General features: G+C 36.9%; 45 protein-coding genes. 18 read left to right on the top strand and 27 right to left on the bottom strand.

Going from position 1 to position 57671, the window contains the following annotated elements:
* The first annotated feature begins 10 nt into the window (after nt 1-10).
* Nucleotides 11-598 carry a type 1 periplasmic binding fold superfamily protein gene (locus BUB91_RS03920; RefSeq protein ID WP_073097292.1) on the top strand — a complete coding sequence of 196 codons (588 nt, stop codon included), beginning with the start codon at nt 11-13 and terminating at the stop codon, nt 596-598.
* A gap of 115 nt (nt 599-713) precedes the next feature.
* On the opposite strand, the gene BUB91_RS03915 is transcribed toward BUB91_RS03920, so the two are convergent.
* From BUB91_RS03915 to BUB91_RS03905, 3 genes are all read right to left on the bottom strand, one after another.
* Nucleotides 714-1580 (bottom strand): sigma-70 family RNA polymerase sigma factor, encoded by an 867-nt coding sequence (locus tag BUB91_RS03915; protein ID WP_073097290.1) that lies wholly within the window; start codon nt 1578-1580, stop codon nt 714-716.
* Between the two features lie 133 nt (nt 1581-1713).
* Nucleotides 1714-4221 (bottom strand): transglycosylase domain-containing protein, encoded by a 2508-nt coding sequence (locus BUB91_RS03910; protein WP_073097288.1) that lies wholly within the window; start codon nt 4219-4221, stop codon nt 1714-1716.
* Between the two features lie 429 nt (nt 4222-4650).
* The gene (locus BUB91_RS03905) at nt 4651-6471 is read right to left on the bottom strand and encodes an SLC13 family permease (RefSeq protein WP_073097286.1); all 1821 of its coding nucleotides are present in this window, start codon (nt 6469-6471) and stop codon (nt 4651-4653) included.
* Between the two features lie 135 nt (nt 6472-6606).
* On the opposite strand from BUB91_RS03905, the gene BUB91_RS03900 reads away from it, so the two are divergent.
* Entirely contained in the window at nt 6607-7197 is a 591-nt protein-coding gene (locus tag BUB91_RS03900) for a Crp/Fnr family transcriptional regulator (protein ID WP_073097283.1), read from the top strand.
* 23 nt (nt 7198-7220) lie between these two features.
* Here the strand turns inward: BUB91_RS03900 and BUB91_RS03895 are convergent, their stop codons facing one another.
* The 20 genes from BUB91_RS03895 to BUB91_RS03800 all read right to left on the bottom strand — a co-directional run bounded on the left by BUB91_RS03895 (nt 7221) and on the right by BUB91_RS03800 (nt 27624).
* The gene (locus tag BUB91_RS03895; protein WP_083557824.1) at nt 7221-7595 is read right to left on the bottom strand and encodes a hypothetical protein; all 375 of its coding nucleotides are present in this window, start codon (nt 7593-7595) and stop codon (nt 7221-7223) included.
* Nucleotide 7596: 1 nt separating this feature from the next.
* The gene (locus tag BUB91_RS03890) at nt 7597-8043 is read right to left on the bottom strand and encodes a hypothetical protein (protein ID WP_073097281.1); all 447 of its coding nucleotides are present in this window, start codon (nt 8041-8043) and stop codon (nt 7597-7599) included.
* Between the two features lie 152 nt (nt 8044-8195).
* Entirely contained in the window at nt 8196-9035 is an 840-nt protein-coding gene (locus tag BUB91_RS03885) for an OmpA/MotB family protein (RefSeq protein WP_073097279.1), read from the bottom strand.
* Between the two features lie 162 nt (nt 9036-9197).
* Nucleotides 9198-9647 (bottom strand): FKBP-type peptidyl-prolyl cis-trans isomerase, encoded by a 450-nt coding sequence (locus BUB91_RS03880; RefSeq protein WP_073097276.1) that lies wholly within the window; start codon nt 9645-9647, stop codon nt 9198-9200.
* A gap of 131 nt (nt 9648-9778) precedes the next feature.
* Complete coding sequence (gene lepB / locus BUB91_RS03875; protein ID WP_073097274.1) at nt 9779-11350, bottom strand: signal peptidase I; 1572 nt, start codon at nt 11348-11350, stop codon at nt 9779-9781.
* An 85-nt stretch (nt 11351-11435) separates the two neighbouring features.
* Nucleotides 11436-12134 (bottom strand): 4-hydroxy-tetrahydrodipicolinate reductase, encoded by a 699-nt coding sequence (gene dapB, locus BUB91_RS03870; RefSeq protein WP_073097272.1) that lies wholly within the window; start codon nt 12132-12134, stop codon nt 11436-11438.
* Between the two features lie 3 nt (nt 12135-12137).
* Nucleotides 12138-12728 (bottom strand): DUF5683 domain-containing protein, encoded by a 591-nt coding sequence (locus tag BUB91_RS03865; RefSeq protein WP_073097270.1) that lies wholly within the window; start codon nt 12726-12728, stop codon nt 12138-12140.
* On the bottom strand, nt 12718-13623 hold the full coding sequence (locus tag BUB91_RS03860) for a ParB/RepB/Spo0J family partition protein (protein ID WP_073097268.1): 906 nt from the start codon (nt 13621-13623) through the stop codon (nt 12718-12720). Before BUB91_RS03860 ends, BUB91_RS03865 begins: the two co-directional genes overlap by 11 nt.
* A 2-nt stretch (nt 13624-13625) precedes the next feature.
* Entirely contained in the window at nt 13626-14393 is a 768-nt protein-coding gene (locus tag BUB91_RS03855) for a ParA family protein (protein WP_073097715.1), read from the bottom strand.
* Between the two features lie 305 nt (nt 14394-14698).
* Nucleotides 14699-15580, bottom strand: coding sequence for an SDR family oxidoreductase (locus tag BUB91_RS03850; RefSeq protein WP_073097266.1), 882 nt, complete (start codon nt 15578-15580; stop codon nt 14699-14701).
* 76 nt (nt 15581-15656) lie between these two features.
* Nucleotides 15657-17888 carry a TlpA family protein disulfide reductase gene (locus BUB91_RS03845; RefSeq protein WP_073097264.1) on the bottom strand — a complete coding sequence of 744 codons (2232 nt, stop codon included), beginning with the start codon at nt 17886-17888 and terminating at the stop codon, nt 15657-15659.
* Nucleotides 17889-17988: 100 nt separating this feature from the next.
* Entirely contained in the window at nt 17989-20118 is a 2130-nt protein-coding gene (gene scpA, locus BUB91_RS03840) for a methylmalonyl-CoA mutase (RefSeq protein ID WP_073097262.1), read from the bottom strand.
* Entirely contained in the window at nt 20111-21472 is a 1362-nt protein-coding gene (locus BUB91_RS03835) for a methylmalonyl-CoA mutase subunit beta (RefSeq protein WP_073097260.1), read from the bottom strand. The genes scpA and BUB91_RS03835 overlap by 8 nt, the downstream gene beginning before the upstream one ends.
* Nucleotides 21465-21800 carry an FtsB family cell division protein gene (locus BUB91_RS03830; RefSeq protein WP_262490524.1) on the bottom strand — a complete coding sequence of 112 codons (336 nt, stop codon included), beginning with the start codon at nt 21798-21800 and terminating at the stop codon, nt 21465-21467. Before BUB91_RS03830 ends, BUB91_RS03835 begins: the two co-directional genes overlap by 8 nt.
* Before the next feature lie 16 nt (nt 21801-21816).
* Entirely contained in the window at nt 21817-22425 is a 609-nt protein-coding gene (gene udk / locus BUB91_RS03825) for a uridine kinase (RefSeq protein WP_073097256.1), read from the bottom strand.
* Nucleotides 22426-22616: 191 nt separating this feature from the next.
* Nucleotides 22617-23030 (bottom strand): DUF6691 family protein, encoded by a 414-nt coding sequence (locus tag BUB91_RS03820; protein WP_073097253.1) that lies wholly within the window; start codon nt 23028-23030, stop codon nt 22617-22619.
* On the bottom strand, nt 23030-23587 hold the full coding sequence (locus tag BUB91_RS03815) for a YeeE/YedE family protein (RefSeq protein WP_073097251.1): 558 nt from the start codon (nt 23585-23587) through the stop codon (nt 23030-23032). Before BUB91_RS03815 ends, BUB91_RS03820 begins: the two co-directional genes overlap by 1 nt.
* Before the next feature lie 551 nt (nt 23588-24138).
* Nucleotides 24139-25176 (bottom strand): cytochrome d ubiquinol oxidase subunit II, encoded by a 1038-nt coding sequence (cydB, locus tag BUB91_RS03810; protein ID WP_073097249.1) that lies wholly within the window; start codon nt 25174-25176, stop codon nt 24139-24141.
* Nucleotides 25177-25186: 10 nt separating this feature from the next.
* Nucleotides 25187-26575 (bottom strand): cytochrome ubiquinol oxidase subunit I, encoded by a 1389-nt coding sequence (locus BUB91_RS03805; RefSeq protein WP_073097247.1) that lies wholly within the window; start codon nt 26573-26575, stop codon nt 25187-25189.
* Between the two features lie 167 nt (nt 26576-26742).
* Nucleotides 26743-27624, bottom strand: coding sequence for a sterol desaturase family protein (locus BUB91_RS03800; RefSeq protein WP_073097245.1), 882 nt, complete (start codon nt 27622-27624; stop codon nt 26743-26745).
* 184 nt (nt 27625-27808) lie between these two features.
* Here BUB91_RS03800 and BUB91_RS03795 point away from each other — a divergent pair, with 184 nt between their 5' ends.
* Complete coding sequence (locus BUB91_RS03795; RefSeq protein ID WP_073097243.1) at nt 27809-28762, top strand: lipid A-modifier LpxR family protein; 954 nt, start codon at nt 27809-27811, stop codon at nt 28760-28762.
* Here BUB91_RS03795 and BUB91_RS03790 read toward each other — a convergent pair whose 3' ends face one another.
* Complete coding sequence (locus tag BUB91_RS03790; protein WP_073097241.1) at nt 28763-30478, bottom strand: SulP family inorganic anion transporter; 1716 nt, start codon at nt 30476-30478, stop codon at nt 28763-28765. It abuts the gene before it with no gap.
* Nucleotides 30479-30689: 211 nt separating this feature from the next.
* On the opposite strand from BUB91_RS03790, the gene tilS reads away from it, so the two are divergent.
* The 6 genes from tilS (at nt 30690) to BUB91_RS03755 (ending at nt 42218) form a co-directional block, all read left to right on the top strand.
* Nucleotides 30690-32036 (top strand): tRNA lysidine(34) synthetase TilS, encoded by a 1347-nt coding sequence (gene tilS, locus BUB91_RS03785; RefSeq protein ID WP_241652565.1) that lies wholly within the window; start codon nt 30690-30692, stop codon nt 32034-32036.
* Nucleotides 32029-34035, top strand: coding sequence for a protein-disulfide reductase DsbD family protein (locus tag BUB91_RS03780; protein WP_073097239.1), 2007 nt, complete (start codon nt 32029-32031; stop codon nt 34033-34035). The genes tilS and BUB91_RS03780 overlap by 8 nt, the downstream gene beginning before the upstream one ends.
* Nucleotides 34036-34129: 94 nt before the next feature.
* Nucleotides 34130-35974, top strand: coding sequence for a CocE/NonD family hydrolase (locus tag BUB91_RS03775; protein WP_073097237.1), 1845 nt, complete (start codon nt 34130-34132; stop codon nt 35972-35974).
* Nucleotides 35975-35984: 10 nt separating this feature from the next.
* Nucleotides 35985-37811 carry a DUF885 domain-containing protein gene (locus tag BUB91_RS03770; protein ID WP_073097235.1) on the top strand — a complete coding sequence of 609 codons (1827 nt, stop codon included), beginning with the start codon at nt 35985-35987 and terminating at the stop codon, nt 37809-37811.
* 713 nt (nt 37812-38524) lie between these two features.
* Nucleotides 38525-40339: a glycoside hydrolase family 13 protein gene (locus BUB91_RS03760; RefSeq protein ID WP_073097229.1), complete on the top strand. Its 1815-nt coding sequence runs from the start codon at nt 38525-38527 to the stop codon at nt 40337-40339.
* Between the two features lies 1 nt (nt 40340).
* Nucleotides 40341-42218, top strand: a complete 1878-nt coding sequence (locus BUB91_RS03755; RefSeq protein WP_073097227.1) for an alpha-amylase family protein — start codon at nt 40341-40343, stop codon at nt 42216-42218.
* A gap of 78 nt (nt 42219-42296) precedes the next feature.
* On the opposite strand, the gene BUB91_RS21625 is transcribed toward BUB91_RS03755, so the two are convergent.
* Complete coding sequence (locus BUB91_RS21625; protein WP_206635261.1) at nt 42297-42467, bottom strand: aquaporin; 171 nt, start codon at nt 42465-42467, stop codon at nt 42297-42299.
* Nucleotides 42468-42493: 26 nt separating this feature from the next.
* On the opposite strand from BUB91_RS21625, the gene BUB91_RS03745 reads away from it, so the two are divergent.
* The 3 genes from BUB91_RS03745 to BUB91_RS03735 all read left to right on the top strand — a co-directional run bounded on the left by BUB91_RS03745 (nt 42494) and on the right by BUB91_RS03735 (nt 48829).
* Nucleotides 42494-44188 (top strand): FAD/NAD(P)-binding protein, encoded by a 1695-nt coding sequence (locus tag BUB91_RS03745; RefSeq protein WP_164917824.1) that lies wholly within the window; start codon nt 42494-42496, stop codon nt 44186-44188.
* Between the two features lie 91 nt (nt 44189-44279).
* Complete coding sequence (locus tag BUB91_RS03740; protein ID WP_073097223.1) at nt 44280-45818, top strand: YifB family Mg chelatase-like AAA ATPase; 1539 nt, start codon at nt 44280-44282, stop codon at nt 45816-45818.
* 143 nt (nt 45819-45961) lie between these two features.
* Nucleotides 45962-48829: a M16 family metallopeptidase gene (locus BUB91_RS03735; RefSeq protein ID WP_073097221.1), complete on the top strand. Its 2868-nt coding sequence runs from the start codon at nt 45962-45964 to the stop codon at nt 48827-48829.
* A 185-nt stretch (nt 48830-49014) separates the two neighbouring features.
* Here BUB91_RS03735 and BUB91_RS03730 read toward each other — a convergent pair whose 3' ends face one another.
* A complete protein-coding gene (locus BUB91_RS03730) occupies nt 49015-49767 on the bottom strand; it encodes a hypothetical protein (RefSeq protein ID WP_073097219.1) in 753 nt (250 codons plus the stop codon).
* A gap of 169 nt (nt 49768-49936) precedes the next feature.
* On the opposite strand from BUB91_RS03730, the gene BUB91_RS03725 reads away from it, so the two are divergent.
* The 6 genes from BUB91_RS03725 to BUB91_RS03700 all read left to right on the top strand — a co-directional run bounded on the left by BUB91_RS03725 (nt 49937) and on the right by BUB91_RS03700 (nt 57355).
* The gene (locus BUB91_RS03725) at nt 49937-51160 is read left to right on the top strand and encodes an Nramp family divalent metal transporter (protein WP_073097217.1); all 1224 of its coding nucleotides are present in this window, start codon (nt 49937-49939) and stop codon (nt 51158-51160) included.
* Nucleotides 51157-51912: a 5-oxoprolinase subunit PxpA gene (gene pxpA, locus BUB91_RS03720; protein WP_073097214.1), complete on the top strand. Its 756-nt coding sequence runs from the start codon at nt 51157-51159 to the stop codon at nt 51910-51912. The genes BUB91_RS03725 and pxpA overlap by 4 nt, the downstream gene beginning before the upstream one ends.
* A complete protein-coding gene (gene pxpB / locus BUB91_RS03715) occupies nt 51903-52631 on the top strand; it encodes a 5-oxoprolinase subunit PxpB (RefSeq protein WP_073097212.1) in 729 nt (242 codons plus the stop codon). The genes pxpA and pxpB overlap by 10 nt, the downstream gene beginning before the upstream one ends.
* Nucleotides 52624-53481 (top strand): 5-oxoprolinase subunit C family protein, encoded by an 858-nt coding sequence (locus BUB91_RS03710; RefSeq protein ID WP_073097209.1) that lies wholly within the window; start codon nt 52624-52626, stop codon nt 53479-53481. The genes pxpB and BUB91_RS03710 overlap by 8 nt, the downstream gene beginning before the upstream one ends.
* A gap of 299 nt (nt 53482-53780) precedes the next feature.
* A complete protein-coding gene (locus BUB91_RS03705) occupies nt 53781-54749 on the top strand; it encodes an aldo/keto reductase (protein WP_073097207.1) in 969 nt (322 codons plus the stop codon).
* Nucleotides 54750-54889: 140 nt separating this feature from the next.
* Complete coding sequence (locus tag BUB91_RS03700; protein ID WP_073097204.1) at nt 54890-57355, top strand: zinc-dependent metalloprotease; 2466 nt, start codon at nt 54890-54892, stop codon at nt 57353-57355.
* Between the two features lie 142 nt (nt 57356-57497).
* Here BUB91_RS03700 and BUB91_RS03695 read toward each other — a convergent pair whose 3' ends face one another.
* A complete protein-coding gene (locus BUB91_RS03695) occupies nt 57498-57665 on the bottom strand; it encodes a transposase (RefSeq protein WP_262490526.1) in 168 nt (55 codons plus the stop codon).
* Nucleotides 57666-57671 lie beyond the last annotated feature (6 nt).

Here is a 57671-nt window from a genome sequence, read left to right as displayed (position 1 = left end):
AAATTAAATTATGAAGAATCTAAAAATTTTAAGTCTATTATTCATTTTGACAATTGCATTTAGCTCTTGTTCTAATGACGATGACAGCACTCCTGAGCCAATTAATGAAGAAGAAGTGATAACTACGGTTACCGTCACGCTAACTCCAGAGACGGGAGCTACGGTTATACTCACTTCACAAGATCTCGATGGTGACGGGCCAAATGCCCCGATAATCGATGTTGAAGGTGCTTTACAGGCAGGGATGAGTTATTCAGGTAGTATTGTTCTTGAAAATGAGACCGAAACTCCTGCAGAGCTTATTAATGAAGAAATTGAAGAGGAAGCTGATGAACATCAGTTCTTTTATCAAATTGGTGGAGGGTTAGATGCCACTGTAACTTATGATGATAATGAAGATGATTATCTTGATAACGATAATACTAACCCGGTTGGTCTAGAGTTCTCATTAGTAGCAGGGACTGCATCTTCGGGTCAGTTTACGGTGACTTTACGTCATGAGCCTAATAAAGATGCAGAAGGTGTGAGTGATGGTGATATCACAAACGCAGGTGGGGAGTCTGATATTACCCAAACCTTTGATCTTGAGATTGAATAAATATCTATTCAAGAATTAAATAAACTACCTCGGGGTATTATAAACCCTTTGGTAGTGCCAATAAAAAAAGCTCCGCAATTTGCGGAGCTTTTTTTATTTGTAATAGAGGATAAAATTATCCTAAGTACGTTTTAAGCACTTTGCTTCTTGAAGTATGACGTAATCTTCTAATTCCTTTTTCACGAATCTGACGTACGCGCTCACGGCTTAAATCAAACATCTCACCTATTTCCTGAAGCGTATGAGGTTGCTCACCACCCAGACCGTAGTTTAATTTAATAACATCAGACTCACGTGGAGACAATGTTTCTAACGCACGCTCAATTTCAGTTCCTAATGATTCCTGCATAAGATCTGCATCAGGATTAGGAGATTCACCAGATTTTAAAACGTCATAAAGATTAGAATCGTTTTCACCTTCTTTAAATGGTGCATCCATAGAAAGGTTACGACCAGAGTTTTTCATAGCTAATTTAACCTTAGCTACAGTCATATCAAGCTCCTTTGCAATCTCATCTGCAGACGGCGGACGCTCTAAACTTTGTTCTAAATAAGAAAATGCTTTGTTAATCTTACTTATCGTACCAATTTTGTTAAGTGGTAAGCGAACCGTTCTTGAGTGTTCTGAGATAGCCTGAAGAATAGACTGGCGAATCCACCAAACAGCATAAGAAATGAATTTAAAACCACGTGTTTCATCAAAACGCTTTGCTGCTTTAACAAGACCTACATTTCCTTCATTAATCAAATCAGGTAATTTTAATCCCTGGTTTTGATATTGTTTTGCAACAGATACCACAAAACGCAAATTAGCCTTCGTTAATCGTTCTAAAGCTACTTGATCGCCCTCACGAATACGTTGTGCCAACTCGACCTCCTCATCAGCCGTAATCATATCGAGCTTACTTACGTCTTGTAAATAGGTGTTTAAAGATTTTGATTCTCGATTGGTTACCTGCTTGGTGATTTTGAGTTGTCTCATATGAAATTTATTTTTTTAAAGTAAATAGGATGTATTATAACATGGATAAACGTAAAATCAAATTAAAATTGAATTTTTATGAAAACTTTAGCATTTAGCCATGTTTTTTAAATTATCTGCAATAAGGACCAACCTAATTATCCTTATCGTTTTTCTTTTTTCCTTTTAAAAACGAAAAGAAACCTCTTTTAGTATCATTTTCTTCGTCTTCAGTAACTTCTTCGGTGGGTAATGGCTCTTCTTCTGTTCTTATAATAGAACCATTATCATCCAGAAATACTTTTTTTCTAAATTTTTCTTCTTCTTTAGTAAATATAGACTCAAAAAACTGACGTACTTGCGAAGTACTGTCTTTTACGATAGGAGGGCAGTTTAATGCGTTAGCAACTTCTGAAGAAGGAGCTTTAAATCGCTGCTTTGTTAAAGAAGCATAGGTTGTGTCATTATTAAGGCGCTGCATAAATTTCGCATAAATCGGTAAAGCCGAATTTGCACCAGCACCCAAACCTGTGCTACTAAAGCCTATTCTATAATCATCGTTTCCTACCCAAGTTACTGCAACCATATAGGGAGTTATTCCTACAAACCAACCATCTTTATTATCTTGAGTGGTCCCAGTCTTTCCTGCAATATCGTTTTTAAGCTTATATGTATATCTTAGTCGGGTTGCGGTCCCTTCCCTTACAGTCCCACGCATCATTTCTATCATTGCTTGCCTAGTAAAATTTCGCATAACAGATTTTTTGGGCGTTTCTGGAGTGAAATCTGCAATAGTTCTACCTGTACGGTCCACAATCTTAGTGATATAGAAAGGCTTCATGGGTTTTCCGTCATTTACAAATGAAGTATAAGCAGAAGCCAAGTCACGCATTTTTATTTGTGCAGTTCCTAGTGCAAGCGAAGGAACTTGTGGTAATTTTGAAGGAATACCCATTTTGTGGGCTTGATTTATAACTTTTCCGATACCTACATCTAGAAGGATTTTTACAGCAACAGTATTAACTGAATTACTCAAAGCTCCTTTCAAAGAATATTGTAAGTCTTCACCTTCACCACCTGAATTAGCTGGTGACCATTCTTTATTATTAAAATAATATAGTTCTTGCTCTCCGCTGTAATAGGTACATGGATCAACCCCTTGTTCCAATGCTGTTGTGTAAACAAATGGTTTAAAAGTAGAACCCACCATACGTTCACTTTGACTCACGTGATCGTATTTGAAATTTTCAAAATCAATACCTCCAATGTATGCTAATACGCCACCAGTCTCAGGGTCAAGAGCTAGAAAACCACAATTGAGTAATGATAGGTAGTGGGATAAGCTATCTTTTACTGAAATTGATTGTATTGTTTCATCACTATTCCAGTCAAAGATTTTGCGATCTTTTTTTAAATTTAGAGAGTCTTCAATTGCCTCACCAGAAATACTATCTTTTATCAACTTTTGATAATAAGGTAGTTTCTCTAAGCTGGGTTCTAGAATTGATTTGCGTTTCCAAGGAGCATAATTACCATATGCTTTTTCATATTGAATTTGTAATGCCGCCATATGCTCACGCATTCCGGCTTCTGCATATTCTTGCATTTGCTTATCTAAAGTCGTGTGTATTACCAAACCGTCTTGATAAAGATCATAAGAGCTTCCGTCTGTTTTAGAATAATTTTTAAGAAGTTCTTTAGCCTCTTTACGTATAAGTTCTCTAAAATAAGGTGCTATCCCTAAATCTGTTCTTTGCTGATAACTCAGAACGATGGTGTCACGCTCCATACCAACCGTATCCTGAGGTTTTAGGTATTCATACCGAAGCATTTGGTTGATAACCACATCTCTTCTTTTTTTAGCTCGGTCAGGATTTACACGTGGGTTGTAGCTGTTATTGGCTTTTAAAGTGCCTACGAGTATGGCAGCTTCGTTGAGTGTTAAAAGCTCTGTGTTTTTATTGAAAAATTTTTGACTGGCACTTTCAATTCCATAAGTGTTGTCGGGAAACGGAACAGTGTTGAGATAGAGATTTATAATTTCATTTTTCGTATATACTTCTTCAATACGCTGTGCGACTATAAACTCTTTGAATTTTGAAACAATAAGATTGAAGGTGCCGCCACCAGGTCTTCCGTAGATATTTTTTACTAACTGTTGTGTGAGTGTACTTCCACCTCCTGAAGATTGATCTTGCATAAGAAGTGTTTTGAAAAATACGCGCATCAAACTTCGTTTGTCAACACCATCGTGTTTGTAAAAACGAGCATCTTCGGTAGCTACTAATGCATCTTTTAAGTGGGATGGAATTTCATCAAAACTTACGGGTCTACGATCAAAAATATAATATTTACCTATATTTTTTCCATTGCGGTCAACAAGCTGTGTTGCTAGCGATTGCTCTAGATGTGTAAGTTCATATTTAGAAGGAAGATCACCCCATACTCCCATATAAATACTCAGAAAGAATAATGAGAAAATAAAGAAAAAAGATCCTATAACTAGTAAAGGATAACGAACCCATTTTCTTTTTACAGCAGCGTGAAATTTTATAGCAGCAAATCTAAAACCAATTTCCAGATACTTTAAAACCTTTGTAAAAAGCGTAAATGCTTTGTTTTTAATAGAAGTGATATTCTTATTTTCTAAGGGGTTCTTCATAAAAGAACAAATGTAGTGGTAATCTTTGAAGCTATCTACAGTGCTTTACATTAGTTTAACAACTATTTTTTAATTTTAATGTAACAAAATTTAAAGTGATCCGTCTTCTTTATATAACATCAATCAAGAAGTTCTTTAAAATTCAGGTTTTGTATAAAACTAATTGCTGGCTCTGTTGGCGAGATGTTTTAAAATGTGTTAGGCTTGCTTCCTTTTATTAAGGATAAGAGCTTGATAAAAAGCAAGCTGAGTTTTCAAGATACAATCAAATCAATTACAAACGAGCAGTTATCTGATTCTTTTAGATAGCTGCTTTTTTATTGGCACCGCCAAAGGGTTTAATACCCCATCCCGAGCTATCGGGATGCTGCGAAATTGAAAATTTCTTTTTAACGAATGCCTCGTGGGCTTGCCCCAAGGTAGTTTACTTTACAAAAGTGTGGCAAGTAGAAGCGTACCGGCAACACAAAGAATGATTGAAAGAATCCCACCTATAATAAAAAAGTGCTTGAATTTGTATATGCCCAAACTGTAGATCAAGGTATTGGTCTGATAACCTACCGGAGTAAAAAAGCTGAAATTTGCTGCAAACATAACAGCGAGTATAAAAGGTTTTGCAGACAAATCAAGACCGCTCGCTACGGTAATAGCAATTGGGGTCATAATAACCGCTGTTGCATTATTTGAAATACTACCACTTAAAATCATTGTTATTAAGAATAATGCTCCTAGAACAAACAAGTTATCTTTACCTTCAAAAAGCATAAGCAAATGTTCAGATAGCCAAAGATCTGCTCCGCTGTTTGTCATTGCAACTCCTAACGGGATCATACCTGCCAATAAGAAAAAGATCTGCCAATCAACTTTGTGGTAGATTTTATTCATCTCAAGGCTGTTAGTTACTAATAACAATGCAATCCCGGTAAGCGAACTTGCTAAGATACTTAAAAGACCTGATGCTGCCAGACCAATTACCGCCAATAAAATAGCAAGTGTTATATATTTTCGGGTTTTGTTTTTGGACTCAAAAGGTTCGTGTGTTTTAAGAATTACGATGCCTTCTAAATTCTCTAAAGTATTCAGTTCTGCTTGAGTGATTTCTAATAGAATTCGATCTCCCGGTTTTATACGTATCTGATCTAAATCTTTTCGAATTAAACGTTCACGCGTGTTACGAATGTTTTTTCGTTTTTTAATTGCTACCGGTAGTGCTCCTTCTAGCTTAAAACGCTTTAAGCTGTTAAGAGTATTCCCAATGAAAGTAGATCCCGGCAAGATTAAAGCTTCAACTAAATGAATTTCAGATTCCAGATTCTCTTCTTCTTCTTCTTCTTCTTCTTCTTCTTCTTCTTTTGATTTTTTGATCATTTTCTTTGTAAGTCCTTCTTCCGCAGAAATTTGTTCTACAGTTTCCAAATCTGCCATTACTACTAGGCGGTCGCCTTGAGATAATGTGATGTATTTTCCGGGAGCATTTGTAACATCACTACCACGAATGAGTTTCAAAAGAGTGACGTTAGGGGTATTTAAAAATGAAATGCTTTTTATTGGTTTACTTATAAGTGGCGAGTCGTCATTAATAGTTAACGTAGTGATGAGTTCGTCAAGCTTATAATCAGACTCTAGACTTTCAGAAGCATTTTTAGAAGGTAAAAAACGAGCAGTAATTGTTATGACTACAATACCAATAGCAAGAAAAACACACCCAAAAAGAGCGAACTCAAAAAAACCGAGTTTTTCAACTCCGCGGTTTTGAGCTATAGAGTTTACAATGAGGTTTGTAGATGTACCCATTAGCGTGCAACTACCACCTAAAATACCTGCAAACGAAACCGGCAGTAACAATTTTCCAGCAGCAATCCCGTAGCGTTCTGCTAATTGAAAGATGATTTTTATAAAAATAATAACAACTGCTGTTGTACTTATAAATGCTGAAATACCAGCAGTTATAAACATAAAAACAGGAACGAGTAGAAGTAGAGGAAGTATACTTAAGCGCTGTAAACCTTTTGCAAACCAAGCTATAACACCATTGTCTTCTAATGCGACTGCGATGATCATTAAAGCTAAGACGGTTATTGTAGCCGAATTAGAAAAACCACTTATACCTTCTTCTGGACTAACTAAACCTAAGAGTATTAAAGAAACGACTATAAATATTGCAATCTTATCAACCGGAAAGAGTTCGGTCACAAAAAGGAAAATAGTTAAACCGAGAATAATAAAAACTTCAATAATTGCAATATCCATAAAAAGATGCTGAGATTTTTAAGCTAAATTTATAATGAAATTTATAATCATTTTGCCAAATTTTACTTAAACAATAGGTCTTAAAAATACGTTCTTAGTAGAATTGGTATTTTTGAACTTATTTAATCTTAATTTATGTACGAATCTATACGGTCTCATGTAGAAGAAATCATTGAGATTTCTGATGCAGAATTTGAAGAGTTTAAGAGTATACTAGCTCCACAACGATTACGTAAAAAAGAATTTCTTATTCAGCCGGCTTCTTTTGTAGATACAGAATATTATGTTGTTAAAGGCTGTGTGGAAGCTTTTCATACATCGGAAGCTGGAGAACAATCTGTTGTACAGTTTGCTATTGAAGATTGGTGGATAAGTGATTTTTCAGCATTCTTTAATGAAACTCCGGCACGTTTAAGTGTGTGCTGTTTAGAAGATTCACTGGTATTGGGATTGAAGAAAAAGAATCTTGAAGAATTATATAAGCGAATTCCAAAATTTGAGCGATTCTTTCGGATCAAGACAACTCGGGCATTTATTAGTTTAACCGCACGTATTCAGTCTGGTTTAGAAAAGGACAGTAAACAACGTTATCTGGATTTTTGTAAAACCTATTCTAATATCGAAAAGCGGGTTCCTAATTATCGAATCGCCAGTTATCTTGGCATTAAGCCAGAATCGCTAAGTAGAATTAGAAAAGAGCTCAATGAACAGAAAGTTCAATTCTAATTTTTTAAAGAATAGTTAGGCAACTAACAGATAAAAGCAATATTGAGTAATCCTAAAATACCTAGGATTAAAGCGATTATACCTATAATTACTTTATATGGATTTAGAAAACTAGCCGACTTATTAAAGAAATCCTGAAGGGATTGGCTGTTTTCAAACGAGTCTCCTAGCAATGATAATCCTGCCAAGATACCTATTATATCTCTAAACGTACAGAATGGTCTAAATAGAAACCAGATTCCAATAATTAAACAAATACCACCTATAACAGTAGCAAAAGGTTTAAGCGTATTTGCAGCTTTTGTAAAAATTTGGGAGCTGCCATCCCATTTATCAAGTGTAGTAATCCCTAGTAAAATACCTGCACATATAAGTGCAAGTTCAAAAAGTATAACCATATTAGTTTTCTTTTAGTTTCTTAAAGTCAGTAACAGGAAAAAGATCATCTTGTTCGCGAATAAAATTAACTGCTTCAAGTAAACTATCAAAAGAAAATATATCGCCTTTGTAAAAAAGACGCTCAATTATTAAATTGTGTATTGCGGTTTTACGGTGAGTAACAACTGCAAATATGTTTAAAAGGTTATACTTATTTAAGTAAGTAATCCAGTCTTGGGGCTTTATAGAGTAATCATTTATTCGATTTGATATGTAGTTTATTTTATGATTCTTGTTCTTATAAAACTGCTTACCAACTTTAATAACTTTAGAAGCTTTGTTCCATTCAAAGGTTTCACCTTCATTTATTTCTGAAATTATAAATTCATCAAAGAAATAAAATACTCCAAACTCAAATCTATGTTCTTCTTTTATAAGACTGCTTAGGTAGGTATCATTCACTTTCATATTTCAAACTTTTTGATTAATAGAAATAGGGCAATTATCTTAAAGTTAGGCAATAAGATAAGGCGTGAAAATATTGGTCTTTACTTATTCGTTTTACTAAACAAAAAAGCCGCACATTGGCGGCTTTTTACAAGTAGAAAGAAAATGTGTTACTAGTCGGTACTACCTACAAGCGATAAAAACTTATCAAGATTAGGTAGAATTACAATGCGTGTACGTCTGTTTTTAGCTCTATCTTCTTTAGAAGCGTTATCAACTAATGGTAAATAACTACTGCGTCCTGCAGCAATTAGTTTTGTAGGGTCTACGCCATATTTATCTTGTAATTCTCTAATGATTGCTGTAGAGCGTTCTACACTGAGTTCCCAGTTATCTTTGATATAGGCTCCAGGTTTTACAGTTTGATCATCTGTATGACCTTCAACCATCACTTCTATAGCTGGTTCAGAATTTATAACGTCAGCAAGACGTTTTAATAAATTATCTGCCTTATTACTCACTCTGTAGCTCCCACTGTTAAATAATAGTTTATCTGAAACATTAATCATTACAACAGTCTCATCAATATCAACTTGAATATCATCATCTGAAGATACGCTAGCGTCTAGATTTTTCTTCAAATTATAAGAGATTGCGAGATTCATAGAATCTTCAAGACTTTTAGCTTGTGATAACTGGCTCTGGTCTGCGTTTTTTAAAGTAGCACGCATTTTATCTTTGGTGCTTTCAGACATTACCGCAAGATTCTCTACAAGATCTAATTTTTGATAATTATCATCTCTTAGTGAATTTATTTTGCTGTTGTAGTCTGCAACGCGATTTTCAATAGCGCTGTATTTCGCTTCTAATTCTTCTTTTTCTACTTGTGTTTTGGTAAGCGAAACCCGAGTATCATCATATCTGGTTTCAAGTTCTGTGTATTTCTTTTTTGACACACATGATACGGTAAGTATAGTCGCTCCTAATAGGGCAACAGTATTAATTATTCTCATTATATTCATAAATTTAGTTAGACACTTATAACAGGTGTTTATTCGATTTATTTTTTTGAGAATCCTATAATTTTGTTAATGCAAATTGAATGGCTGAGCAATGAGCATAAAAAAAGTCCGTAAACACTAGGCTTACGGACTACATATAAATAATTCAGTTTATTATTTTATTGCAACCACTTCTAAGTCAAAAACTAGATCTTGACCAGCTAATGGATGGTTTGCATCAATAACGATACTTTCGTTACGAACTTCAGCTACACGAAGTTGACGCTCACTACCATCAGGGTTTTTAGCCACAAGCCCCATACCTACTTGAGGGTCGATCTCTGGTGGTAATTCTGCTTTAGGCACTTCTTGAAAAAGATCTTTTTTAACCTCTCCATAAGCTTCATCTTCAGGAATAGTCACTGTTTTTTTCTCAGTAACTTTCATGTCAATAAGTCCGTTCTCAAAACCTGGAATGATTTGTCCTTGACCTAGTTGAAACTCTAAAGGCTCTTTATCTACAGAGCTGTCAAAGATTTGACCATTGGTTAATTTACCGGTGTAGTGTACCTGCACCGTATCGTTATTTTTTACTGTACGTGTATTTTTTTCCTGTGTTTCCATAGGGGACAATCTAAAAAACAGGTCGTGCAATACCTAGCTAATTGTGTTAAAATGTAAATTTTTGGGATATTAAAAAAGAAAAGCATCAAAACCTGAGGAATTGATGCTTTTTAGTGTTGTTTAATTAGCTATTAGGATTTGGCCTTCTTGTTTTTTATGACTTTTGAAATCACAAAATATCCTACTAAAGCAATTATAAAGTATAAGAAATATGAAACTGGTTTGCCGTCACCACCTACAGTAGTAAACAAGCGTTCCCAGCGTATTTTTTCCATAATACCTTTCCCATTACCATCCCAGCTAAACCAGATAAATACCGGTTTACCTACAACATGATTTTCAGGTACAAATCCCCAGAAACGGCTATCCTCACTATTGTGACGGTTATCACCCATCATCCAATAATAATCTTGTTTAAAAGTATATTCAGTAATAGGTTGACCATTCAGTAATACCTGATTTCCTGACACACTTAATTCTCTAGGCTCACCCATTTCTTCACCTTCATAAATCTCAATCAAGCGTTTATAAAGGGGTAAATTTTCTGTGGAAATAGTAGTTGTAGCTCCTTTTTTAGGAATATAGACTGAAGCAATCTGATCGCGGTTCCCTAAGCTCGCATTTCCTTTAGGAAAAATAGAAGCATCTTTCTGGTCCGGAGTTGCAATCATTTTTTCTAATGAAGCAACATTAGGATGATTTCTAAAACGTTCAGCATTTTCATCACTTATGGCTTGCGTATAAAACTGCGTTGGATTATAGAATTTCAAATCAGTGATTTTATACTGATCGTATAGATTTTTAGCATTAAAACCACCACCTTTAGCGGTACCTTGATAGCTGTATTGCAGTTGAGCACGATCTGTTAATTCGAGAGGTTCATTATTTACAAAAACTTTACCACCAACAACTTTTAAACTATCACCCGGTAATCCCACGGCGCGTTTAACATAATTAGATTTTTTATCAATGGGCTTGTGGTAATACTTACCATCATCCATACCATAAAACCGGTTAACCGTATCTACCGGCCAACTAAAAACCACAATGTCACTACGCTTAACATCCTGAAAACCGGGAAGTCTGAAGTAGGGGAGTTGTGGCTTGTCTAAATATGATTTAATTCCAATTCCGGGAATCGTATCGTGAACCATAGGAAAACTTACCGTTGTCATAGGTGTACGAGCCCCATAATGAAATTTACTCACAAAAAGAAAATCTCCTATAAGTAGCGTACGTTCTAATGAGCCCGTAGGTATTGTAAAGGGCTGCATCACATAAGTGTGCACAATGGTAGCAGCAACAACTGCAAATAAGATAGAGCTTACCCATTCTCCTGAAGCACTCTTAGGAACCAAAGAGCGTTCGGTTTTGTAGGTTACATTCTCTACATAATTTAGGTAGAACAGATAAAAACCTAATGTTACAATAACGAGAACAGTATCTGTTGTTGTATTCTTACCAAAACTACGAGCAGTTTCTACCCAAATAACCGGAAACATAATCAGGTTGACAATAGGTATAAACAGTAATATAGTCCACCACCAAGGGCGACCTATGATCTTCATAAGAATTACTGCATTATAAACGGGAATAAGAGCTTCCCAGGCTTGTCTTCCGGCTTTTTTATAAAGTTTCCAGGTTCCCAAAAAATGAATTACCTGTAAAGCCAAAAAAAATATGAACCATTGCATTAGTGTCATCGGTCTTTTTGTTTATGTGCAAGTCTCTTAGATATCAGAAACCACTGCGTTTTAATGTTGTATTAGTTAATGATTTTAAATTTTGTTACGATAAATTTAAAACATCTTTCATGCTATAAACTCCGGTTTTGTCTTTTAACCATTCTGCCGCTATAATTGCGCCTAAAGCAAAACCATTACGATTATGCGCTTTATGCTCTATAGTAACTTCATCAACCTGACTTTCATATTTTATTGTGTGCGTACCGGGAACTTCACCTTCACGCTCAGCTTTGATGGTAATTTTATCAGTTTCCTCTTTATCAAGAATCCAGTCTGTTTTGTTAGAGTGATCTAAGATTCCTTCAGCTAAAGTTATTGCGGTACCGCTAGGTGCATCTAATTTATGAATGTGATGTATTTCAGTCATAGATACGTTGTAATCTTTGAGATGTTGCATCATTTTGGCAAGTTGTTTATTTAGCTCAAAAAAGATATTGACACCTACACTAAAGTTAGAAGCATAGATAAATGCTCCTTTATTTTTTTCGCATAGCGAAACCATATCGTCGTACTTACCCAACCAACCTGTAGTTCCAGAAACTATTGGAACACCAGCTTTTAAACAAGCAGAAATATTATTTAAAGCAGCGTCAGGTACACTAAAATCTATCGCTACTTCTGCTCCATTAAAATCATAATCATCATTTTGATCAATAGTTTTAACTATTTTATGACCACGCTCTGTAGCTAGTTTTTCTATGGTTTTTCCCATACGGCCATAACCAAGAAGGGCAATTTTCATAATCTAAAAAGTATAGGTTAACCGCATCCCAAAGGTGTTATTATAATCAAAAGTGTTACGCTCCATAAAAGGAGAGAAGCTCAAGCGATCTTCAACTTCATATTGAGAAAGGTGGGCGTCTACATTCGCTTCTATAATCTGCAAAACATAGATTCCTGCGGTAATTAATATTGAAAGTTCTTTATTTCTTCTATAAAAATCCTGAGCACGAATTAATTGATCTTCTGTAAAGGTTTGTGTTACCGTACCATCATCAGCAATAATTGTAAACTCGTCAATTCTACCAGCAATACGATCTTTATAAGCCGTACGGTATTTTTGAAAGAGGTCGTGATTGTAAATAGCGATGCCTACTCCAGTACCTATAGCACCATATACGATGGGCATTTTCCAGTAATCTTTATTATAAGCTTGCCCCAGTCCCGGGAAGACAGCAGAGTAAAAAGCTGCTTTAGCAGGTCTTAAAGGTTCATATTCTTGAAAAGCTTCGTCTATTTCTTCGGCCTCTATTTTAGGAGCAACTGGCTCGGTTTCCTGAGCATGGCTGAACGAATAAAGAAATAGGAATGAAAGTAGCAGGAATTTATTTGGCACCAGAGATTAGTTTTTTAAGTCGCTTAAAGTCTTCTTCTGATGAAAACGGAATAATTAGTTTTCCATTGCCTTTATTAGCAATTTTCACATCTACTTTAGCGCCAAAATAAGAGGCAAATTCTTTTTTTGCATTTTCAATATATTCCGGAGTTTTACTTTTTGTAGGTGTAGATTTACTAACACTTTTACCTTCTTTATAGTTTTTTACTAATGCTTCGGTAGCACGAACTGATAGAGAGTTTTCTAAAATCTTCTCATAAATATCTAATTGATCAGAAGTACTCTCGATATTTATTAAAGCTCTACCATGCCCCATAGATAAAAAACCGTCACGCATGCCGGTCTGAATAATAGGATCTAGCTTTAGAAGTCTCAGATAATTTGCGATGGTAGATCTGTTTTTACCTACGCGCTCACTCATTTGTTCTTGAGTAAGATTTATTTCTTCAATTAAACGTTCGTATGAAAGTGCAATTTCAATAGGGTCAAGATCTTCCCGCTGAATATTTTCAACAAGAGCCATCTCTAATGACTCTTGATCGTTTGCAATACGTATATATGCAGGGATGGTTTCTAGACCAACAAGTTTAGAAGCTCTAAAACGGCGCTCCCCGGAAACCAACTGATATTTATCAAAATCAACTTTACGAACGGTAATAGGTTGTATAACACCTAATTCGCGTATTGATGAGGCTAATTCTTTTAAAGCATCTTCGTTAAAGCTACTTCTTGGCTGAAAAGGATTGACCTCTATGTTATTAAGTTCTAACTCAACTATGTTGCCTACAACCTTGTCTGCACCTTTATCTTCGGCAGTCTTAATATCATTGTCAGGGTCTTTCAATAATGCAGAAAGACCGCGTCCTAGGGCTTGTTTTCTTACTGCTTTAGCCATCGTTATGCGTCATTTTTTGTGATTATCTCCTGTGCTAAACTTAAGTAATTTGCTGCACCTTTACTGCCGGCATCGTAATTAATTATGCTTTCACCATAACTTGGGGCTTCGCTCAAGCGAACGTTACGCTGTATAATAGTTTCAAAAACCATCTCATTAAAATGCTTTTGAACTTCATCAACCACCTGATTAGAAAGGCGTAAACGAGAATCAAACATAGTCAGCAACAATCCTTCAATATCTAAAATCTGATTGTGAATCTTCTGTACACTTTTTATAGTATTCAAAAGTTTTCCCAAACCTTCTAATGCAAAATATTCACACTGTATCGGAATGATTACAGAATCTGAAGCTGTTAGCGCGTTAAGCGTTAATAAGCCCAGTGATGGTGCACAGTCTATAAGAATATAGTCGTAAGAATCTTTAAGATGGCGTATTGCTTTTGCCATCATATATTCACGTTGCTCCATATCTACGAGTTCAATCTCAATAGCAACCAAGTCAATGTGAGCAGGAATCAAATCCAGATTAGGAGAATCTGTTTTAATAATAGTTTCTTCAGCTTTGCTGGAGTGTTCTAATAATTGGTAAGTTCCCAGCTCTATGGTTTCTACATCAATCCCCAGACCCGATGTGGCGTTAGCCTGTGGGTCTGCATCAATCAGAAGTACTTTTTTCTCTAAAACGCCTAAAGAGGCAGCAAGGTTTACAGAGGTTGTCGTTTTACCAACTCCTCCTTTTTGATTAGCAATTGCAATTATTTTACCCATAGGAAATGTGAAAATTGAAGTGCGAAAATACAATATATAACCCGCAATAAAAATGCTTTTTGTTAACAGCTTTAGAATGTTCTATTAACTTTTACTGTGATATTCTAAAAGTTTGTGCTTAGTTATAAGAGATATTTTGATGCGAAATATTTTATATAACTATAATTATCGCTTTTTCAGTGAATTATTTTTACTTCTTAAAGTTTGAAGTAGTTAAGCCTAAGAAAAAAACATCAATTTTAAGAAATCACAGTTTTATAAATTTAGGTATCTATATTAGAATAACGTTTTGAAAAGATACACTCTTACTTATTTCGTTTAGCTTTTACCATAGCTTCCAACTGGTCCCATAATTCTTCAGGAATATCTTTAAGTAAATTGAATTGCCCAGCACCTTCTAACCATTCTCCACCATCAATAGTGACTACTTCACCATTCACATATGCAGAAAAGTCTGAAACCAAGTATGCAGCAAGATTTGCTAACTCCTGATGATCACCTACACGACGCAAGGGTACTTTTTTAGAAAGATCAAATTTTTCTGCTAAATCCCCAGGAAGTAATCGTTCCCAAGCGCCTTTAGTAGGGAAGGGACCCGGTGCAATGGCATTAGAGCGTATTCCGTATTTTGCCCATTCTACTGCCAGTGAACGCGTCATTGCCAATACTCCGGCTTTTGCCGTTGCACTGGGAACAACATATGCAGAACCCGTCCACGCATATGTGGTGACAATATTGAGAATGGTTTTATTTTTTTGGCTTTGATCTATCCAGTGTTTACCAAAAGCAAGCGTACAGTTTTTACTTCCCTTCAAAACAATATCAATAACCACATCAAAAGCATTTGCTGAAAGGCGCTCAGTAGGAGAGATGAAGTTGCCTGCGGCGTTATTTAGCAGAACATCAATACTGCCAAATTTCTCAATAACCGCATCTCTCATGGTCTCAACCTGCTCGTAATGGCGTACATCGCATTGAACGGCAAAACAGTTGCCTCCGGTTTCTTCCTCAAGTTCCTGAGCAGTATTTTTTAATTTATCAAGATCGCGCGAAGTTATGGCAACGTTAGCGCCCAGTTCGAGAAAGTATTTGGTCATAGATTTTCCCAGACCGCTTCCGCCTCCGGTTACTACAATGGTTTTTCCTTTTAGCGCATCATCGCATAGCATTTTATGGGTATAGTTCATTTTAGTGGTACTTAATTGCTTTTTTTAAATGTACAAGTTTTCACAATGATCGAATCTACTAATTATATTTTCTAAACTACTTATACTTCTTGAGGATTTTTGGTAGTTCAAAATCAAAGCTATGCATTGCAAAATCTGCATCTACCACATTGCCTGCTTTATCCAGAACGATATATTGAGGAATTCCATTAAAACTGAATAAATCTCTAAAGCGCTGATAGGTACTCTGATCTACTCGATACACGTGTTCCAGTTCTTGTTCTTTAATAAAATCCTCATATTTAGGAGATTTACTACTTTCATCTGTAATAAAAATAAACTCAAAATCAGGGTTGTCTTTATATTTTCTACGGGTTTCCTTCATTCTTTCAATAGTACCTATGCAGGGACCGCACCATGTTGCCCAAAAATCAATAAAGAGAATTTTACCTTTAAATGGGTCTGTGATGTTGCGGAAGGCCGTAGTGCCTTTCCCTTCAGGAAGTATAAGAGTATTTTCTTTAAAAGTTTCGGCTATAGGAATATCTCCATCTATAATCATTTCGTTATCGGATACTTGAGGATACGTCTGTTCATAAATCCGTTGTCCTTCAGCTTTTAAAAATGGGTTACCCATATTTTCTTTAAGGCTGGCCCAAACCAACTCTGAAGTTTCTTTTCCCCAAAAATCAAAGAAAAATTTAAGACTACGCACTTTAATAATGTCACTGGCTAGACCCTTTTCAACACCAAAGAAATGGATCAGCAAACTGTCTTTTTGCTTCCATTTATCCAATACCACTTGCGCTTTGTCCTTGGGCGGGGCTTCTACATATTTTTTAAAGTATGCTTGTGATTCTGTCTTATATTTTTCATTGAATTCTTTTGCCAACTTTATTCGCTCCAAAGAATCAAGCTTCGATTTTTTGTCATTTGGTTTTAAAAAATTTTTATACTTATCTTCTAAAACAATTCCTTCTTCTTCAAAATATTCTTCAAGTGTTATTTCCTGTTTCCGAGATTCTGGCCTTTTCACATTGCGTTCTACTTCCATTAATGGATCAGCATATTCAAGCCTGTTTATTAGGGTGCTATACTGATTTGTAGCTAAAGCAGCAGGTTCATTTACTGGTAATAAGGTCTGCATGCTCTCATAATAGGAATCGGGCACTTCGAGTTTAAGAATTGCATGGGTAGTATCTTTCTTTTTCAAATAATCCCTGCGATCTACGTAATTAAACATATCAGTACTGGCGATTAGCTTAATATGGGCTCGGTGAAAATCCTCCGCTTTTTTGGAGATGCTATTTTCAGATAAGAATGTGTTTAGTTTGGCTTCATTTTGAGTATATAGATTAAGGATTTTAGATTGAAAATCTAGAGGAGCAAGGGTGCCTACCCATTTTTGAAATTCTTCTCGGTAATCAGGGCGTAGGGGAGAAAATGCATTTAATTCCCGGTTCATTTTAGCTAGCGGCCCATGATATTCAATACTTTCAAATTCGTAGCGGCGGTCGCGATAACGGTCTGCAAGCAAAAACTCTTTCCAGTCTAAAATAAGACCCAGAGTAGTACCGGGTTCCAGATAAAAGGTAAAACCTTCGTCATTAATGACCAAATAGGTTTCTAAGGGTTGAACCAAAGGTATTTCGGTTTCAAATCGTCCATCAGGCGCAATTTCTACAACGGTGGGATATTCTTCCCTTGTGAGCTCGTTTCCGATATAAATCATTCCGGTATCAAAACTCAGTCTGGGGTCGTAGCCTTTAATATAACCCACAATACGCCCCATTTTTCGATGGAAAAAATTGTCAGAATCGAAACTTTCTAATGCAGGATCCGATTCAGAAACCTCTTCCTCAATCCAGTTCATCACATCTAACGGGGCTTCTTTTTTAGTTTCGGAAATGCTTTGAGTAAGTGAAACACCAAATACAGTACTTTCAGCATTTACATAATCAATCGTTTGAGTAGAAGCGGGGAGTGGTTCAAAAATGAGCTCGGTGAATTGTTCTCCGGAATCTGGTGTCCAGAGTTTTTCATCAAATTCGGCATCTATCACCTCTTTGATCATGTATTTTTTATCTGTAGCCGCATCCCGTAAATAGGTGTCTTTTGTAAAATTAATCCACCAACCAGGGATAAATTTAGAATGCATGGTGACGCGGGTTTCTTCAGGGGAGGTTTCTATACGTTGGATGTACGTAATTCCGCTGGTGGTTACTTCATAATCCGGATTATCAATAACCCTCACATTTTCCTGAGCATTACAAAAGTTGGAAACGAATAAAAAAACGAAGAAGGTTAAGCTGTAAATACTAATTTTCATGATTGATGAATTTGTTAAAAAAGAAAATTAGAAAATTTCTGCTTTATAGAATCTTAATTCACAGCATAATATATGTATTTATAACATTTAAAATAAAAATCTATTCAAACGTCTTCAACAAAATCTCTAAAATAGAAATCGCAGCCTCACTGATTTTTGACCCGGGACCAAAAACGGCAACTGCTCCGGCTTCAAATAAAAACTCATAATCCTTACGTGGCACGACACCACCTACAATCACCATTATATCTTCGCGGTCGAGTGCTTTTAATTCTTGAATAACTTGTGGTACCAGTGTTTTATGTCCCCCGGCAAGTGAAGAAATTCCCAGAATGTGTACATCATTTTCCACAGCTTGCTTAGCCACCTCTTTAGGCGTCTGAAACAACGGCCCAATATCTACATCAAAACCAACATCTGCATAACCCGTTGCCACAACTCTGGCACCGCGATCGTGACCGTCCTGACCCATTTTTGCTATCATAATACGTGGTCTGCGACCTTCTAGCTTTGCAAAAAGGTCTGCCAGTTCTTGCGCTTTTGCGAAAGTGGAATCTGTTTTTATCTCTTTACGGTACACGCCACTAAATGATTTAATTTGTGCTTTATGTCTACCAAAAGTTTTTTCCAAAGCGTCTGATATTTCGCCTAAAGTAGCTCGTTCTCGGGCAGCGGTTATAGCTAAAGTTAGCAAATTACTGCTTCCGCTTTTAGCACATTGCGTTAAATAATTTAAAGCATTTGTAACCTTTTCAGAACTTCGAGAGGATTTTAGTTTTTCGAGTCGCTGTAGTTGAGATGCGCGTACTGCATCATTATCAACCTCAAGTGTAGTAAGTTCATCTTCTTGTTCTAATTGATACTTATTAACGCCAATAATCAAATCTTTACCACTATCAATGCGGGCTTGTTTGCGAGCAGCAGCTTCTTCAATTCGAAGTTTTGGAATTCCTTTTTCAATGGCTTTGGTCATTCCGCCCAGCTCCTCAATCTCTTCAATATGTTTCCAAGCTTTCTCAGCAATTTCCTGAGTTAAGCTTTCCACATAAAAACTACCAGCCCACGGGTCAACTGTTCGTGTGATTTCGGTTTCTTTTTGTAAATAGAGTTGGGTGTTACGAGCAATGCGTGCTGAGAAATCTGTAGGCAAAGCAATTGCTTCGTCTAAAGCATTGGTGTGTAAACTTTGTGTTCCGCCAAAAACTGCTGCTGCAGCTTCAATAGTAGTGCGCGCAACATTGTTAAACGGATCTTGCTCGGTAAGAGACCAGCCGCTGGTTTGACAGTGTGTGCGAAGTGAAAGCGATTTTTGATTTTTAGGATTGAATTGCTTTACGATTTTTGCCCAAAGCATACGTGCGGCACGCATTTTTGCAATTTCCATAAAGTGATTCATCCCGATTCCCCAGAAAAAAGAAAGACGCGGAGCAAATTTATCTACATCCATCCCGGCCTTGATTCCGGTACGTAGATATTCTAAACCGTCTGCGAGGGTATATGCTAACTCAATATCACAAGTAGCACCGGCTTCTTGCATATGATACCCCGAAATTGAAATCGAATTGAACTTAGGCATTTGCTTAACCGTAAATTCAAAAATATCTGAAATGATACGCATAGAAGGACTTGGCGGATAGATGTAAGTATTCCTTACCATAAATTCCTTCAAAATATCATTTTGAATAGTGCCTTGCAGGTGTTCTAATTTTACGCCTTGTTCTTCTGCAGCGACAATATAAAATGCCATAATGGGCAACACAGCGCCATTCATTGTCATTGAGACGCTCATTTTATCTAACGGGATCTGATCAAACAAGACCTTCATATCTTCAACCGAATCTATAGCGACACCGGCTTTACCTACATCACCTTCTACGCGCTCGTGGTCGCTGTCATACCCGCGATGTGTGGCCAGATCAAATGCAACTGAAAGTCCTTTTTGACCTGCTTTTAGATTGCGTCTGTAAAAAGCATTGCTTTCTTCAGCGGTAGAAAAACCGGCATACTGTCTAATAGTCCAGGGTTTGCGCACATACATCGTGCTATATGGTCCACGTAAATAGGGAGGAATTCCGGCTGCAAAATCTAGATGTTCAAGATCAGCCAGATCAGCCTCAGAATATTTCTTTTTAATAAGTATTTCTTCTGCAGTACTCGTCACAGTAGTATCAATCGATTCTTTGCTAATCGATTTTTTAAGGCTAAGATGTTGCAGGTTTTTTCTACTCATCCTTCAGTAGTTTTTGTTCTAATGCTTCTGTTAATCGTTTTGGTATAATAGGTTCTATTAAAGTTTTACGTGGGTTTATTTTCAGAAATGGAAAAATCTCAAGTTCATTTTTCATTCTATCCTCAGTATTCTGATAGATATTGCTACCTATCACGTTCTTTTTTCCAGAATCAAAAGCTTCTTGTTCTTTAGCAGCAGATTCTTTGATTTTCTTCTGAATTTTTCCTTCTACAAGTTGGGTTATAAAACCACCACCGGCTTCGATTTCTTTAAAAAGACTGAGTGCTTTCTCTGAAAATTGCTGTGTTAATTCTTCAATATAATACGTCCCATCAGCGGGATTAGCCACCTGATCAAAATAACTTTCGTGTTTTAAAATAAGTAATTGATTACGCGCGATTCGCTGGCCAAATTCATTTGTTTTGTGATAAATCGCATCATAAGCCAGATTGCAAATACTATCGGCACCGCCCAGTATGGCGCTCATTGCTTCAGTAGTGGTGCGCAAGAGATTGGTATTGTAGTCGTAAAGTGTTTTATTTCGCAAAGCGGAAACAGCAAGAATGTGGCAGTTTGAGGATAAGTCATAGGCCTCTGCAAGCGTAGCAAATAGTAACCGAAGTGCTCTAAGCTTTGCAATTTCAAAGAAAAAATTAGAACCCACCGCCACTTTAAAACTGATCTTCTGAGTTTTTAAATAGTCACCAAAGTAATTGAAATATTCATTGACGTGTGCTAATGCGTAAGCTAATTGCTGAATTGTATTGGCACCGGCATTGTGGTAGCCTGTTAAATCAATACCTATAACGTTATCGTTTTCCGCGTCTAAAAAAACTGTTTCCAAGGTTTGAAAATCAGTTTTTTGGTTAGTAAACCAGTTTCCTGATCGTGCCAGATTTTCTACGATATCTGTATTGAAAAAGGCTGTATGATTTTTGGTTTTTAATTTTTGGCCCAATTCGATTAAAAAATCAGCATCCAGAAAACTAAAATTGAAATAGATTAGCAACTCTTCCTGTGGGAGATTATTAACCAATTCGTCTACATTAAACTTTTTATCAGCTTTAAAAAGAAGCGATTCCGCACCTTTAGATAATGCGATTGCTGCGGTATCAGCAGAAACTTTAGAATCTAGAATAAAAATCTCTTCAACAATATTCCAGCTTATGGGTTGATCAGCGATAGAGAATGGAGTAGTGTCTTCGCTGTGGTAAAAGGGTTTTATATGTATTCCTTCAGGAGCATTCCAGAGCAGCGTTTTATTATAGTCTAAGCCTTCAAGATCGTATTGTATCTTTTGCTTAAAAGCTTTAGCTGAAACTGGTTGAAATTCAGAAAATAAATGTTTACCCATCTTTATCTGTTTTTATGCTGTCTTCAAATTCTATGATAAAAATTTCTTCGTTCTCTTTTTTCATCAAATACTCTTCACGCGCAAAACGCTCCAGTTCTTCAGAATCTTTAAGCTTATTGATCTGGTTTCGATCAGATTTAATTTCTTCTTTAAAATACGCACGATTTCCTTCTAGTTTATCAATCTCATCGTTAAGTTCTTTATGTATAAACCACGAGTTGGTATCAAAAAAGACCATCCAAACCGTGAAGATCACCAAAATAAGCACGTATTTATTTCCCAAAATACGGAACCACTTTTTCTGACGGAGTTTTTTTAATACAGACACAAGAAAGGTGTTAAGGTTAAACCAAACGTTGATTTATAATACTGCGAACGATATCTATGGCGACGTTGTTGTATCGGTTATAAGGTATGATAATATCTGCATATTCTTTAGTAGGCTCTATAAACTGTTGATGCATGGGCTTCAACGTGGTCTGGTATCGCGTCAAAACTTCTTCCAAATCCCGGCCGCGTTCTGCTATATCACGTTTTAAACGACGTATAAGTCGCTCATCTGAATCTGCGTGAACAAAGATTTTGATGTCAAACAACTCCCTGATTTCAGGATGTGTGAGAATCAAAATACCTTCTACGATCACTACCTTTCGTGGATGCGTAATTACTTTATCACTGGTGCGGTTGTGTTTTACAAAAGAATATACAGGTTGTTCTATTGTTTTCCCGTTTCTTAATTGTTCGAGATGCTTGCACAGCAATTCAAAATCTATAGATTTAGGATGGTCAAAATTAATTTTAACCCGCTCATCATAACTAAGGTGTGACGTATCGCGGTAGTAAGAATCCTGCGAGATAACAGTCACTTCACCTTCGGGTAATTCTTGCACAATTTGATTAACAACGGTTGTTTTGCCGCTACCAGTACCACCAGCAATTCCTATAATTAGCATAAGCTCACTTTTCGGCAAAAATAGGAAACTTAAGCGATAAACACGGTTAAAAGCGATCAGCCTTATTTTGAAATAAAGATTTAGAAGTTTAATCTAGTGTTTAAAAAGAGGTCCTTTCTTAAGAATTAGAAAGTCATCTACTATTCTTGTGAAAAGCCTCTTTATAGATATCGAAATACTAAAGAATTTTGCTAGTGCGGAAGTTTATGTTTGAGCAATCCGTAAACGAAAGTGCCTACCAATGCACCAAAAATCACAACAAGTATCGAAACATAACCTGCACCGGAAAGTACATACATTGGTCCGGGGCAGGCACCTGCCAACGCCCAACCTAAGCCAAAAAGTACTCCGCCAATAGCATAGCGAGCAATACCTTTATTCTTTGGTTTTAAATGCATATCCTGACCGTCAACAGCCTTGATATTGAATCGTTTTATAATCTGTACACCAATAATACCAAGTGCCAGAGCAGAGCCTATAATACCATACATATGGAAAGCTCCAAACTCAAACATTTCAAAAATTCGAAACCACGAAGCGGCTTCAGATTTATACATGAGGATACCGAAGAAAATGCCTATAACTAAATAAACGAGAGTTTTCATTACGCGAAAATTAAAGGGAAAATAAGATGAATCATCAGCAGTCCACCGGTAAAAAAGCCAATTACAGCAATAAGTGAAGGTAACTGAAGGTTGCTCAAACCTGATATGGCGTGACCTGAAGTACAACCACCTGCGTAACGCGCTCCAAAACCTACCAGAAATCCACCGATTAAAAGAATTGCAAGATTCTTAGAATTGGATAGTGCTTCTAAACTAAAAAGTTCCGCAGGTAAATAAGCCTTTCCGGCGCTGTTGATTCCATAAGAATTTAGTTTTTTAACTACATCTGATGCGATTTCAACTGTATTGTTAGAGAGGTATTGCGAGGCGATAAATCCGCCAACTAGGGCACCTATCATCACGGTGAGATTCCAACGTTCTTTTTTCCAATTGAATTTAAAAAAGTCTGCAGCTTTGCCTGCACCAGATACAGAGCACAAGGTTCTCAAGTTAGAAGACATTCCGAATTGTTTACCTGCATAAAGCAGGATAAACATTGTAAACGCAATTAATGGGCCGGCAACATACCAAGGCCAAGGATCGTAAATCCAATTCATAACTAGGAATTTAGGGTTTGCTTATTGATTAATTTTTAGGTCGTACAAAGAACCGTAAACTTGTAGTAACTTTACGTAACACGTGTTACATAATTAAAAGAAGAGTGATTTAGCTTTTGGAAGGACTCGTTTTTTAGAGAGAAAACAATAAATGATTCGCTTAAAAGAGTCCGCTTTTGTTAGGGGAATCTTTTTCAATGATTTGTGTCAAATCTCATAATTCAACAATTTTTGAGTTCTGAATATTTGAAAAGATGCACTACTGTTATTTGCATAGATTGTTTAGTAACTAAAGAATGTGTAATCACTTATCTACCTTACTAAAACAGGATTTGATTTCTATGGCAATATTTTTTTCGTGATCTTCCTATATCGCATTCAAAAATGCTTGCCGAGCCCATTCAAAATACTGATTATGATGAATAAAATCTACTGAAATATACTTTTCAAATCCTTCCTCAATACTCCCTAAGCAGGCTTTCTTAAAAAGTATTGTGCTGTTTTTTTATTGAATTTCATTAGAGACTGTTTTAATTTGTTGCAAACCTAAACTAATAACTATGATCATCCAGTTTAACTTTTCCTCTAAAGGTTCGATAGACAAAAAAGGTGTAGCCCAGTACTAATGGTCCACCAATAGCGACAAAGAGAAGCATAATTCCCAACGAGCGTTCTGAGGAAGCCGCTTCGTAAACATCAAGACTATATTTAGGATCTACAGTTGAGAATAACAGATTAGGATATAATTCAACAGCAACAAGGACCAAAAGCAGGCTGATGGTCAAAGAGGAAAAGAAAAATGCCAGTTTATAGTTCTTTTTATTCGCCAGTCGGGGTACATTAGCTATAGCCATAAATGTTAGAACCGGTACTGCAAAAAGCACCGGATTACTTTTAAAATCATCAGATAAATGCGGAATATAAAGCAGTGTGTATAGTGTAGTAATAGCAAAGCTCACCATAAAAAAGATCATTCCTTTTTTGAGTAAAAAAGTGAGTTTAGCAAAAAGACGTCCTTCGGTTTTAAGGAGCAAATAAATAGCTCCGTGTGCCATAAACAGAGCCAGTGTAGTTATACCGGTCATTATTGCATACGGATTTAAAAATTCAAAAAAGCCGGCTCCTTGGTATTGAAAATTTTCACCAATAGCGATGCCTTGCAAAACATTACCAAGAACCACACCCAGCAGAAAAGCAAGCATTATGCTCGAAATGCTATAACAAATATCCCAGAGTTTGCGCCACCATAACATTTTTTCTTTTCCGCGGAATTCTATAGCAATTGCTCTAAAAATGATAAAGATTAAAAAGAGCATAAACGGAATATACATCGAAGAAAATAATGTTGCATACATAATAGGGAAGCCGGCAAAAAGAGCGCCGCCGCCAATAACTAACCAAACTTCGTTACCATCCCAAACTGGTCCTACGGCGTTAAGCGCAATACGTCTGCTAAGTTCTTTTCTAAAGAATAAATGCCAGGCTCCGGCACCAAAGTCAAAACCATCTAAAATGGCGTAGCCCGAAAACAAACCACCTATTACTAAAAACCACCAAGTGGGATAATCTATACCTAAAACTGTTTCCATAATTTGTGTATTAGCCGGTAACAACCTCTGAAATTTCTTTGGTTAAGGGACGGTCATCATTTCCGTCATCGTCTGCAGCTTCCTCATACGGGCCGTGTTTTATTTTCTTATTCAGTAGGTAAACGAAAAGTATAAACAATAAGGTGTAAACAGCCATAAATAAGATCAACGAAAACAGAATCTGATTAGCAGAAACCGCCTGAGAGAATGCCTCGTCTGTGCGTAAGAGTCCATATACAACCCAAGGCTGCCTGCCCATTTCAGCAGCAAACCAACCTACTTGATTAGCGATTTGTGGTAATAATGCTGTGAAAACAAATACCCAAAGTAACCATTTTTTATCAAATAGTTTTTTCTTGAAAAGCAAATAGGAACCCATTAAGGTTATAGCTATTAAAAACATACCTATCGCAATCATAATGTGATAAAACTGAAAGACCGCATTAAGCTGTGAAGGGCGCTCATCTTCTGGAAAGGCATTCAAACCAGTAACCGGAGTTTCAAAATTTTGATCTAACATAAATGAGAGTCCTCCGGGAATAGCGAGACCCGTAACTTCTTGCTTTTCTTTATCTACCCAGCCAAAAAGATATAGATCTGCAGCAGCTTCTTTTTCAAAATGTCCTTCTAATGCAGCTAGTTTTGCCGGTTGATTTTCAGCAACGCCGTCTGCAGAAGCATGACCGGCAACAAGTTGAGCCAATGAAGCAAGCGTTGCAACAACAAGCGTAATCTTAAAAGCCTTTTTAGAAATTGCCACATAACGCCCTTTTAAAATATAATAAGCGTGAACACTAAGAATTAAGAAAGTACCTGCTAAGAAAGCTCCTAACCAAACGTGCGAAATACGTTCAACGCTAGAAGGGTTGAAAACCATAGCCCAAAAATCTGTGATTTCTGCTCGAGCCATAAGACCTTCGCCTACGATGTGATAGCCGGCCGGGGTTTGCTGCCAACTGTTAGCAACCACAATCCATATTGCAGAAAACATAGAACCCAGAAAAACACCAATTGTAGAAACGAGATGTACCCACGGCTTTACGCGATTCCATCCAAATAATAAGACTCCTAAAAACCCACTTTCCAGCGCAAAAGCAAAAATACCTTCAGCAGCAAGTGCGCTTCCAAAAACGTCACCCACATAGCGCGAATAAGTGGCCCAGTTGGTACCAAATTCAAATTCCATAACAATACCAGTAACCACACCAATACCAAAAGTAAGCGCGAATATTTTAGTCCAGAATTTAGCGAGTATGTGATAATCTTCTTTTTTAGTCTTTATGTATAGACTTTCAAAAACAACCATCAAAAGGCCGATGCCGATGCTTAAAGGAGGGTAGATATAATGAAATGCAATGGTAAAGGCAAACTGTATTCGGGCAAGTAGTTCTACATCCATTTTGTATGGGATTTATAACTATAAAAATACAATCCAAATCGGTGTTAAGCCCTTTATTCAAAAGGAAAGTTTGTTAAATGTCTTTCATTTTAAAATGAAAATTGAAGGTTAAGTATTTTAATATAAAATGGCTTACAATAAAATTTAGTTTTCTGAAATATCTTAAATTACTTCTTAGAATGCCCTTTAAAAGGATACGTGATTTGTCCGGTAAAATCTTCAGGAAAGCTTTCGTCACCATCAAAACCTATTTCTATGTTTTTTCCGCTCTGCGGAATATAAGCAGTACCAAAAAGATAATCCCAGATGCTCAGGCTCAAACCAAAATTCATCCCGTATTTATGTTCTGGTGGTAATTCTTTGGCATGATGCCAAATATGCATACGCGGATTGTTGAATAGATAACCGAAGGGGCCGTAACTCCAATCAAGATTAGCATGATTTAAATGTCCTATAAGTACCGAAAACATATGGACAACAAAAAATTGCTCGATACCAAAACCTATCATTGCAAGCGGAATGTATTGTGCGCTTTTATAAACCAAAGTTTCTACAAAATGAAACCGGAACTGCGCCGCAAATCCCATTTGCTTTACGCTGTGGTGCACTTGGTGAAATTTCCACAACCAGGGAATTCTGTGTAGCATGCGGTGCACATTCCACTGTATAAAGTCGGCTATTATAAACATAACCAGTAACTGTGCCCAAACCGGGAAATTCTGAATCTCAAGAGCCACAAGATTACTGATTCCAAAGAGTCTGAGAAAGTCATTAAAAAGTTCAACTCCCAAATTAGACAATGCGTTGTAACCAATGAGTGAAAACAAGAAGAAATTAAAAATCATATAAAAAGCATCTAACCAGAAGCCTTTTCTAAAAATGGGCTGTTTCTGTCGCCACGGGATTACGATCTCAAAAATAAAAACCAACAACGACAAACCTAAGAGCCAATAGAAGTAGTTGGTCCATCCCGGATTTCGAATCTCATCAACCAGATAATTAAAATATCCGGAAAACGAATCTTGTATAATTTTTAAATATTTATCCACGTTGAATAGGTCGATTTTCTTTGTATAAAATTACGAATTGTATGCATCGGTTTGTTGCTAAACGCAATAAGTAAATCAAGCAAATAGATGATATTGCTCAAGATTTCAATTTTTAAAAAGAAGATAAATGTATATTTCTAAAATTGCTTTTGTGCAATTTTCTAAAACAACTTAGCTTGCAGTAATGAAAAAGCAGACTTTTCTAGTCTTTTTATTTTTAAGCTTTTGCTTCTTGAAACTACAAGCGCAAGCCGAGCCTACTTACCGTTATGAGATGGTTTTAGGTCACGATAACGACTTTACCATTTTCGGGACACGTACAGACTGGCATTATACTTATGGGATTCACTTAGCAATGGGATGGAGACCCCAATCTGAAAATTTTATTTCTAAACTCTTTTCAGAAAAAGAAGCTTTAAGTCACAGTATAGGTGCGCACATACAAGCCTACACACCAGATTATGCACGTACGTATCAGATTGTAAAAACCAGACAGCCCTATGCCGGTTGGGGGTATTTAGATTTTGCAACCAACTATGGTTTTAAACGTTCTTTTCTTCAGTTGAAAATAGACTTGGGAATTCTGGGGCCGGCAGTGCAGGCGGGAGAAATACAGAATTTTATTCACGAATATTTCTCAAAAGATAATTTTGTAGATCAGTGGGATCAGCAAATTCCAAATCAATTCGGATTCAATTTAAGAGCCAATTATGCTTGTGATATTTTTACTGAAAAATGGCTAAATGTCTACGGAATGGCCCGTGCTTCAGCGGGAACTATTTTCACCTTTATAGAACCGGGCATATATTTTAGGTTTGGTAAATTTGAAGCCATATCAAAATCCGTAGCACGTCAGCAAAGCCTTTTAGGTAACGGAGCCACAGAGATTTTTATGGAAGCCGGTTTTAATATGAATTTTTCAGCATTTAATGCTACCATAGAAAATGCGAATGCGTACGGCGAAAAAGTAGTGCCGCGTGATTTAGTAAATCCCAGTATTCTCAACAGTCATGTCGGAGTATTTTTTGCAAAAAAGCACTTTACAATTGGTTTAAAATGGAATTATACCGAAGGTGAAATAGAAGGTAACAAACCGCATCGGTTTGCTATATTAGCCGGTACATATAAATTTAATTAATTAATATTTCTGGCGAGAAACGCGATCTTCAATTTCTGTTCTGGGATGCACACCTTCTACATATTCTACGGCTTCCACAACACGAACAAATAAATTCTCTGCCCCCAGAAGATCTACAACGCCGGTTTTAAACAAAATATCCCGTGTAGGGCCGGTTGCAGCAGCAATCATAAGGGTTAATTCTCGTTGGCGTAATTCTAAAATGAGGAATTTTAAGATATAAATGGCACTGCTGTCTATATAATTTATGGCTTCAGCATTGATGATTATAGTTTTGAGATCATAGCCTTTAGCTTTTATGTGGCGTTTAAGCTGTTTGTAGAAATAATCTTTATTTCCGAAGAATAATTGCGCATCAAAACGAACAACAAGGATGTCTTTTCGGTCTATGATATCTGTTGAAAATCGGTTTATATTTTTAAAATAAGTAGTTCCTTTTATTTGACCCAAAACAGCCATATGGGGTTTTGAAGTTCGATAAACCATCAATAATAAGGAGAATAAAACGCCAAGAATAATTCCTTCTTGAATACCTACAAGCAGCGTGATGAAAAACGTAGCCATCAGTAATACAAATTCGTCCTTTTGGTTTTTGCAAAGTTCTTTGGGATATTTTAAATCAATTAAACTTCGTATCGCAAGCATAATAATCGAAGCCAGAATCGCATTAGGTAAATAGTAAAAAACCGGAGTTAAAAAAAGTAACGTTAATGCTACTAAAGAAGCACTTATAAAAGCTGCAACTCCCGTTTTTGCACCAGCTTGAAAATTAACCGCTGTTCGGCTAAAACCGGCTGTTGTTGGATAGCATTGAAAAAATGAACCTAATATATTCCCAGTTCCCAGTGCGATAAGTTCTTGATTGGCATTGATAGTATTAGATTTCAATTTTTCTTCTAAAGCTTTTCCTATTGAAACAACTTCCATAAAAGCGATTAGGGACATTGCGAGTGCAAGGGTGAAAATATCACCAAGACTTGTCCATGGAATATTTGGTATTCTAAAATCAGGAAGACCTTCTGGTATTTTGCCAACTAATTTTAAATCATAGTCTGTTATTGGTGTAAAATAGGCCAATGCAATACCTAGAATAACCACAACAATTGCAGCTGGTATCTGACTGTGAATGCGTTTAACGAGTAGCATAATAAGGATACCACTTATTCCTACAGCAACAGCCACAGGATTGATTAAATCAAGTTGATCAAGCGTTTGCTGAATGATTTGTAAGGTCCTGTTACTCGTTACGCTAATGCCCAATAAATGTTTTAACTGAGTAATTCCTATAATCAGGGCGGCGGCAGAGGTGAAGCCGCTAATCACAGGTTTTGATAAAAAATTGACCAAAAAGCCCATTTTTAAAAAACCCAGCAAAACCTGAATAACTCCAATGAATAAGGCTAGAAATATAGCCATGGAGATGTATTCGTTTATTCCTGTTAAAGAAAGCGCTCCCAGACCACTTGCAATTAATAAAGAGTCCATTGCAACTGGACCAATTGCCAGTTGGCGAGAGGTACCCATTATAGCATAAATAACTTGTGGAATAAGCGCAGCATAAAGTCCGAAAACTGGCGGAAGACCAGCAATCATCGCATACGCCATCCCTTGTGGAATCAACATAATCCCAACGGTTATTCCGGCAGAAATATCACCTGATAAATAACTTTTTTTATAGTTGGGCAACCAACTTAAAATGGGGAAATACCGTTTCAATAGCTTTTGTTTTGCGGTCAAATATACAGCCTTGATTCAAAATCGAGGGTAACTCAAGTTACTTTAGGCAGTTTTTAAAAATACAATAATTATCAAACCACTTATTTTAAATATTTACCTCAATTTCTATTTTATTAAGCTTAAATGCCTTACAAACTCAACTCAAAGTCCGTGAACTCTTGGAGCCTAAAATTGTATATTTACGGCTTTTATGGAAATTGACTCCGCATTGTTTACATCACCTATGATCACTGCTTTTAAAGAACATTTAGAAACCCATTTTTTTCAGCTTAAAAACGAGCCCGTCTTATTAGCTGTAAGCGGTGGTCTAGATAGTATTGTGTTGGCATATCTTTTCAGTGAAACACAGTGGAATTTTGAAATTGGGCATTGTAATTTTTCCCTACGCGGAAAGGAAAGCGATGCAGATGCTGTTTTTGTCGAAGAATTAGCGGCAAAGTTAAACGTGAAATTTCATCTTCAAAAATTTGATACCAACGCTTTCGCTAAAGCCAAAAAGGTTTCCACGCAAATGGCTGCTCGTGAATTGCGATACAATTGGTTTGAAGAAGTTTGTAAAGAAAACCAATTGAATTATGTTGTTACAGCGCATCATGCCAAAGATGATCTGGAGACATTTCTCATTAATATAAGTAGAGGTAGCGGTATAGAAGGTCTCTCCGGTATGGAATCTCAAGGGGATTTTGTGTTAAGACCCTTATTGCCTTTTAGCCGCGAGGAAATTGCTAAATATGCGCAAGAAAACAACATCAAATGGCGGGAAGACAGCAGTAATAATTCTGATAAATATTTACGGAATCACTTGCGACATCACGCAATACCGGCATTAGAAGAAGCTGCACCACAGTTTTTAGCGCAGTTTAAAAAAAGTCAGCAGCATTTGCAGGAATCAGCAAATCTTCTTGAAGATTATACCGCATTGCTATTCTCAAAAATCGTAACTCAATCTTTTAAGGGGTACGATCTCAATATTACTCAGCTTAAAGCAACTCCAAATACTAAAGCGGTATTATACCAACTTTTAAAGGATTTTGATTTTACAGCTTGGGACGATATTTATGAATTACTAGATGCTCAACCGGGAAAGTACGTAATTTCAAAAAACTATCGATTGATTAAAGATCGGGAGGTCTTGATCTTAACCGAAAATACAAAAGAAGAGGATGCGGTTTATAGATTTGCAAGTACTCAACACGAATTACACTTACCAGATTTAAAGCTAGAAAAAGAAAGCGTACAGGATTTTAAACGACCCAATACTAACGAAGCATATTTCGATCTAAATCAGTTAGAGTTTCCGTTAATAATACGCAAATGGAAGGAAGGTGATGCTTTTTTTCCATTCGGAATGAAAGGCAAAAAGAAACTGAGCAAGTTCTTTAAGGATCTGAAATATTCAACAATTCAAAAAGAAGCTGTTTGGCTCTTATGTTCTAAAAATGACATTATTTGGGTAATTGGTGAGCGCACTGATGACCGGTATAAAATAAATTCAACAACCCCTAATCTTGTAAAATTTACAGCAGAATATGATTAAATATTTATTAATTTTTAGTGCTTTACTTTTCAATTTAACCAGTAATGCTCAAGGATTTGGTGGTTCCAACAGTTCTATTGATCCTGTGCAGTGGAGCGCTCAGGTAGAAACTAATGAAGCTGATACCTATACGCTGGTTTTAAAAGCTCAAATTGAGCCGGAGTGGCACGTGTATTCCCAATTTACAGATCCTGATGGTTCACTACCCTTAGAATTAGAATATCTAAAAGCCGATGAGACTTACACATTAGAAGGTCCTACCATAGAAAGTGAAACAGAGACCGTTTACAGCGATATCTTTGAGGTCGACGAGACCTTTTTTAGCAATGCGATGAGTTTGACTCAAAAAATTAAAGTGTCTGACGAAAGTATAAATTTTATTAAACTCATACTTAAATATCAAGTTTGTAAAGAGGTTTGTATCAATGAGGAGCGCTACGTGATTTTTGATATAAAAAAGGGAAACGGAAAAGTATTAACCGATTTTAATGCGTTTCAATCTTTTGGTGAAATTCAAGAAAAAGTAGAGGAGAAAGTAGCTGAGATAGAACCTGCTGCAGCAGTTGTAAAACAAGAAAAAAAGCAAGATTTATGGACGATTTTCTTTCTTGCATTTGCATCTGGGTTTTTGGCTTTATTGACTCCGTGTGTGTTCCCAATGATTCCAATGACGGTTAGCTTTTTTACAAAACAAAGTAAAAACTTAGTTGTAGGTCGTAGAAATGCGATTTTATATGGTATTTTCATTGTTGTAATCTATGTTCTTTTGGGAACTATAGTGACCGGTGTTTTTGGTGCTGATGCTTTAAATGCACTTTCTACAAACGTCTGGTTCAATATCATTTTCTTTATTTTACTTGTGGTATTTGCTATTTCATTCTTTGGCGCTTTTGAAATAATGTTGCCTAATTCTTGGGCAAATGCTGTAGATCGCAAGGCAGATCGCGGTGGTATTATCGGGATTTTCTTTATGGCTCTGGCTCTTGCAATTGTTTCTTTCAGTTGTACCGGGCCCATTGTAGGAACACTTTTAGTACAAGCAGCTGCAGAAGGTGGTCTGGCTCCAATTTTAGGAATGTTGGGCTTTTCATTGGCAATCGCAATTCCATTTGCACTGTTTGCTTTGTTTCCCGGTTTGATGAATTCGTTACCCAAATCTGGAGGTTGGTTGAATTCGGTTAAAGTGGTTTTAGGATTCTTAGAACTCGCTTTGGCGTTTAAATTTTTATCTAACGCAGACCTTGTTTTACAGGCACATTTATTAGAACGCGAAGTGTTTTTAGCAATCTGGATTGCCATTTTTGGAGCTTTAGCATTATATTTATTTGGTAAAATTAAAACTTCGCATGATACTCCTGTAGACCATATTTCTTCAGGAAGAATGGTGCTGGGTGTTTTTGTTTTGGCATTTACCATTTATTTAATTCCTGGTCTTTGGGGCGCGCCACTTAAATTGATTAGTGGTTTTCCACCGCCAATGAATTATAGTGAATCACCATTTGGTGTGGGGTATATGCAAGGCGGTTCTGGAGGTATAACTTCAGAGTTACCAAAAGAGGCAGAGTATGGTCCGTATCAACTGATCACTTTTACAGATTATGATGCCGGTATGGCTATCGCGAAAGCGGAAAACAAACCTGTGCTATTAGATTTTACAGGTAAGGCCTGTGTAAATTGCCGTAAAATGGAAGAACGCGTTTGGGGTGAACCGCAGATTTTAGGTAAACTTCAAAACGATGTGGTGCTCATTTCACTTTTTGTAGACTTAAAAGAAGAGTTACCTGAAGCAGAACAGTATGTAAGTGAAACTACCGGAAAACGTGTGTTAACCGTAGGTAATAAATGGAGCGATTTTCAGATTAAAAATTATAAAATCAATGCTCAGCCTTATTATGTTTTACTGGATACTGCTGAGAACAAACTCAACGAGCCTGTAGGATATACTCCAGACGTAGCTGAATTTGAAGCCTGGTTAGCAGAAGGAATAAGCAAATTCTAAAAAAGAAATAGAGCCTTGAGGCAATTCAGCAAGGTTTTGAAATAGAACCAACTTAACAATCAATTACCGAATACTAATTTTAATAAACCTCTAAATGAAAAACCTTAAAAAATGCATTTTCCTAATGCTATTGTTTGTTGTTTTTTCGCTACACGCACAAACAGAAGAGTATGTACGAGCGCATTACGACAAGCAAGAAGTAAAGATAAAAATGCGTGATGGTGTTTCATTACATACTACCATTTATTCGCCAAAAGATAAATCTCAAGAGTATCCCATCTTGATGATGCGTACGCCTTATAGTTGTGCACCTTACGGAGAAGAAAACTTTAAAGGTAGAATAGGTCCTAACCAGTTTATGGTTGAGGAGGGAAATATTTTTGTACAACAAGATGTACGTGGTCGCTGGAATAGTGAAGGTACTTACGATAATATGCGCGCTTATATTCCTAATAAAAAAGGAAAACAAGTTGATGAGGCTAGCGATACCTATGATACGATTGATTGGCTAGTTAAAAACCTTGCTAATAATAATGGGAATGTAGGAACTTGGGGAATCTCGTATCCCGGTTTTTATGCTACTTATTCTTTGTTGAGTGGGCATCCGGCATTAAAAGCAGTTTCTCCACAAGCTTGTATTTCAGATTTCTTCTTTGATGACTTTCATCATAATGGAGCTTTTTTAGAAAGTTATTGGAGAGCGGTTTCACTATTTGGTTATATGAAAGATGAGCCGGTAACTAAGCCTTGGTATGCGTTTCCTGATTTGCCTTCAGAAGACCAATATCAGTTTTTCTTAGATGCAGGTCCATTGACTAATCTTGATGAATATTACAAAGAAGATAACGTATTCTGGCAGCAGATTAAAGACCATCCTGATTACGATGAGTTCTGGAGAAGCCGCGGAATAATTCAGCATCTAAGGGATATTAAGCCTGCCGTAATGGTTGTAGGTGGCTTGTTTGACGCAGAAGATTTATACGGTCCTTTTAACACCTATAGAAAGATAGAAGAGACTAGCGACAATTACAATATTTTAGTTTATGGCCCTTGGAGTCACGGTGACTGGGCACGCTCTACTGAGCGTCAGGCGATAGGTAATGTGTATTTTGGAGATAATCTTTCTAGAGATTTTCAAAAGGATTACGAAACCAAATTTTTCAATCATTTTCTTAAAAATGACGGTAAAGACGAAATTGATTTCCCTGAAGCTTCCATGTACGACAGCGGTTCTCGAAAGTGGAACAGCTACACACAATGGCCTCCTAAAGCTGCAGAGATTAAAAGTTTTTATTTAGGTGAAAACCAAATGCTATCCGAAACAGCTTCTGCTGATTATGCAAACAAATTTGTAAGTGATCCTTCTAAACCGGTTCCATATTCAGAAGATATAAAAATGGTGTTTACACCGAGAAAATACATGACCGATGATCAGCGTTTTGCTGCGAGAAGACCAGACGTTTTAGTTTATGAAACTGAAGTTTTAACGGAAGATATGACTCTAAGCGGGGAGATATTAGCAAAACTACAAGTGGCTACTACAGGTACTGCTGCAGACTGGGTCGTAAAAGTAATTGATGTATATCCTCCTGATGCTGAAGATTACCCAGAGACTCAAAAGTATCTTAAAATGGATAATTACCATATGATGGTGCGCAGTGAAGTGATGCGTGGTCGTTTTCGTGATGGTTTCAGTGATCCTAAAGCTTTTGAAGCAAATAAAAAAGTCGAAGTTGACATAACCCTACAAGGTGTGAATCACACTTTTCTAAAAGGACATAAACTTCAAATTCAGATTCAGAGCACATGGTTTCCTTTGATAGATCGTAATCCGCAGACTTTTGTTCCTAATATTTATAAAGCAAAAGCAGAAGATTTTACAAAACAAACACACACGGTTTTTGGAGATTCAGAAATTCAGTTTAGTGTTTTAAAATAGCATAATTTTTATGAGAATAGTATCCCGTTTACTTCTGTTGACTTGTCTGATACTGGCAATTTCGTGCGATACCAAAAAAGCTGATACGTATACCGAAGCAGAGATTGCATCTTCTAGCGGAGCACTTAATGCGTGGTTTGATGAGCAGTTTGATGCTGATGTAGCACAATCACCACAATGGCAAACGAATTTAGGTTTTAAAACAAATTATGGTAAATGGGATGATATTTCTTCAAATCAAATGGCAGAAGAGCTGGATCTCGCTAAAGAGCGTCTACACCATTTAAATAATGACGTAAGTATTGAAGCGCTTGATTCTGTTACAGCAATCAGCTATAAATTGTACAAGTTGAATCTGGAGAATACAATTGAGGATTATGAGTATCGATTTTACAATTACCCGGTGAATCAGATGTTTGGTTTGCATACTAGTGTACCTGCATTTCTGATCAATAAACACCGTATAGACAGCCTGAGTGATGCTAAGGCGTATATAGAACGTATACGCGGAATAAAACCTTTATTTACGGAACTTCAGAATCAGCTGAGTATTCGCGAAACCAACCAAATCGTACCTCCCAAATTCGTTTTGGATCGGGTTTTAGATGATAGCAAGAATATTTTAAACGGAAAACCTTTTGAAAAATCTGCAGAGCAAATGCCTATTCTTGCCGATTTTCAGTCTAAGATTGAAAAATTAAAGTTAGATGAGGAAACTCAGAATAAACTAATAAAAGAGGCTTCAGAAGCTTTAATAGATAGTTTAAAACCTGCGTATGAAGAGCTGATTGCTTTTGTAGATAATCAAAAAATAAGAGCTACTACAGACGATGGTGCCTGGAAGTTTCCGCGCGGCGATCAGTTTTATAAAATTGCTTTAAACAGGTCTACAACTACAACTATGAGCACTAAAAAGATTCATCAATTAGGGTTAGACGAAGTTGCTCGTATTCACGGGGAAATGGAAACGATTAAGGAGAATTTAGGTTTTGAAGGCAGTTTACAGGATTTCTTTAAGTTTATGCGTAGTGATGAGCAATTCTATTATGAAGATTCTGATGCCGGAAGAGCGGCTTATATGAAGCAGGCAAAAGCTATTATTGATAACATGCGTGGTCGCCTTGACGAGTTATTTATAACTAAACCAAAAGCTAAAATTGTTGTGAAGCGAGTAGAAGCGTTTAGAGAGAAAAGTGCCGGTAAAGCATTCTACAATTCGCCTGCGCCAGATGGTTCTCGTCCAGGTATTTATTATGCAAATCTCTATGATATCAAAGCAATGCCTAAATATCAAATGCAAGCTTTGGCGTATCATGAAGGTATTCCTGGGCATCACATGCAATTAGCTATAGCTCAGCAATTAGACCGTTTACCAAAGTTTAGAAAATTTGGGGGATATACTCCTTATATAGAAGGCTGGGGCTTGTATTGTGAGTATTTACCAAAAGAAATGGGAGCATACGAAGATCTGTATGCGGACTTTGGAAGACTTGCAATGGAATTGTGGCGTGCCTGCCGACTTGTCGTAGACACTGGTATTCACGATAAAAAATGGACTCGTGAAGAGGGGGTTGCGTATTACAAAGAAAATACGCCTAACGCAGAAAGTGACTGTGTGAAAATGGTAGAGCGTCATATAGTTATGCCGGGTCAAGCAACTGCTTATAAGGTTGGAATGAATAAAATTCTCGAATTAAGGGCTAATGCTGAAAAAGAACTGGCTGAAGATTTTGACATTAGAAAATTTCACGAGGTAGTTTTAGGGCAGGGAGCTTTACCCTTATCAGTTTTAGAAGAATTGGTAAATGACTACATCAATTCTAATAATCAAAACTAATTATCCGAATTGATCTACCTTAGGATTCTTTTTGTCATACTTGTACTTATGGAACTTAGGTACAAAAAATTTAAATCAGCCAAAGATACTTTTTTATGGCTGTTTCTTGTGGTAATATTTAGTTGGTTAGGGTATATTGTTTTTCTGATATTCAAGAATAAAGTCTTAATAAGACGCGATCGTTTTAATCTAGAATTCAAGAAAAGAGATAAAAACCAGCTTGAAAAATAGTTGTTTTATACAAGAAGAATTTTAAGTGATTTTTAAGGAAATAAACGGAAGAATAATCCGTTAATATAGAAGAGAAATAGGTGTAAAAAAAGAAAAACACCTTGCTTTCGCAAAGTGCCTTTCACCCCTAAATTGTCAATGACGTCGTAAATCTACAAAATAATTTTACAAATGATTATGTTAATTTTCTACTAAATCGTTTTAATTTTTTACAAATTATTTAAAAAAGAAAAACACCCTGCTCACGCAGAGTGCCTTTCACCCCTAAATTATTAATACGTTTAAAATATAATTCCCCTATTAATTAGAAATTAAACGGCATTAATCATTGATTAATACAAGATAAAAGTACCAATACTACGCTGTGAATGAAAGGGGGAAAACACCCTTCTTGTAAATAATTTATAATTAATCGATTTAGTTTTCTATAAATAAATGTTGATGTATCTTAGAAATGATTGTTCATTAGAAACCTAGAGCATTTGAAAACCTTAAAAACTATTTTAAAACGAGTTGAGCCACCGCATTGGTGGGCTGGTATGGGTTTAAAAAAGCTCCAATTACTTTTTTACGGTAATAATATTTCAGAATATAACATTACTTGCTCGTCTGGTTTGAAAATACTTCAGGTTAGTCAGACTGAAAACTCTAATTATCTTTTTGTTACGCTTGATGCTTCAGAAATTGAAGGAGGAACTTATTCGTTCACTTTTCAGAAAGAGAATTTTCCTGATTTCACGATTCCATATGAGTTTAAAGAAAGATCTGGGAATTCGGCAAACAGAACAAGTTTTGATAGTTCTGATGTTTTTTACCTTTTGATGCCAGACCGTTTTGCTAATGCTAATCCCCGAATCAATTCAGTTAAGCAACTTATAGAAAAAGTAAATCCAAACGATCTTCACGGAAGACACGGGGGTGATATTCAGGGTATAATAAACAACCTTGACTATTTAAAGGATTTAGGAATAACTACGTTGTGGAGCACACCTTTATGCGAAAACAACAGTTCCACCGGTTCGTATCACGGCTATGCTCAAACTGATGTCTATAATATAGATGCGCGTCTGGGAAGCTTAGCAGATTATAAAAACCTTTCTAAAGAGCTTCACAAGCGGGGTATGAAATTGGTAATAGATTATGTAACCAATCACTGGGGAAGTGAACACTGGCTTATTAAAGATTTGCCCTGTAAAGATTGGTTGAATCAGTGGAAGCATTTTACCAATACCATCCATAAAACCACATCTTTGTTTGATACAAATGCTTCGGTATTTGATAAGGATCAACACGAAAAAGGTTGGTTTGTTTCAACAATGCCAGACCTAAATCAGCGAAACCCTTTGGTTTTAAATTACCTCATTCAGAATGCGATCTGGTGGATAGAAGAAGTAAACTTAGACGGGATTCGAGTAGATACGTTTACCTATAATTATAAAGAAGCTGCTGTAAAATGGCTAGAAGCCATACAAAATGAATATCCAAATCTCAATATTATAGGTGAAGTATGGCTGCATAACTCAGCACAGCTGGCTTATTGGCAAAAGGACAGCAAAATAGGGGAGATGGCCAGTTATAATTCTCAATTACCGTGTGTCACAGATTTTCCGCTACATAATGCGCTTCAGGATATTTTTTATTCGAAACATAGAAAATTAAAGGATTTAGAGAGTTTATATGAAACTTTCGTAAATGATTTTTTCTATCCCAATCCGCAGGGTTTGATGCGCTTTTTAGAAAATCACGATACGCAGCGTTTTAACACCCAATGTGGTGGAGACCTTGATGCGTATAAAATTGCATTGACCGTGATTTGTACCGTTAGAGGAATTCCACAGTTATATTATGGCAGCGAGATCGGGATGCAGGGAGACAAGAATAATGGAGACGGAGACATACGTCACGAATTTCCGGGAGGTTGGGCTAAGCATAAACAAAATGCATTTTTGCCTCCAACTGCTAATAAAGGTCGCAATGTCTATCAAGAAAGTTTTCACGCTTTCACAAAAAAACTTTTAAATTGGCGGAAAGATAATCGAACAGTTCACTATGGTAATTTTTTACACTTTGTATCTGTGGATCATGTATATGTTTATTTTAGATATTTAGATGAAGAAAAACGGGTTATGGTAATTATAAATAACTCGAAGACTAAAAAAATACTAGCATTAAAAAAGTTTGCAGAAGGCCTTAACGGAAGCAAGACAGGAAACGAAATTTTATCTGACCAAGTATTAGATTTATCTACTGAATTGTCTATGCCCGCTAGAACTCCTTATATAATAGAACTGACTTAATATGGCAAAACGAATACTTTATTATACCGTATTAGCGCTTAGTTTAACAGCTTGTAAAAATCAAACAGGCGAAGAACCAACACCAACTATGAAAACTGAAAATACACCAAAAAAAGAAGTTGTTTATCATGTATTTACGCGTCTTTTTGGAAACACCAATACGACAAATAAACCTTGGGGAACGCTTGAAGAAAACGGGGTGGGTAAGTTTAACGACTTCACAACTAAAGCCCTAAAATCAATAAAAGATTTAGGAGCTACTTACGTGTGGTACACAGGTGTTCCGCATCACGCAGTAATTACAGATTATACTGAATTTGGTATTTCTAATGATGATCCTGATGTGGTTAAAGGCCGTGCGGGTTCTCCTTATGCAGTTAAAGATTATTACCAAGTAGACCCTGATATGGCTGAGAATCCTGCAAAACGCTTGCAAGAGTTTGAAGCTTTAATAAAACGTACGCATAAAAACGGATTGAAAGTTATCATAGATATCGTACCCAATCACGTCGCTAGAAAATACGAAAGCCTTAATACCCCAAAAGGAAGTTTTGCTTTTGGAGCAAAAGATAACGATACGGTTTCCTATTCAAAAGACAATAACTTTTATTACATACCTGGTGAGGATTTTAAAGTTCCACAATGGCAAAATGGATACGAGCCCTTAGGCGGTGGAGAGAGTCTGCTAGCAGACGGTAAATTAGATGAATCTCCCGCAAAATGGACGGGTAACGGAAGTCGTGCTGCACAACCGAATCAAAACGATTGGTATGAGACGGTAAAAATCAATTATGGAATTAACCCTGACGGGCATAAAGATTTTGATGAGTTACCAACAGACAGTGGGCATTGGAGCTTTGAACAACACGCTGATTTCTGGAAAGACAAAGATGTGCCAGCTTCTTGGAAACAGTTTAAAGACATCGCTTTATTTTGGACGAAAAAAGGTATTGATGGTTTTCGCTTTGATATGGCAGAAATGGTTCCGGTTGAGTTCTGGAGCTATATGAATTCTGCGATAAAGATGAAAAATCCCGATGCGTTTTTGATGGCTGAAGTGTATAATCCGTCTTTATATAGAGATTATATTTTTAAAGGAAAGATGGATTATCTCTACGATAAAGTGGAATTATATGATACTATAAAACACGTCATGCAAGGTCACGGAAGCACAGATCATTTTGCTCCAATTATTGAGCATCAGCAGGATATAGAGATCAATATGTTACATTTTTTAGAAAATCACGATGAGCAACGTATAGCCAGCCCAGATTTTGCAGGAAATGCCGAAAAAGGAAAACCTGCAATGGTAGTATCAGCATTGATTAGTAAATCACCGGTGATGATCTATTTTGGTCAGGAATTGGGAGAACCTGCTGAAGCAGATCTTGGTTTTGGTGATCCTACAAGAACTTCAATTTTTGATTACGGGAGTGTTCCTTCAGTCGTGAGATGGGTAAATAATAAGAAGTTTGATGGCGGAAAGTCTACAGATTATGAACTAGAACTGCGTGATTTCTACAAGCGTTTGTTGAATTTTAGTTTAGAAAATTCTGCGGTGATGAGAGAATATGCAGATATTCACTGGCACAACAGGCAAAACACAGAATGGTATAATGATCGGGTGCATTCTTTTGTACGCTGGTGTGAAACCGATAAACTAATTGTGGTTACCAATTTTGATGCGAACGATACGTTTGGGTTTGAATTGCAGGTTCCACAGCATATTATTGAAACCTGGGGATTAGTTGATGGCGATTATGATGTACTTGATCAACTTTATGAAAACCAAACCGGTAGCTTGAAAATAGAGAATGGTTTGGGGAAAATTCGTGTTGATATAAAACCTCTAGAATCTTTTGTTTATAAATTAAACTAAAGCTGTTGACTTGCTTTATCGTGCATTGCCGGCTCTACGGTTTTAATAAAAAATAGAGCAGCAATCACCGTAACTACACTAGGAGCCAAAATCTCGTGCGGGGTTTATTCCGCATAGAGTTAACGGCGCGAGTAAACAAATGATTATTGAAACCGTAATACCTATAAAAACAGGCGCCATCGTATGATGTGAATTGTACTTTTGTAAGGCATTACACCAAATTAAATATCTGAATTTACACCTTGTCAAAACATTATAAAATTGCAATTGTAGGCGTGGGACCAAGAGGCCTAGCTGCTCTTGAGAGTCTTTATCTCGCAAAGAAAAACTCTAATTCAAGTAAAAAGTTGAAAGTTGTTTTATTTGAAGCTTCTGCATATCCCGGTGCGGGTCAGGTCTGGACTCCCAATCAAGTTAAAACCAATTTATCTAATGTTCACGAGCGTAATTTGTCTAATAACTTAGCAGGAAGAGAAGCTTTGCATTTTGAGGATGTTTTTATCCCGGAATTTCCCGGTTATAAAGATTGGTTGGCCTCAGCTGCTGCTGATTATTCTAAAAAGGATATTTTTCCTTCAAGAGCAAAACTAGGAAGCTATCTCAACGAGCGTTTTAATACGTTGAAGGAAGCTTTAGCAGGATCAGATTTGATAGAGTTTTACCAAGAAGAAGTCATTAAGGTTGAACCATCAGAATCGGGGTGTATAATATATACTAAACATAATCAACCGATTGAAGCTGATGATGCCGTTTTGACTATTGGTCATCAACCCACTTATGATTCAGAACAATTGAGAAAATGGAGTGAGCACGCTGAAGAAAATAATCTCAAATTGTATAAAGATCCTTATCCCGTAGGAGCTTTAGAGACTGATTCAATTTCAGAGGAAACAACTGTTGCTTTGCGCGGTTTTGGTCTATCTATGGTAGATCAGGTAAGAGCGTTGAGCATAGGTTTCGGCGGAGTTTTTAAAGAAAAAGAAGATTCGATTAAATGGGAATACATTCCTTCAGAAAAAGCTCCTAAGCAGTTAGTCGTTTTCTCTTTAAATGGATTACCTCCTGCACCTAAGCCTGTAAATGCGATTATAGATAATTGGTTTAAACCAAACGAAAAGGAAAACCACTCTTTTGTAAATGCTATTGAAAAAGCCGAGCAAAATACTGAATCGATAAATGATGCTTCTTTTTTAATTGAAGCGCTTGCGAATATGACCGCTTCCGTTTATCTAAGAATTCCTGAGCAGAACAGAAAACATATGCTTTCTCACCAGGAATTATCGCAGCTGACTTTGCAGTTGATTAAAAACCCAAATACTGCTCACGACCTCATCTTAAAATACGATCTACCTGCTTTAGAAGCGATGCAGCATTTATTGCAAATGGCTTTTGGTCAGACTGCCATAAGTCTTGATTACTGTTTAGGGCAAGTCTGGCGGTTTGCTTTAGGAATTTTATACCACGATTATACGTATTTAAATTTAACAGATGAAGCAATGGTCGATGTGGTAAGGTACATTGAAGCCAGCAAACGTTATTCGTATGGCCCACCTGTAAAGAGTTTGCAACAATTGATTGCGTTGGTAGAAGCCGGCGTTCTCAATCTCGATTTTGTAAACGATCCTAAAATTACACCCGTTGAAAACGGATGGAAATTAGAGAAAAATAACAAATCTATCATCGCTCAGGTTATGGTTAACTCGGTGATTGATGCGCCTCAACTTGTAGCTGTTTCAAGTCCATTAATTCAACATTTACTTAAAGATAAGCGTGTTGATCCTGTGAGTTATAAATTGGGGCTACATACGCTTGAAGATGGTAGTATCATTAGCAAAAATGGAAATAGCCATCAGCATATTTCTCTTTTAGGTCGTCTGGCTAAAGGCAGCATTATTGGAGTAGATGATTTGATAGAATGTTTCGGAAAGCCGGCTCATAAATGGGCTGAGTCTTTAATTGATCGTTTATAATTAGATTTATTTATAATCAACTAAAAATGAGCGCTATAATTTTTAAGAAATGGAAATAATATTGTTACTTTAAAATTCCAACTTAAAAATTATGCTTACAAAGGTTTATGGCTCAGCGGTTTTTGGCGTTGAAGCTTCTACGATTACAATCGAAGTAAATATCGATAAGGGCATCGGCTATCATCTGGTGGGATTGCCTGATAATGCGATTCGGGAAAGTAACTACCGCATTGCTGCTGCGCTTCAAAACAATGGCTTTAAAATTCCCGGAAAGAAAATCACGCTCAATATGGCTCCGGCAGATTTGCGTAAGGAGGGAAGCGCCTATGATCTTACGCTTGCTATTGGCATTCTAGCAGCCAGCGGACAAATTAAGGCCGAAAATCTGGATGAGTATATCATTATGGGCGAACTCTCCCTAGACGGAAGTCTGCAGCCTATTCGGGGCGCGTTGCCCATAGCTATAAAAGCTCAGGAAGAAGGTTTTAAAAAGTTTCTTTTACCCAGTCAGAATGCTCGGGAAGCAGCGATTGTAAAAGATCTGGAAGTCTACGCGATTGATAGTATCGCGCAGGTGATTGATCATTTTGATAACGATACTGAACTCGAGCGTACACTTGTAGATACGCGAAACGAATTCTTCAACGCTTTAGAACAACCGGAGTTTGATTTTGCAGATGTAAAAGGACAAGAATCTATTAAGCGCTGTATGGAAATAGCAGCTGCCGGTGGCCATAATATCATTTTAATAGGTCCACCGGGAGCCGGTAAAACGATGCTTGCTAAACGTTTATCTTCTATACTACCGCCTATGACTTTAAGGGAGGCTTTAGAAACTACTAAAATTCATAGTGTTTCTGGAAGAATGCGAGAACATGTTGGGTTGATGGCCCAGCGACCGTTCCGCAGTCCGCATCATACGATTAGTGATGTCGCTTTAGTAGGAGGTGGGGCTTATCCGCAGCCTGGTGAAATATCGCTAGCACATAACGGAGTTTTATTTTTAGATGAATTACCGGAGTTTAAGCGTACGGTTTTGGAAGTTATGCGTCAACCCTTAGAAGATCGCGATGTCACGATTTCCAGAGCAAAATTTACCGTTACCTATCCCAGTAGTTTTATGCTAGTCGCCAGTATGAATCCTAGTCCCGGAGGCTATTTTAATGATCCCAGTGCTCCCGTGACCAGTACACCTGCTGAAATGCAACGCTATCTAAGCAAAGTTTCCGGACCGTTATTAGACCGTATAGATATTCATATTGAAGTTACACCGGTTCCATTTGATAAATTATCTGATGAGCGCAAAGCGGAAAGCAGCGTAGAAATACGCAAACGCGTTACCGAAGCCCGAAAATTGCAAACTGAACGTTTCCGGGAAAGCGAAAACATTCATTACAATGCACAAATGAGTGTAAAGCAAATCCGGAAACATTGTGCATTAGACGCCGGTTCTAAAGATCTTTTAAAAAATGCTATGGAAAAACTCAATCTTTCCGCTAGGGCTTATGACCGTATCTTAAAAGTATCGCGCACCATTGCAGATCTGGAAGCTTCTCCAACAATTGAAGCCCATCATATTACAGAAGCGATTCAATACCGAAGTTTAGATCGTGATGGGTGGTTGGGTTAAACATTTTTTTTTGATAAATATGCATCAAAACCAATTTATCATTAAATATACTCCAATAGTTTTGTAACTTTTGATCTTTAAATGCGTCTTTTCTAACAGTTTTAGGAACGTATTCAACATTTATTAATCAAAAATTAAGATCAATGATCAAAACTAAATGGACTCCGGTAGCGCTAATGCTGTCGTTGTTTGTGGCAACGCTGGTTTCTTGTGAAGATAAAGAAGCTAAAGATGATGTCGCAGATGCTAAATTATCTATCGATTACGAAAAGTATGAACTTGAAAACGGCTTAAATGTCGTGCTTCATCAAGACAAAAGTGATCCTATCGTTTCTGTAGCCATTCAATATGGTGTGGGATCAAATCGCGAGAAAAAAGGTCGTACCGGCTTTGCGCATTTATTTGAGCATATGCTCTTTCAGGAATCTGAGAATGTGCCGCAAGATCAATTCTTTAAAACCATTCAGGATGTAGGTGGTACTTTAAATGGTGGTACTTGGCAAGATGGTACAGTTTATTATGAGGTAGTACCTAATAATGCGCTTGAGACCGTTTTATGGTTAGAGTCAGATCGTATGGGATTCTTAATCAATACGGTTACAGAATCAGCTTTTGCTAATCAGCAAGAAGTTGTTCAGAATGAAAAACGTCAGCGTGTTGATAACAATCCGTATGGACATACCAGTTGGGTAATTGATAAAAACTTATTTCCTGATGGGCATCCATACAGTTGGCAAGTAATAGGTGAGCTTGAGGATCTTCAAAATGCAACCGTAGCAGATGTTAAAGAATTCTACGATAAATTTTATGGTCCTAATAATGCTACTCTAGTAATTGCCGGGGATTTTGAAGAAGGAAGCGCTAAAGAGCTCGTAGAAAAGTATTTTGGTGAAATTAAGAAGCGTCAGGAGGTTGCACCTTTAGACGTTCAGAATGTAACTCTTAATGAGACAAAGCGTCTGTATCACGAGGATAATTTTGCTACAGCTCCACAACTCAATATGGTTTGGCCTACAGTAGAGCAATATACAGACGACGCGTATGCTTTAGATATTTTAGGAGAGATACTTTCAGACGGAAAAAATGCGCCGCTATATCGCGTTCTTGTTGAAGATATGGAATTGGCTTCTCAGCCTTATGCTTGGAATGGTTCTGACCAGATTGCAGGTAAATTTAGAATTTCTGTTACTGCAAATTCTGGTGTTGACTTAGACAGTGTAGAAACCGGTATTACTAAAGCATTTGCACTTTTTGAAGAAGAAGGCGTTAAAGAAACAGATATTGAGCGTATAAAAGCAGGTTTAGAAACCGATTTTTATAATGGTATCAGCAGTGTTTTGGGTAAGTCTTTTCAGTTGGCACAATACGATGTATTTACCGGAAATCCTGGTTTTATTGAGAAAGATATAGAGAATATTAAAGCAGTTACTGCAGAAGATGTAACGCGCGTTTATGACAAGTACATCAAAGGAAAACCTTTTGTATTGACCAGTTTTGTTCCTAAAGGGCAAATGGAACTAATCGCTGAAAATTCTGAAAAAGCTGAAGTTGTAGAAGAAGAAATTACAGAGAATGTTGAAACTGAAATCGTAGATACTGATGTAGAGATCGAAAAAACACCGTCTAAATTTGATCGTTCAGTGGCTCCTGAAATGGGTGAAACTCCAAAATTAAATATCCCGGATTCGTGGACAGCAAACTTGCCTAATGAGATGGAAGTGTACGGTATTGTTCAGGATGAATTGCCATTGGTAAACTTTAGTTTGGTAATAGACGGTGGTCATTTGCTTGATGATCTAAGTAAAAATGGTGTTGCAAACTTGATGAGCGACATAATGATGGAAGGTACAGCGACTAAAACTCCTTTAGAGCTTGAGGAAGCTATAGATCGTCTTGGTGCCAGTATCAATATGTATACAACTGATGAGTCACTTGTTTTAAGAGGTAATACTCTTGCTCGTAACTTTGATGCAACTATGGCTCTTGTTCAAGAGATTTTATTGCAACCCCGTTGGGATGAAAAAGAGTTTGCTCGTATCAAAACAAGTACAATCAATGGGATTAAGCGTTCTGATGCAAATCCTAATGTGATTGCAAACCGCGTTTATAATAAAATGCTTTATGGAGAAAATCATCCACTTGCGCAGCCTACTTCCGGTACGGTTGAGTCTGTAGAGGCGATTACTATTCAGGACCTAAAAGAGTATTACAACAAGTATATTTCACCTTCTGTGAGTCGTTTTCACGTAGTGGGAGATGTTTCAGAGAGTCAGGCGCTAGCTGCTTTAGACGGGTTGAAAGAAAACTGGGAAGCTAAAGAAGTTACCATTCCGGAGTTCCCAATCAAAAATAATCGTGATAAAGCATCTTTATATTTTGTAGATGTTCCTAACGCAAAACAGTCGGTTATTAATATCGGTTACATCGCAATGCCGCGTACAGACAAGGATTTTTATTCTGCGGAAGTGATGAATTACAAGCTAGGAGGTTCATTTAGTGGAAATGTAAATTTAGTTTTACGTGAAGAAAAAGGGTATACTTACGGTGCGCGTTCTGGTTTTAGCGGAACAAAAATTCCGGGTACGTTTACCGCTTCTTCTAGTGTAAGAACTAATACTACAGGAGAGTCTGTTTCTATTTTTAAAGATGAAATAGCTAACTATAAAGAAGGGATTTCTCAAGAAGATCTGGCATTTACTAAGAATGCATTGATTAAATCAAATGCAAGGCGCTTTGAGACACAAGGTTCTTTATTAGGAATGCTTCAGGAACGTAGTGCTTATGATTTAGATCCTAATTACATCGAGAAAGAAGAAGCGACAATCAACAATATGACTTTAGAGCAACACAAAGAGTTGGCTAATAAATATCTTGATGAGTCTAAAATGGCTTATCTTGTTGTTGGTGATGCGGCAACGCAATATCAGCAGTTTAAAGATATGGGCTTTGACGAAGTGATGTTATTAGACAAAGATGGAAAAGAAGTAAAGCTTGAGCAAATCAAGAAGTAATAATCTCCAAGATAATTCATTTGAAACCCCAAAGGTTCGTAAGAATCTTTGGGGTTTCTTATTGGCACCGCCAAAGGGTTTAATATCCCGAAGCTTGCCTTGAAATTGAAAATTTGATTATAAAGAATGATTTGTAGGCTTGCTCCGAGTTAGGTTTCTGTTTAAAATTTTAGATCATTTTTTAATTAATTTTTGACTTTAGGCTGGTCCCCCATAATAGCTTCACCCTTTACAAGCCAGCTAAATCCAAAAGCTTCAACAGCTAATGCTTCCATCCAGAATGTAAGTTTTAATCGGTTATAAGTTTCCGGAGATATAATCTCAGTCAATCCTAAAATGATAACAACAAGCGCAACGATCATAACGATTCCGCATATGCGGTAGACTTTATTGCGACGTACTTTCTCTTCGCAGCGTTTCTCTTTTGGAGTATTTGATTTTACAAATAAAAAGAGCGCCATAAAAGCCAATGAAACTAAAAATACAGCTGCGGATATATAATGAAAAGTCGATCTCCAACCTTCTTGTGATTCGTCAAAATAAGTGACTGCATAAGGCATTGTTGCGTCGCAACACGACTCTGCAAGATTATTAGTAGGAAAAAATGCGACACACAATGCAGCAATACCTGCGATATTAGAAACCCAAAAATCAACTGGCTCTTCACCGCTATAAACAATTAGAAAAATGCCTATAAGACTAACAGTTACCGTAAATAGAGTAGCAGCGCGTGTGTAATAATAATGACTTATAGATTCTAACGGTCCGGTCATTTCAAATACCGTTAGAGAACTTGCTAATAATAAAACTGGAAGCAGCATCCCCGCTGTACCCACAATTTTACGCAGTGTTTTACCCTGGTGTAACCAAACTCCATTATCTGAAGCGTAATTGAGATTGAGCGATTCACTTAGCGTTTGTGACTTTTGATCTTTCATGAGAGAAGGTTTTTTGCATTTACCTTCTAAATTAAGGATTTAAAATTGAGTCAGTTATATCTAAAATGCAAGGTTTTTCAATTATAATAAAAGCTTTTAAATCCCTTTATGACATTATCATTAGTCCTGTAGCTTCATAATTTTTATATTTAAGATCTTAAGCCTTAATATGCGAAATCCTTTAAAAAACATAGGCCCGGGAGCATTAGTTGCCGCGGCATTTATAGGTCCGGGGACCGTAACCGTTTGTACCCTTGCCGGGATTCAGTTTGGTTTTACGTTGCTCTGGGCAATGACACTTTCTATTATTGCGACGGTAGTGTTACAGGAAACATCGGCACGTATAGGTCTCGTAACTCAAAAAGGTCTTTCTCAAGTTTTAAGAGAGCAACTACCTGATGGAATTTTACGCAAATTTGTTCTCGGATTAGTGCTGGCAGCTATAGTTATAGGTAATGCCGCTTACGAAGGCGGAAACATTAGCGGTGGTGTTTTAGGCTTGCAAGCCATCGGGAATAGCGGTGTGTTTGAAGTGGGGTCACTTTCAATCAATGGCTATAGTGTGTTGATTGGTGCTATTGCTTTCATTCTATTATATATCGGGAATTATAAGGTTTTAGAGAAAGTTTTTTTGGTTCTCGTCATTTTGATGAGTGTATCTTTTGTGATAACTGCCATACTGACTAAACCTGATCTTTTTGCATTATTAAAAGGGAGTTTGATTCCTGCTTTTCCTGACGGAAGCATTTTGATGATTGTGGCTTTAGTAGGAACGACGGTTGTACCGTATAATTTGTTTCTACACGCATCACTCGTTAATCAAAAATGGAAAAATCAAACAGATTTAGCTGTCGCAAGACGTGATACTATCGTCGCTGTAGTTCTAGGTGGCTTGGTTTCTATGTGTGTAATCGTAGCAGCTTCAGCATTAAACGGTTCTGCTGTTACCGGTGCAACGGGTCTTGCACAGAGCCTGGAGCCGTTGTATGGTAGCGCAGCACGTTATTGCATTGGCTTGGGTTTATTTGCAGCAGGAATTACTTCGGCTATTACTGCTCCTTTGGCGGCGGCTTATGTCGCTCAAGGATGTCTCAAATTGGGTGATGGTTTAAAGTCCACTTATTTTAGAATGACCTGGATGATTATTTTGATATTAGGCGTTGGTCTGGCAACTTTTGGTATCAAACCGGTGGAGATTATACAGTTTGCGCAAGTTGCTAACGGAATCTTGCTTCCGGTGATTGCAGGTATTTTAATTTGGTTAGCCAATCGAAGCGAACTGCTGGGTAGTTATCGTAATTCTAAATTAAAAAATACAATCAGTATTCTTATTTTAGTAGTAACTGTTATTTTGGGCGGAAGAGCGATTCTAAATGTTTTCGGATTGATATGAGAAGAGATACGACAATAGATCTCAATTGTGATTTAGGGGAAGGTATAGGTAATGAAGTTGATTTGATGCCGTATATCAGTTCGTGCAACCTTGCTTGTGGCGGTCACGCGGGTGATAAGCCGACAATTGAAAGAGTGGTTAAGTTGGCTAAGAACCACGCTGTTGGAGTGGGTGCGCACCCCTCATTTCCTGATCGGGAGAATTTTGGACGCGTTAAACTCAAAATACCTTTTGATAAACTCCAACATTCTTTGAGAGAACAGATAGATCGCGTCATTGAGGCTTGTAAAGCTCATAAAATCGAGATGCATCATATAAAAGCTCACGGAGCACTTTATAATTTATGCGCAAGTGATGCGGTTTATGCTGAATTCTTTATTGATTTTATAGTCCGTTTTTATCCTGAAATACCGGTCTATGCCCCTTTTAATTCTGTGATTTCAAAATTAGCAAAAGGAAGAATTAAACTGCTTTTTGAAGCTTTTGCAGATCGCAATTATGAAGCAGACGGAAGCCTTGTTTCTAGAGCTAAAACCCATGCGCTTATCAAAGACGAACAGTCGCTTTTTAAACACGTTTTGAATATGGTAAAAAGAAGCGAAATTCATACGGTTTCTGGGACTGTTTTGAATGCGAAAATTGATACAATTTGTGTTCACGGAGATACACCAAAAGCTATAGATTTAGTACGTTTTTTAAGAGGAAAATTAGAGGAAAATAACTTGAAAATACAAACAGTGATTTGCAAATAAAACCAACTATAAACAGACTGGGCGAACAGGCAATTTTAGTGCAATGGGATTTTAATATCACAACTGAAAATTTAAATTGGTTGTTGAAAGTAAAAGAAAAACTACAATTAAAACTACTTAAATCAAAAGTTCAAATAATTAATACATATAATTCATTATTAATTAATTACAATAATGGTATAGAAAATATTTATACTGATTTTGAAACGTTAGAAAGCTATGATTTTAAGGTGATTGATTCCGAAGAGTTTAAAGGTGAACTTTATAAATTACCCGTATGTTATGATGTTGAATTTGGGTTAGACTTAGAGGAACTCGCGCAACGAAATTCATTAACTACAGCAGAAATAATCGACCTGCATACACTGCCAATTTACACATTGTATTTTATGGGTTTTTTACCGGGCTTTTTATACTTGGGTGGAATGGATGAACGACTTAAGATTTCACGTAAAAATGAGCCTAGAAAATCGGTGTTAAAAGGAGCTGTTGGTATAGCCGAAAATCAAACAGGAATCTACCCGACTAGTAGTCCGGCGGGATGGCAAATTATTGGGAATTGTCCAGTGGAATTATTCAATGCTGAAAATGAACATCCGTGCCCATTTAAGGCTGGCGATCAGATTCAGTTTTACTCGGTTTCAAAACAAGAATATGACACGATAAAACAGCAAATAGAAGATGAAATATTTGAATTAAAACCAGAATCTCATGCCTAAAGTTGAAGTCAAAAAAGCTGGTTTTTACACCACAGTTCAGGATTTAGGAAGGTTGAATGCTGCTCAATATGGTGTACCCCGTAGTGGTGTTATGGATAGTTTTTCAGCAAAAAAAGCAAACTTACTTCTTAATAATCCGGCTGACGCTGCTGTTCTTGAGATAACAATGACCGGCCCAACATTGCTATTTCAATCTAAAACACAAATAGCAGTCTGTGGAGCGATTTTCGATATGTATTTAGATGAGTGCCTTATTTCAAATGCAAAAGCCTTTCAGGTTGAAGCAGGCTCTGTTTTGCGATTTAGTGGATTAAAACAGGGATTCCGCGCTTATTTAGCTATTCAGCAAGGTTTTAAGACCGAGGTTGTCCTAGAAAGTCGCAGTCAATATCAGGGAATAACGTCTGCTTCACGACTTGTTAATGGGGAAAAATTAGAAATAGAAGCACTTGAAAATTCGGTTATTGCTAGCGCTCGGGTTAATTTTGAAGATCAAGAGCTCTTCAGTAATACTATAAAAACCTTTAGAGGACTTGAATTTGAGCTATTACCGCAAAAACTTCAGAAAAAATTATTTACTGAAAAATTCAAGCTTACTCCTGCAGGAAATAGAATGGCAATTCCATTTAAAGAATTACTTCCAAACGATTTAAAAGGCATTCTGACCGGTCCGGTGATTCCGGGAACCGTACAACTCACACCAAAGGGTAACCTCATTGCATTGATGCAAGATTGTCAAGTAACCGGTGGTTATCCGCGTGTGCTTCAAATTTCAGAAAGAGGACTGTGCAAACTTGCTCAAAAGAAACCGGGAGAAACGGTTACTTTTCAGCTTAGTCAATTTGATTAAAATTTCAGTTTTAAAACTTAGATAACCTTAAAAACGTATCCCAAGAGCCAGTACAGTATTGCGAAAACCACAATTGTACCAATACAACCGCATCGCCCACCACCAATTTTCTTCGCACCATAACCGGCGATTAAAGCTCTAATTATATTTTTCATAATATCTTTTAATTAGTTAATCTGCTAATTTAATACCAATCTGCTAGTGCTACCTATATTTTACACAGATTAACAATACTTTATAGAGCCATTAGCCAAGCGGCTATAGGCATTTCGTAATTTTAATATTCTAAAAAAGAGATTATGGAATTGAAACAATTGGGAAATTCATCTTTGCACATACCTCCATTGGTTTTTGGGGGCAATGTATTTGGGTGGACAGCAGATAAAAAAACATCTTTTTACTTGTTAGATGCATTATTAGAGCGTGGTTTAAACTTTATTGATTCTGCCAACGTGTATTCCTATTGGGCAGAAGGAAACGAAGGAGGAGAGAGTGAAACAATAATAGGCGAGTGGATCAAAGAACGGAGAAACCGAGATAAAGTCATTATTGCAACTAAAGTGGGAAGCCCTATGGGAAAAGGCAGTCCAGACCTTTCTAATACTTATATCAATGAGCAAGTAAACTTGAGTTTAAAACGCTTACAAACAGATTATATTGACTTATATTTTAGTCATAAATATGATGACGGCACACCACAGCTCGAAACCTTAAAAACCTACAGTTCGCTAATCAATTCCGGTAAAGTACGCGAATTGGGAGCTTCTAATTTTCCGTTAGCTGTATTGAGGGAAGCATTACAAATCGCTGAAGATGAAAATTTACCACGGTATGAAGTCATCCAACCAGAATATAATTTATTGGAACGCTCTCATTTTGAGGGAAAATATCAGCGCTTTTGTATTGAAAATAATCTTGGAGTTATTAGTTACTTCACTTTGGCAAGTGGCTTTCTTACCGGTAAATACTCTGATGTAGCTGATGCTTCAGGTGAAGAACGGGAGCGTTTTATAAAGAAATATTTTAATGATAAAGGCACAGCTGTTTTAAACGTTTTGAAAACACTTTCACATAAATATAAATGTTCTCAAGCCGGCGTAAGTATTGCTTGGACAATGGCGCAGCCCGGTATTACGGCGCCCATAGTTAGTGCAACAAAAGAGTCGCACTTAAAAGCTTTTGATGAAGCCTTAAAATTAGATTTTGATGCTGAAGATTTACAAATATTAAATCATGTAAGTCGTGAAAAAAATCTCATTCAGGAATGAATCGATTGTAGAAAATTCAATTTACTGATGTAAATCTGTTAAAAATTGCATTTTATTAATTTTAAGAAACGGTGTTAAGAAATTCTTAACACCGTTTCTTTTTAACGAGTGTTAAATTGGCGCAACTCTAATACTAAAAAATGAAATTAAAACTTTACCCTATTGCAGCGTTTACGTTTGCAATGCTAACGGTAGTTTCATGTGCTAGTACCAAACAAGGCAAAAAAAAAGGTACCGCAGCAACTTCCGAAGAAAAAAGTGACAAGTCTAAAGGTGATTTAAAACCTTATGGCAAAGTCATCACAAAAGAGGCCGTTACAGACTCTGGTCTTTTTATCATTCACAAAGTAAAAGAAGATTATTTCTACGAGATATCAGATAGCTTGTTCAATCGTGAGATGCTTATGGTAACCCGTATTGCTAAAACTGCTTCAGGCTTAGGGTTTGGTGGTGGTAAAGCAAATACACAGGTTTTGCGTTGGGAAAAGCGTGATAAGAAAGTCTTACTGCGCGTGGTTTCTCACCAGATTTTTGCAGCAGATTCATTACCTATTCACGAGGCGGTAAACAACTCTAATTTTGAGCCGGTTCTATTTTCTTTTGATGTAAAAACACTAGGAAAAGATTCAACGAGTACAGTAATTCAGGTTAATGATTTGTATACCGATGATGTACAGGCGATGGGGATCCCTAGTTACTATCGTGAACAATATAAAGTGCGTAACGTAGATAAAGGCAGAGGCTATATTGAAAGTCTAAAAAGTTATCCTTTAAATATTGAGGCAAGACACGTAAAAACGTACAATGCGGGTAATCCTCCAAGTAATCAAAGCGTAGGTTCTATAACTGTTGAGATGAGCAACAGTATGGTTTTATTACCTAAAGAACCTATGGAACGTCGCTATTTTGATCAAAGAGTAGGTTGGTTTGCTCGTGGTCAGGTAGACTATGGTCTTGATGCACAAGAAAGTAAAACGGTGCGTTACTTAGATCGTTGGAGATTAGAAGTAAAGCCGGAAGATGAAGCTAAATTTAAAGCTGGCGAACTGGTAGAACCTAAGAAGCAGATTGTTTATTATATAGACCGCGCAACTCCAAAAAAATGGGTTCCGTTTATTAAGCAAGGTATTGAAGACTGGCAAGTAGCTTTTGAAGCAGCCGGATTTAAAAACGCAATAATTGCAAAAGAAGCTCCTTCGGTAGAAGAAGATCCAGACTGGTCACCAGAAGATGTTCGTTTTTCTACGGTACGCTATTTAGCGTCACCTATTCCTAATGCAAATGGACCACACGTAAGTGATCCTCGTAGTGGAGAGATTTTAGAATCTGACATCAACTGGTATCATAATGTGATGACTTTATTGCGTAACTGGTACTTTGTACAAACAGCTGCAATAAATCCTGAAGCACGTGGTGTTGCTTTTAAAGAAGAGATAATGGGACGTTTAATTCGTTTTGTATCTTCTCACGAAGTAGGGCATACCTTAGGTTTACCACACAATATGGGGAGTAGTGTTGCGTATCCTGTAGATTCATTACGCTCTAAGAGCTTTACTGAAAAATATGGGACAGCGCCTTCAATTATGGATTATGCACGTTTTAATTATATCGCACAACCAGGAGATGAAGGTGTTTCTATGATGCCTAACATTGGTATTTATGATAAATATGCAATCAACTGGGGGTATAGACCTATTCTTGATAAAGAAGGAATGGACGAAAAACCTATTCTTGATGAATGGATTTTAGAACACGCTGGTGACCCCATGTATCGTTTTGGAGCACAGCAATGGGATGTTGTAGATCCTAGTTCTCAGACTGAAGATCTTGGAGACGATGCTGTAAAAGCAAGTAATTATGGTATTGAAAATTTAAAGCGTATTGTTCCTAATTTGATTGAATGGACAGCTGAAGATGGTAAAAATTATGATGATTTAGAAACACTTTATGGTCAGGTTTTAGCTCAGTTTAACCGCTATATGGGACATGTGAGTAATAATATAGGTGGTGTTTATGAGTATAACAAAACCTACGATCAAGAAGGTGTAGTTTACATACCAGTACCAAAAGAACGGCAGAAAGAAAGTATGGAGTTTTTACAAAACCAACTTTTTACAACACCAGAGTGGATGGTAGATACCCAAATTTTAAATCGAATTGAAAGTGACGGGAATTTGGAGCGTGTGAGAAGCGTACAGGTGCGTACATTGAATAATGTTCTAGATTTTGGAAGAATGGGGCGTATGATAGAAAATGAAACCTTAAATGGGAAATCTGCATACACGCTTACCGAAATGATGAATGATCTAAGAAGTGGTATTTTTAGTGAATTACGTAGTGGTAAAAAAATAGATACGTATCGTCGTAATTTACAACGTGCTTATGTAGAACGTCTGGAGCACTTATTGACTAAAGAACAAGAGGGCCGTCGTAACGCAACTAGTGTAAACGTAAGTCAGTCTGATATTAGAGCAATATCTCGTGCAGAGTTAAACACGTTAAGAAGATTAGTAACTCGTGCTATTAGCCGCACAGGTGATAGCCTAAGTCGTTATCATTTACAAGATTTGAGAGAACGTATAAATCTTATTTTAGATCCGAGATAATTGAATTTAAATCTCAATACTTAAAGAGGCCGTCTAAAAACATTTAGGCGGTCTTTTTGGTTTCTGGCTACAGCTACTTTTTTTGGTTTTCTGGATTGGGTAGGATTGTTAATCGTTAAGCGTTAAAAGGTTTTGGCTGCCTTTAGATGACCAAAGCTAGCTTTTTGAGGTTGTGGGCCATAGCAACCAGCCCTATTTCTACATTTACTTTTTCGATTCCTCTTAACGCAAAACGTTTAAAGTTCATATTGTGTTTTATATCCCCAAAAATGGCTTCGATATCCCAACACCGTTGTTTACGGTGGGCAATCCCTTC

The sequence above is a fragment of the Leeuwenhoekiella marinoflava DSM 3653 genome (assembly GCF_900129005.1).
GTDB classification, from domain to species: domain Bacteria; phylum Bacteroidota; class Bacteroidia; order Flavobacteriales; family Flavobacteriaceae; genus Leeuwenhoekiella; species Leeuwenhoekiella marinoflava.
Note: the sequence above shows the minus strand (reverse complement) of the source record. Positions and strands in the feature narration are given on the sequence as shown.

What these genes read in the sequence shown, in the direction of transcription:
- BUB91_RS03920 (WP_073097292.1), top strand. Translation starts at nt 11, where the DNA reads ATGAAGAATCTAAAAATTTTAAGTCTATTATTCATTTTGACAATTGCA.
- BUB91_RS03915 (WP_073097290.1), bottom strand. Translation starts at nt 1,580, where the DNA reads ATGAGACAACTCAAAATCACCAAGCAGGTAACCAATCGAGAATCAAAA.
- BUB91_RS03910 (WP_073097288.1), bottom strand. Translation starts at nt 4,221, where the DNA reads ATGAAGAACCCCTTAGAAAATAAGAATATCACTTCTATTAAAAACAAA.
- BUB91_RS03905 (WP_073097286.1), bottom strand. Translation starts at nt 6,471, where the DNA reads ATGGATATTGCAATTATTGAAGTTTTTATTATTCTCGGTTTAACTATT.
- BUB91_RS03900 (WP_073097283.1), top strand. Translation starts at nt 6,607, where the DNA reads ATGTACGAATCTATACGGTCTCATGTAGAAGAAATCATTGAGATTTCT.
- BUB91_RS03895 (WP_083557824.1), bottom strand. Translation starts at nt 7,595, where the DNA reads ATGGTTATACTTTTTGAACTTGCACTTATATGTGCAGGTATTTTACTA.
- BUB91_RS03890 (WP_073097281.1), bottom strand. Translation starts at nt 8,043, where the DNA reads ATGAAAGTGAATGATACCTACCTAAGCAGTCTTATAAAAGAAGAACAT.
- BUB91_RS03885 (WP_073097279.1), bottom strand. Translation starts at nt 9,035, where the DNA reads ATGAGAATAATTAATACTGTTGCCCTATTAGGAGCGACTATACTTACC.
- BUB91_RS03880 (WP_073097276.1), bottom strand. Translation starts at nt 9,647, where the DNA reads ATGGAAACACAGGAAAAAAATACACGTACAGTAAAAAATAACGATACG.
- lepB (WP_073097274.1), bottom strand. Translation starts at nt 11,350, where the DNA reads ATGACACTAATGCAATGGTTCATATTTTTTTTGGCTTTACAGGTAATT.
- dapB (WP_073097272.1), bottom strand. Translation starts at nt 12,134, where the DNA reads ATGAAAATTGCCCTTCTTGGTTATGGCCGTATGGGAAAAACCATAGAA.
- BUB91_RS03860 (WP_073097268.1), bottom strand. Translation starts at nt 13,623, where the DNA reads ATGGCTAAAGCAGTAAGAAAACAAGCCCTAGGACGCGGTCTTTCTGCA.
- BUB91_RS03855 (WP_073097715.1), bottom strand. Translation starts at nt 14,393, where the DNA reads ATGGGTAAAATAATTGCAATTGCTAATCAAAAAGGAGGAGTTGGTAAA.
- BUB91_RS03850 (WP_073097266.1), bottom strand. Translation starts at nt 15,580, where the DNA reads ATGAACTATACCCATAAAATGCTATGCGATGATGCGCTAAAAGGAAAA.
- BUB91_RS03845 (WP_073097264.1), bottom strand. Translation starts at nt 17,888, where the DNA reads ATGAAAATTAGTATTTACAGCTTAACCTTCTTCGTTTTTTTATTCGTT.
- scpA (WP_073097262.1), bottom strand. Translation starts at nt 20,118, where the DNA reads ATGAGTAGAAAAAACCTGCAACATCTTAGCCTTAAAAAATCGATTAGC.
- BUB91_RS03835 (WP_073097260.1), bottom strand. Translation starts at nt 21,472, where the DNA reads ATGGGTAAACATTTATTTTCTGAATTTCAACCAGTTTCAGCTAAAGCT.
- udk (WP_073097256.1), bottom strand. Translation starts at nt 22,425, where the DNA reads ATGCTAATTATAGGAATTGCTGGTGGTACTGGTAGCGGCAAAACAACC.
- BUB91_RS03820 (WP_073097253.1), bottom strand. Translation starts at nt 23,030, where the DNA reads ATGAAAACTCTCGTTTATTTAGTTATAGGCATTTTCTTCGGTATCCTC.
- BUB91_RS03815 (WP_073097251.1), bottom strand. Translation starts at nt 23,587, where the DNA reads ATGAATTGGATTTACGATCCTTGGCCTTGGTATGTTGCCGGCCCATTA.
- cydB (WP_073097249.1), bottom strand. Translation starts at nt 25,176, where the DNA reads ATGGAAACAGTTTTAGGTATAGATTATCCCACTTGGTGGTTTTTAGTA.
- BUB91_RS03805 (WP_073097247.1), bottom strand. Translation starts at nt 26,575, where the DNA reads ATGGATGTAGAACTACTTGCCCGAATACAGTTTGCCTTTACCATTGCA.
- BUB91_RS03795 (WP_073097243.1), top strand. Translation starts at nt 27,809, where the DNA reads ATGAAAAAGCAGACTTTTCTAGTCTTTTTATTTTTAAGCTTTTGCTTC.
- tilS (WP_241652565.1), top strand. Translation starts at nt 30,690, where the DNA reads ATGGAAATTGACTCCGCATTGTTTACATCACCTATGATCACTGCTTTT.
- BUB91_RS03780 (WP_073097239.1), top strand. Translation starts at nt 32,029, where the DNA reads ATGATTAAATATTTATTAATTTTTAGTGCTTTACTTTTCAATTTAACC.
- BUB91_RS03775 (WP_073097237.1), top strand. Translation starts at nt 34,130, where the DNA reads ATGAAAAACCTTAAAAAATGCATTTTCCTAATGCTATTGTTTGTTGTT.
- BUB91_RS03770 (WP_073097235.1), top strand. Translation starts at nt 35,985, where the DNA reads ATGAGAATAGTATCCCGTTTACTTCTGTTGACTTGTCTGATACTGGCA.
- BUB91_RS03755 (WP_073097227.1), top strand. Translation starts at nt 40,341, where the DNA reads ATGGCAAAACGAATACTTTATTATACCGTATTAGCGCTTAGTTTAACA.
- BUB91_RS03740 (WP_073097223.1), top strand. Translation starts at nt 44,280, where the DNA reads ATGCTTACAAAGGTTTATGGCTCAGCGGTTTTTGGCGTTGAAGCTTCT.
- BUB91_RS03735 (WP_073097221.1), top strand. Translation starts at nt 45,962, where the DNA reads ATGATCAAAACTAAATGGACTCCGGTAGCGCTAATGCTGTCGTTGTTT.
- BUB91_RS03730 (WP_073097219.1), bottom strand. Translation starts at nt 49,767, where the DNA reads ATGAAAGATCAAAAGTCACAAACGCTAAGTGAATCGCTCAATCTCAAT.
- BUB91_RS03725 (WP_073097217.1), top strand. Translation starts at nt 49,937, where the DNA reads ATGCGAAATCCTTTAAAAAACATAGGCCCGGGAGCATTAGTTGCCGCG.
- pxpA (WP_073097214.1), top strand. Translation starts at nt 51,157, where the DNA reads ATGAGAAGAGATACGACAATAGATCTCAATTGTGATTTAGGGGAAGGT.
- BUB91_RS03710 (WP_073097209.1), top strand. Translation starts at nt 52,624, where the DNA reads ATGCCTAAAGTTGAAGTCAAAAAAGCTGGTTTTTACACCACAGTTCAG.
- BUB91_RS03705 (WP_073097207.1), top strand. Translation starts at nt 53,781, where the DNA reads ATGGAATTGAAACAATTGGGAAATTCATCTTTGCACATACCTCCATTG.
- BUB91_RS03700 (WP_073097204.1), top strand. Translation starts at nt 54,890, where the DNA reads ATGAAATTAAAACTTTACCCTATTGCAGCGTTTACGTTTGCAATGCTA.